The following is a 41103-nucleotide window of genomic DNA, read 5'->3' as shown; positions in this document are numbered from 1 at the left end:
GCTCCGAAAGCGACTGTGTTGGTCTCGACACGCTCGCTGGCGCTCGCGGCTCGACCAGCGGCGGAGGTCTCGTCGACGAGACAGATGTGCCGACTCGGCGACCCGATGAAGAACCAGTCCCCAACCGACTTGAAACCCCGACCAGCCCCGAAAGCGACCGTGTTGGTCTCGACACGCTCGCTAGCGCTCGCGGCTCGACCAGCGGCGGAGGTCTCGTCGACGAGACAGCTGTGCCGACTCGGCGACGCGATGAAGAACACGCTCGCGGCTCGACCAACGGCGCAGGCAGAACGTCAGCGACGCGAGCGGACCCCGAGCCGAGCGGTCTCCCCGGTAGCAGAACGCTCGAGCGCGGCGATGAGCGTGCGCGCGTCGTAGCGGCCCTCGTGGCGATGGGACCCGACGAAGAACGTCGGGGTGCCCCGGGCGCCGCTGTCGTTGGCGGAGGCCATGTCCTCACGGACATGTTCGGCCAGGTCCGGGTCCTCGAGGTCGCGGAGGAACTGCTCGACGTCGAGCCCGAGGGCACCGGCGTAGCCGGCCAGGTCCTGGTGCTCGAGCTCGTTCTGATGGTCGAAGAGGTGCTTGTGCATCTCCCAGAACCGACCCTGCCGCGCCGCGGCCTCGGCGGCGACCGCGGCCAGCTCGGCGTGCGGATGCTGGGGGAGGGGCAGGTGGCGTACGACGTAGCGGATCCGAGGCCCGAAGTAGTCGCGGACCTCGTTGGCGGTGCCGGTGGCACGGGCGCAGAAGGGGCACTCGTAGTCGAGGTACTCGACCAGGGTGATCTCGGCGTCCTCGGCACCGTAGATGTGGTCGCGCTCCGGGTCGACCGGGGTCGAGAGCACCTTCGGCAGCGCCGCGTCACGCTGGCCGAGGAATCGCGCGGCGAACTGGAAGATCAGCCAGCCGAGCGCGGAGGCGAGCACCACGGAGAGGAGTACGCCGACGATCGCGTCGCGCTGCAGCGTCTCGGAGTCGAAGGCGAGGGTGGTGATCAGCAGGGCGACGGTGAAGCCGATCCCGGACAGCGCGGCGCCGCCGAGGACATGGCCGCCACCGACCCCCTGGGGCAGCCGCCCGAGCCGCAGCCGCGTGGCGACGAGTGCGCCGCCGCCGATCCCGAGCGTCTTGCCCAGGACCAGGCCGGCCACGACGCCCCAGGTCACCGGCGAGCTCAGCGCCTCCCCGAGCACGCCGTTGCGCAGGTCGACGCCGGCGTTGGCGAGCGCGAAGACCGGCACGATGAAATAGCTCGTCGGTACGTGCAGCGTCTCCTGGAGCCGCTCGTTGACCGAGATCGTGCGGGTCAGCTCGTCGCGGGTCTCCCGCTGCAGCGTGGGCAGCGGCGACTGCCGGAACGCCCGGAACCGCGAGGTCGCGACCTCCATCTGGGCCCGGGTCGGCTCCGCCGCCGGCACCAGCAGGCCGGCCAGCATCCCGGCGATCGAGGCGTGCAGGCCGGCGCCGAGAGTGGCCACCCAGGCGATCAGGACGAGCAGTACGTAGGGTCCGGCCCGCCACACCTTCACCCGGTCGAGCACGAAGATCCCGACCAGGGCCAGCCCGGCCACGACCAGCGGCCCGATCGAGAGATGCTCGGTGTAGGCCACCCCGATCACGCTGACCGCGACGATGTCGTCGATGACGGTCAGCGTGAGCAGGAAGATCCGCAGCTGGGTGGAGACCGCCGGCCCGACCAGCGCGAGCATGCCGAGCAGGAACGCGGTGTCGGTGCCGATCACGATGCCCCACCCGCGCGCCGCCTCGCCGGAGGGGTTCAGCAGCAGGTAGATCAGCGCCGGCAGGAGCAGGCCGCCCGCGCCGGCGATCAGCGGGACCACCATGCGGCGACGGTCGGTGAGCTCGCCGACGGCGAGCTCGCGGCGTACCTCCAGGCCGACGACGAAGAAGAAGACCACCATCAGGCCGTCGTTGACCCAGTGGTGCAGGCTCATCGAGAGGCCGACGTCGCCGAACCGGACCGAGACCACCGTCTCCCACAGGTGCTCGTAGCCGTGCGACCACGGCGAGTTGGCCCAGGCCAGCGCCAGCAGCGAGGCGATGACCAGCAGTGTGGCGCTCGTCGACTCCAGATGCATGAAGTGCCGCAGTCTGGTGCCGAGCTGTCCGGTCAGGTCCTCGTCACGCCGGGACTTCGTCTGCTGTTTCCCCACAAGGAGGATCCTAGGCGCGCTGACCGTCCGACGTGTGGGCGCGCCGCCCTTCGGCCACCTCGCTCAGCCGCCGCGCGACGCCGTGCTTGGCGACGACGAGCTGGTCGACCACCGCGAGCGGCAGCTCGAGGACCTCGGTCAGCGTGAGCGCCGTCGCGGTCAGGGTGCCGCTCTCACGCAGGAGCGCCTCGGCGGTGACGACCTGGCCCCGGTCGAGGCGGGCCACGACGACTGCGCCGCCGGAGCCGCCCGAGGAGCCGGCGGGAGCGGTCACCTCGACCACACCGCTGGCCACGAACCCGTACGTCGTCGGCACCCGTCCCGGGCGGACGATGTGCTCGCCGGCGCCGAACGTGTTCAGGCGGCACTGCGGGGCGAGCGCCTCGATCTCCTCGTCGGTGAGCTCGAGCGTGGTCGAGACCGACCGGAGCGCCGCCTCGACATCGGCCGTCGGGCGGGTCTCCGGGGTGACGCCGTCGAGGGTGAGGCCGGCCCGGCGGGCCGCGTACCAGAGCCGTGTGCGAAGCGTGGAGCTCGCGACGCCGGCCTCGGAGGCGCTGGCCAGCGGCAGGGTCACGTCGTAGGCGCCACCACCGGTGGCGCGCACCGTCGCGACGGACCCGGGCCGGAGCGACGGCAGCGCCGCGGCGGTCGTCGTGACCGTCTCCACGACCTCGTGCGGTGGGTCGGCCGCCCCGAAGTCGAGGCTGAAGGTGTGGTCGTGAGCGCGGGTGGGACGGCTGTCGTTGGTGAACGAGGCCGCGGCCAGCGCGGAGTTGGGGATGACCTGGACCCCGCTGCCGGTGTCGAGGTGGGTGGAGCGCCAGTTCATCTCCACGACCCGGCCCCTGGCGCCGGCGACGTCGAGGGTGTCCCCGAGCCGGAAGGGCTGCTCGAAGAGGAGCAGCAGCCCGGAGACGACGCTGCCGATGGCGTTCTGCAGCGCCAGGCCGATGATGATCGACCCGACACCCAGGGTCGCCCACAGCCCGCCCACGTCGAAGCCCCACACCATCGAGGCCACGATCGCGGCGCCGGCCACGACCAGGACGAGCCGGGCGAGGTCGACGAAGATCCCGGGCAGCCGCTCGCGCCAGCTGCCCCGGTCGGCGTTGTCGAACAGGAGCGCGTTGAGGGCGCCGAGCGCGATGCTCACCGCCAGCACCCCGACGACGGTCGCCACGATGCGTACGCCGTTGTTGTCGGCCGGCAGGCTGCCCACCTGGGTGAGCAGCACCAGCAGCCCGGCTCCGGGGAGCAGCCACAGCCGCAGCCGGTTGACGGGGGCCGCGAGACCGCTGTCGCGGCGCACCAGGCGCAGGTGGACCTCGGAGAGGACCAGCAGCAGGATCGGGAGCCCGACGATGAGCGCCATCGCCCACCCGAACCAGGACGCGCCGCCGACGTCGACGATGTGGGTCATGACAGCACCACCTGCCACACCGGCCGGTCGTCGATGGTGCCGACCTGCTCGAAGTCGTACGCCGAGGAGAGCTGGCCCTTGACCTCGTCGGTCACGTAGATCCCGGCGTCACCGGCGACGGTCCGGACCCGGTAGGCCAGGTCGACCGCCTCGCCCCACAGGTTGTAGACCATGTCGCCCTGACCGACCAGCCCACCGCGTACGTCACCGGTGTGGACCCCCGCGCGCAGGACCAGGTCGGCACCGTTGGTGACGTTGAAGCGCTCGACCATCCGCGCCACGTCGACGGCGAAGTCGGCGACCCTACGGACGTGGTCGACGCGCTGCACGATGAGGCCGCTGCTGCCGATGTAGCCGGTGCCGACGCTGCGTACCTTCTCGATCCCGGCCCGATGTGCGGCGGCGTCGAAGCCGGCGGAGAGCTCCTTGAGCATGGCGAGCGACTCCTCGGCGGGTCGTTTGCCGGCGAACGCGTCGAAGCCGTCGATCTCGGTGTAGACGACCGAGGCGTTCTGGTGCTCGGCCGAGATCGTCGTCTCGCCGTGCTGGTAGCGGTCGGCGACCGCCTCGGGCATCAGCGAGCGCAGGATGCGGGAGTTCTCCGCCTGCTGCGCGTCGACGAGCTCCTGCTTGGCGGCCAGGCTCGCGCTGAGGTCGTTGAACGAGCTCGCCAGGTCGCCGAACTCGTCGCGGGACCCGGCGTCGACCTGGGCGCCGAGGTCGCCCCCTGCCACGGCGCGTACGCCGCTCATCAGCCGTCCCACCGGTCGGGTGAAGACCCGGGCCAGCAGGATCGAGATGCCGCAGACGAACAGGATCACGGCGGCTGTCGCGATGAGTACGTTGCGGGCGAAGTCCTGCACGGGTTCGAGCGCCTCGTCGGTCTCGATGGTCGCGACCAGCGACCAGTCGAGCCCCTCCACGTCCAGCGGTTCGTACGCGGCCAGTACGTCCTTGCCCGCGTAGTCGGTCATCTCGGCGACGCCGGTGCTGCCCTCCTTGGCCACTCCGGAGATGTCCGGCCCCGCGGTGAGGAGACCGACGGCGAGCTTCATCCGGAGCATCTGGTCGACCGTCTCCTCGCTCGCACCGTTGTCGCGCATCTGCTCGGCGAACGCCTTCGGATCGGTGAGCAGCTTGCGGGAGTTGGTGCGGAGAAGACCGTCGGTGCCGACGATGTAGGACTCTCCCGTCTCGCCGAGCCCGGTGACCTTGTCGGCCTTGCCCGAGCCCGTGGTGAGCATGGTGATCGCGTTCGAGGAGATCTGGTAGACCAGCACGCCGGTCGCGTCGCCGCCGGTGCCGATCGGCGAGGCGACGAACATCCGCGGGCGGCCGAACGCCGGCTGGTAGCTCTCGTAGTCGGAGATCGCCACGTAGTCGCGGTTGTTGGACCGCAGAGCTTCGCGCCACAGCGACTCCAGCGCCCCGTCGCGGAGCTCGCCGGTGTCGACGTCGCTGCCGAGGTCGGAGCCCTTGTCGGCGGAGTAGACGATGCGTCCGTCGGTGTCGATCATCATCACGTCGTCGAGCCCGAGCGAGTCGCGTACGGCACGCCAGTAGGGGTTCCACCTCTTGTTGGCCGCGGTCCAGGCCGAGCCGTCACCGGCGTCATCGACGTCGGAGACGGGACGTGAGGTGTCCGTCTCGGTGGTCGCCTCGACCGTGTAGCGCGCCTGCAGGTAGGTCCGCGCGGGGGAGGTCGGGATGAACGCCTCGGCGTTGATCTCACCGCCGACGTTCTCCTGCAGGTGGGGTGCGTAGTAGTCGTTGTAGTAGCGAGCCAGCGCCGCCGTGTCGGCGGGATCCACCGTGCCCCGCGCGAGCTCGTCGTACGCCGCGCTGAACTCGGCCATCGACTCCGGCCCGACCCCCTGGCTGTCGAGCACGACGCCGGCGGAGACGTTGTTGATCATCGCCGAGACCCGGGAGGCGCGCTCGTCGAGCACGTCCTGGAGCCGGCTGCGGGTGGAGTCCTCGAGTGCCTGCGTACCGCTGCGATAGCCGAAGTAGCCCACCACGATCGTCGACAGCACGCTGGTCAGCACCAGCATCAGCAGCAGCTTGGACTGGATGCTGCCGAAGCCTCGGCTGCCGCCACGCGACCGGGTCGCGAGCGGTTCGCGCGGCCCGCCGCCGTCGTCTCCGCCGCCGAGGCCGGACTCGGCTCCGTCGGCCGCTGCCGGCTGTCGTGACTCGGTCGCTCTCGCGTGGCCGCCCGCCCGTCGGACGACCGCGTCGCTCTGCCCCATGTGCACTTCCCCCTGCTGGTGCGCGCCCGTGGCAGAAGTCCCGAGACGGGTGCTGCCGCTCGTGCGAGCGTACATGCGAAGGGGATCGAAGCGCAGTGAACCGATTCAGATGGTCGTATCCGAACGCATCGTGACGCATCCGGACCGGATCAGGAGACTTCAGCGTCGAACGGCTACCAGTCCGGCGAGCGTGCCCTGGAGCAGGGTGCCGTCGGGGAGGATCGTGCCGACCATCTGCAGGGTGTTGGCCAGCGGTCCGAGGCCGAGGAAGGTCTCGGAGAGGATCTCGCCGTCGGCCGGGTCGATCCGGGCCAGGCGCCAGGTCAGCCCGCTGCCGCGGCGGGTGACGGTGTAGAGGACGTCCTCGCCGCGGGAGAGCCGGGGGACCGCGGCCGAGGGCACCTCGTTGCGCCAGACCGACTCACAGGTGCCGGAGCGCTCATCGACGTCGATGCGCTCCATCCCACCCGCGAAGTCGGCCTTGGCCGGGACGGACTCGCCCGCGTCCTCGGTCGCCTGCGCCGGATAGGGGTAGCCGTAGGTGCTGGCGATGTAGACCGAGCTTCCCCAGGCCACCGGCGAGTTCTCGGTGCCGCTGCTCTCCTCGGTGAGGATCGGCAGCCGGCAGACCTCCCGCCCGTCGCGGGCTCGGTAGACGAGAAGGTTCTCGCGCGGGGAGGCGTTGTCGGTGATCACCACGAACTCGGCGCCCGTACGCTCCCCGAAGAACGTCGGCGTCGAGCCGCTGCCGTGGCTGAGCTGCCCGGGCTTGCGGGCCGCGCCGCGGTCGTAGCTCTGTCGCCACACGGTCCGCACCGACTCGCCGTCGCGCCCGGCGCGGAGCAGGTACGTCGCATGGTCGGTCGTCACCGCGACCCCGCTCGGCGCACTGGAGATGGAGTTGGCGACCTTCTCGTCGCCGGCCCCGAGGCTCGTCGTGACGACCTCGCCGTCGGGCGTGACATAGCCCGCGCGTCCCTGGGCGGTTGCGAACCAGACGTTGGCGTCGTAGCCCGGTCCGACGGTGGTGACGGCGTCGCCCTCCGGCAGGGTCACCGGGACCTCACGCTCCACGTCGATCGACCAGCCGAGCCCCGAGCGGGAGTGCGTCAGCCAGAGCAGGGAGCCGGACCCGTCGACGGTGACGAGTCGCGACTCGTTGTCGACGTAGGCATAGACACCACCGAGCAGCGACCCGGCGGAGAGGTGGCGCCGGGCGACGGGGAGGAGCGTGGTGGGGTCGAGGAGGTAGAGGCTGGGCGCCCGGTCGATGTACTCGGTGCACAGCGCCTGCACCATCCCGTCGGCTCCGCTGAGGATCGTCGGGCACACCGCAGGCAGCGGCACCGGCTGCGCGGGGGAGGGGTCGGCGCCCGGGCCCTCGAACGGCGTCGTGTCGGAGGCCCCGGCGTCGCCGTGCATGTTCCAGGTGCCGTCCGGGCCGGCGTACGGGTTCGGCGGCATCGCGGCGCCGGCTGCTGGACCGGCTGCAGGGCCGGCCACGAGGACGACGAGGGCCAGAAGGACGGTGGCGGGCGCGGTCCGGCGGATCATGGTGAGGATCTAAGCATGAGTAAGTCGAGCGGATCGCTCGAAGATCATGTGGTGGGCGCCACAGGCGTTACACGAATGTCCAACAGATGCGTGACCTGTCACCCACATCATCGTTAGCCACTCTGACGGCGGGTAACAGCCGGATGACGGCGCCGAACCAAGGGGCGCCACCCGGTGCTCGGCCGTACATGGGGGCTTCCGGTGTATGTGTCCGGGTGTTGACGGGCGCAAACGCACACATCGTGGGCATGGCCCGATCGAACTATGTCCTATAGGTCTTATGGCTCGTAATTTGTAGAGGATAAAGTCCTTTCAAGTCTTCCTTGAAAGTCTGGATGGGAGTTAGATGGGCAACATGACAACTAGGCGCTCTCGGCCCGGCCGCCCTAGGCATGTTCCCGACTCAGGTACGACCTCACCGCGCGACCAGATCCTGGATGCCGCCTCGCGGCTGTTCGTCTCCCAGGGTTTCGCGGCGACGTCTACCCGCGAGATCGCCGACATGGTCGGCATCCGCCAGGCATCCCTCTACTACCACTTCGCGGGGAAGGACGAGATCCTCGGCGAGCTGCTCCGCCGGTCGGTCCGCCCGACCACGGACAAGGTCGAGAAGATCCTCGACCGGGTGCCGCCGCTCGACTACGAGACCGCGCTCTACCTGCTGGTCCTCGTCGATGTGCGCACCCTCGCTGACGTTCCGCACAACGTCGGCATGCTCTACCAGCTCCCTGACGTGGCCAAGTGCGAGGTCTACGACGAGTTCCGCAACGAGCACGCGGAGCTGGCCGGGCACTACGCACACCTGGCCGGCGAGATCGCCTCGAAGACGGTGCGCTCGACGGTCAGCCGCAAGCAGCTGGGTGACCTGCTCATCCAGCAGGTCGAGGGCGTGATCAACATGCGCACCGAGGACCCGAGCCGTCGGATCCCGTGCCGCGAGGCCTGGGCGATCGCCGCCACCTGCCTGCGGATCTGCGACGTTCCGCAGGAGAAGATCGACGCCGCGGCGCCTATCGCGATCGAGCTGCTCCCGCAGTTCATCGACGAGAAGGTCGTCGAGCCCGCCTGAGGCCCGATAACCCGGTGGACTCGGGTGCGCGGGTAGGTTTCGATGTGCGCATGACCCTCTTCGTCTCGCACACCACCATCGACTGCCACGACGCGTACGCGCTCTCGGAGTGGTGGAAAGCTCTGCTCGGCTACGTCGACGTGGAGGGTGACCCGAACCTTCCCGGTCACGAGGAGTGCATGATCCTCGACCCGGAGACCGGCCACCGGCTGCTGTTCATCGAGGTGGCCGACGAGGAGCTGCCCGCCAAGCGGATCCACCTCGACCTGCGCCCGCGGACCGGCACCCGCGACGAAGAGGTCGAGCGGCTCCTCGAGCTCGGCGCGACCCAGATCGCCGACCACCGCGGGAAGTACGGTCCCGGGACCGGCTGGGTGATCTTCGCCGACCCCGAGGGCAACCAGCTGTGCGTGCTGCGCTCCGAGGCGGAGGTCGCCGCCTGGGAGGCCGAGCGGGCCCAGACCTCAGGGGCGTAGCAGCTCATACATGCTGGAGAACCCCTGGTCGCCGTGACCCTGGGCGATCCGGCGGTCCATCAGCGCCTTCACCTCCCGCATCCGTACGGCCTCGACACCGGCCGACTCCCGGTGCCCGATCAGGTCGTCCATGAGCGCGGCCTGCACGTCGAGCGAGCCGAGGTCGGGGCCGTACGTCCCGCTCTTGATCGCTCCGGCCATCATCCGCAGCAGTCCGGCATAGCCGGACAGGGAACCGGCGACGCGCTCGGTGAACGACTCCAGGTCCATCCCCTCGGCCTCGACCAGGCTGAGGGTGTGCAGGAAGCCGATCAGGAACTCGTAGCCCATCGCGACCTGGGCGTTGAACTCGACAGCGGCATACCCCGCGTCCGGGCCGTGGTAGAGGACCGAGCCGAGCTCCTGCAGCGCCCGCCCGGCGCTCTCGTACGCGTCGCGGTTCCCGCTGAAGGCCAGCGACATCCTCGGCGTGCCGACGTCGGGCGGGTCTCCCATCACCTTCCCGTCTACGTACGCGGCCCCGTGCTCGCTCGCCCACGCTTCGTTGGCCCGCGCCTGGGCCGGGGAACCGCTGGTGAGGCTGACCAGGGTGTGGCCGGCGGCGGCTTCGCCGACCGACTCCAGGACGTCCTCGACCGCGGTGTTGTCCAGCAGGCTGAGGATCGTCAGCGGACTTGCCGCGACCGCCTTCGCCGCGGTGGAGGCGACGACGGCTCCGGCATCGGCGAGCGCCTCGGCCTTGTCGGCCGTCCTGTTCCAGACCGTGGTCCGGTAGCCGCGCTCGAGGTAGGCCCGGGCGAGGGCCGATCCCATGCTGCCCATCCCGATCACGGTGACGGCGGGTCGGTCGTTGCGTTCCGTCATTGGTCCAGCTCCATCTCTCGTCGGTGTGCCTCCATGCTCGAAGATCAAGCCGACTTGAGGTCAAGGACCATCTTTCGTCGGTTTTCACCTGTTCGAATCATCACTGTGCAGAACAGGCAGTTTCTTTATCGAATCAGCCTGTTTGAGTCGAGCGCGCCTTAGCCTGGACCCAGGTTTCGACCGACCGGTTGAAGATGAGCCGACAGGATCTCAACATGGCATCTGCGTCCCCTGATTCGAAGACCGGCCATTCCCGCCCACCTGACTGGGTTCCGGTCGAACGCCGCTGGTGGGGCCTCGACCGCCTCACGCTGCGTCCGGCCCTCATCGTCGTGGCATTCGCGCTGGTCGCGCACTTCGGTGTCCCGGCGATCGATGCGGCGCTGCCGAACGACGACGAGACGTCGGCAGGTGACCGGATGCTGCTGAAGAAGGGAGTCTCCTTCGTCGCGGCGCCCGGGTGGAACATCGAGTCGGGGATCGTCGAGGGTGACGAGCCGGTCAGCGGATCGCTGCCGCGCACCACTGTCCTGACGTCGGGGGAAGTCTCGTTCACGGTCACCGTCGGGGACTTCGACGGTGATCTCCACGGACTCATGAAACAGCTCGAGAAGACGACCGACGCCACCAACGGCAGCGACGGGTTCCACATCGCCGGCGATGCGTACGGCATCCGCAGCGCCGACGGCGAGGAGGGCCTGGTCGCGCGCTACAGCAGCATCGACGCCGACGGGGCCCTGGCGGTGTTCCTTCATGACGGCACGGGCGCTCAGGTGACATCGACGGGCCCCGCGGGCACGGACGAGGACGTCGTCGAGCAGGTGGCCGCGATGATCCTCAGTGTCGAGTTCGGAGAGGAGGACGGCGCATGATCACCTCGTCATCGACCGATCTCGCGGCCTTGGACCAGGAGCGCAGGGCGGCCATCACGGAGAACGGCTGGGGTGCCCGGTTCACGTTCTTCCAGCCCCGCAACCTCGCCTTCTGGGTCTGGCTTGTCTTCGTGATCTGGGGAACCTGGCACAACCTGCTGAGCACGATCGCGGCCAGCTACTACGCGCCCGCGATCGGCCTGGCGTTCGTCGTCTTCACCGTCTACGGAGCGGTGTTCTGGTGGTTCACCCAGCACATCGACCGGTATTCGTCCCAGCCCGCTCTGCTGCGGGTGATGGCCTTCCTGTGGGGCGGCTTCGCGGCGACGTTCGCGATCGCGGCGCCGGCGAACGACGCACTGCTGAGCATCTACGCAAAGCTCTTCGGTCAGCCCTTCGCGATGGACTGGGGTCCTGCCCTCGCCGCTCCGTTCACCGAGGAGTGGGGCAAGGGGCTGGGCATCCTGCTGCTCATCGCGCTGGCCCCTGGAGTGATGCGGACCGCGTACGACGGCTTCGTGGCCGGCGCCTTCCTCGGCCTGGGCTTCCAGATCCTCGAGGACGTCCTCTACGTCGCCCAGTCCGCGCCGACTCAGTTCGGCGCCAACCAGATCGGCGCCTCGCTGGGGACCTTCGGCGTACGGATGGCGTCCGGCATCGGCTCGCACATCTTGTTCAGTGCCATCTTCTGCACCGGTCTGGTGTACGCGATCGGTCTGCCCTCTCAGCCCCGGCGGCTCGGTCGCGGCATCGGTCTGATCGTGCTGGCGATGGTGCTGCACGGTGTCTGGGACGGGCAGAGCGCGATCGTGGCCAGCCTGTTCAGCGGCGGCGCCGCGATCGCCATGATCATCGTCTTGATGTGCTGTCTTCCACTGATCGGTGTCGCCATCGTGGTCCGGGTCTTCGGCATGGCTGTCGCCGGAGAGCGGGCCAGCATCCGCCCGATCCTGGCCCCGGAGGTCGCCAGCGGCGTGCTGACCCAGGCGGAGGTCGACGCGGCGGCGGGTGACCGCAAGGCGCGCAGGCGCTATCGCAAGGACGGCCACGGGCCGGGCCACCGCCACCGCAATCGCCATGTGCTCGAGGCGGTCTTCGATCTCGCGCACGAGCTGGGCCGCTCGGGAGGCGACAGCGACGAGCGGGTCGAGTTCGCCCGGGCCGAGGTCCTCCGACTGCGCCAGGCGGACGATCCCGCTCGTGAGGGCTGATCCGGCCGGGTCAGGAGAGCGGCACGAGGCCGTGGCTGAGGACGGCACGCTGGAGGGTGCCGTCAGCGGTCGCCCACTCGACCTCCGCCGAGGTGGCGGAGCCGGGGGCGTCGTAGGAGAGGACCGCGGTGGTGAGCCCGGACAGGTCGGCGGAGCCGTTGCCGAGATGTGGGAGCGCCAGGGCGGTGCCGGAGGTCCCTGGCGGCATGGTGAGGGCGAAGGTGTCGAGGTGGTCGGGCATCGGAACTCCTCTGCGTGTCGGTGGTTCCACCTTCGCCCGACCACCTGTGAGCCAGCCATGACCCGCATCGCGCCGGCCTGTGGGTCGTGATCTAGTCGGTCGCGACCGGGAGGTCGTGGTTGCTCCACTGGCTCCACGACCCGGGGAAGAGCGCGGCGTCGTAGCCGGCGATCGCCAGCGCGGCGATCTGGTGGGCGGCGGTGACCCCGGAGCCGCAGTAGGCGGTCACGGGGGAGTCCGCCTCGACGCCGAGCGCCGCGAAGCGGGCCCGGAGATCCTCGACGGGCAGGAAGCGGCCATCGGGCCCCAGGTTGTCGGCCGTCGGTGCGGAGACCGCACCCGGGATGTGCCCCGCCTTCGGGTCGACGGGCTCGACCTCGCCGCGGTAGCGCTCGGCGGCGCGGGCGTCGAGCAGAAGACCCTGGTACGCCTGGACCTGCTCGAACGGCAGCACGGGCAGGTGGTCCGGAGTGAGCGTCACCGTGCCGGGCACGGGTACGACGTCGTCGATGGCCAGCGGGTGCCCGGCGGAGGTCCAGGCGCCGAGGGCGCCGTCGAGGAGGCGTACGTCGGCGACGCCCGCCCAGCGCAGCAGCCACCAGGCGCGGGCGGCGGAGGTGTTCCCGACGGCGTCGTAGGCGACCACGGTGTCACCTGCGGAGATGCCCCAGCGGCGGGCGGCGGCCTGCAGCTCCGCGAGCTCGGGGAGCGGGTGGCGCCCGTCTGTCGGCTCGCCGTGGCGGGCCAGCTCGGTGTCGAGGTCGACGTAGACGGCGCCGGGGAGGTGGCCCTCGAGGTAGGACTCGTGTCCGGGCGGGCCGCCGAGCTGCCAGCGTACGTCGAGGAGGACCGGGGGCCGGTCGGAGGCGAGTGCGGTCGCGAGCTCGTCGGCGTCGATGAGTACGTTCACGGGTGGAGTCTTTCAGGAGAAGGTGGGCGGCTCATAGGCGCGTACGGGCGGGGTCGGGCCGTCGTAGCGGGTCACCGGGACCAGGACGTGGGCACCAGTGTTGGCCCCGGGCTCAGCGTGCCAACGGCAGCTCCAGGTTGTCGCGCAGTGTCGCGCCGAGGTAGTCGCTCCCGACGATCCCGCGGCGGCGGAGCTCAGGCAGCAGGCCGTTGGCGACGAAGTCGTGGGTGCGGTCCTCGCCGAGGTCGCCGACGCTGACCACGTCGAGCACCCCGAGGCGGTAGCGCTCCTCGATCGCGTCGGCGATCTGCTCGGGGGTGCCGGTCTCGGCCCAGTGGCCGGTGTCCTGGGCGGCGATGACGAGGTCGCGCAGGGTGCGGCCCTGGCGCGCCCAGGCGGCGAAGATCTCGACCCGGCCGCGCCGGCGGTTGATGCCGGTGATCTCGGGCAGCAGCGACTCCGGGACGGTCTCGTCGAGCCCGACCCCGGAGAGGTCGGCGTCGCCGAGCATGCTCTCCAGCCGGGCGCGGCCGGCGTCGAGGTCGATCGAGTCGGTGCGCTCCCGGGCGAGCTGCAGCGCCTCCTCCTCGGTGGCTCCGTAGGTGGCGTGCAGGGAGCTGAAGATCAGCGGCCGGTCACGTCGCCCGAACGACGCGGCCAGCGAGCGGATCCGGCCGGTGAACTCCTGGGCGATCTCGATGGTCGGCAGCGAGGTGAAGACGACCTCGGCGAAGCGCGCCCCGAGACGTACGCCGCCCTCGGACTGGCCCGCCTGGAAGATCACCGGCCGCCCCTGCGGCAGCGGCGGGATGTTGAGCGGCCCGGCGACGTCGAAGTGCTCGCCGCGGTGGTCGATGCGGTGCACCTTGCCCGTGTCGAGCCTGGCCGCCCCCTCGCCGACCCGCAGCGCGCCCGGCTCCCAGCTGTCCCACAGTGCGTGGGTCACCTCGAGGATCTCCTCGGCACGGGCGTAGCGCTGCTCGGGGGAGGGGATCTCGGCGTACCCGTAGTTCTCCTCGCCGAAGGCGGAGGTGACGACGTTCCACGCGGCCCGTCCGTTGCTGACGTGGTCGAGGGTGCCGAACTGGCGCGCCAGCGTGAAGGGGTCGTTGAAGGTCGAGGAGACAGTCGTGATCAGCCCGGTGTGGGTGGTCAGCTGGCTGAGCGCGGCCATGAAGATCAGCGGCTCCTGGGCGCCGATCGCCCCCTGGTTGCCGAACTGGAGCAGGTCGGCCAGGAAGAGCGCGTCGATCTTCGCCGCCTCCGCCCGCGGCGCGATCCTCGCCGCGTCGGCCATCGTCGATCGGGTCGGGTCGAGGGCCAGGTCGTAGATGCCCCAGTGCTGGCCGCCGGAGCCGGCCACGGTTTTGAGTGTGCGTCGCTCGGTCACATTAATAAGTTAATCACTCGAATTAGGTGTCATAGGTCGAATGTCCACGACGGGCGACCGGGATCAGTGCCGCGGCCGAGAGGAGGGTCATCGCGCCGGCGGCCACCAGGAACCTCCAGTCGCCGAGCCACACCGCGCCCAGCGGGGCGCCGGCGCGGGAGAGCGCCATCGGGGCGGTCATCACGGCAAGGATGCTGGCGAAGTGAGCGACCCCGAAGACGTCGGCGACGATCGAGGGCCTCGCCACGACGCTGACTCCGTAACCCAGCCCGAAGCAGGCGACACAGGCCAGGGTCGAGGGCACCGACGTGCCGGCCAGCGGAAGGGCGAGCAGGCCCGCGCCCTGGATCGCGAAGGACGCCGCGGTGACCCTCGCCATCCCGAACCGCGCGGCCAGCGGCGCCAGCGCGAGCCGTGAGGTGATCTGCAGGAGCCCGACCGCGAGCGGGAGCGAGGAGGCCACGCCGGCCGAGAAGCCGATGTCGCGGAAGTAGGTCACCATCGCGACCAGGAAGGCCGAGGTCGCGCCCGCCTGGGCGACGAAGCCGAGCAGCAGCAGCCAGAAACGTACGCTGCGAACCGCATGCCCGACCCGCAGACCGGTGCGCGCCACGATCCTGCGCGCGTGCGCCGCCCGCCCGGGCAACGCCCACAGGTGGGCCGGCAGCGCGATGAGCGCGAGCGAGGAGGCGAGCACGAGCAGCGTCGTACGCCAGCCGAGCTGACTCTCCAGCCACCCGGTGAGCGGGTAGTAGAGGCTCGTGCCCAGGCCGGTGAGCATGGTGACGACGACGAAGGCCCGGTCGCGCCCGGAGGCCTCGGTCGCGACCACCAGCACCGCGAAGGCCGCCTCGTAGGTCGACATCGCCAGCGCCAGGCCGATGAGCACGAACGCGCCGTAGAGCGTCGGCAGGTCCTCGGCCCGGGCGCAGGCGATCACGCCGACCACGCCGATCGCCGAGCCTGCCGACATCAGGGCCCGCCCGCCGTACCTGTCCAGCAGGGAGCCGACGGGGATGGCGGCGACGGCGCTGACCAGGATGGCGAGCGTCGTCGCGCCGGCGACCGCGGTGCGCGAGGCGTCCAGGTCGCGCGCCATCGGCAGGAGCAGGACCGGGACGGTCTGGATCAGGGCGCCGTAGCCCACGGTGTTGGTGATGACGAAGACCCAGACCAGACGCCGGGCGAGCGAGCCGGACTCGTCGTGCCCGGCGGGTCGGGGGATGAGGCCGGTGTCGTTCGCCGTCATCCGCGCAGCAGCGGAAGCAGCTGCTCGCCCTGTCGCTCGATCTCGGGGAGATAGGGGGTGTCGGAGAGCACGAAGTGGGTGATGCCGAGGTCGGCGTACTTGCGCAGCGACTTGGCCACGTCCTCGGCCGAGCCGACCAGCCAGGTCGTGCCCGCGCCTCCGCCGCCGACCTTGCCGGGTGTCGTGTAGAGGTTGTCGTCGAGCACCTCACCGCGCTCGGCGAGGTCGAAGAGCCGCTGCTGGCCCACCGCGGTGCGGCGGTTGCCGGTCCACTGCCGCTGCGCGGAGGTCTCGGCGAGGCGGGCCACCTTCGCCTCGGCGTCGGCCCAGGCCTCCTCGGTGGTGTCGCGGACGAAGGTCGTGATCCGCAGGCCGAACTCCAGCGGCGGGTGCTCGCGGCCGAGCTCGTCGCTCAGCGCCCGGAGCCGCTCGATGCGCTCCGCGACCCCAGCCAGCGGCTCTCCCCAGAAGAGCTGTACGTCGGCCTCGGTCGCCGCGACCCGCTCGGCGGCGGGGGAGGCGCCACCGAAGTAGAGCTTGGGGTGCGGGCGGCCCTCGCGCGCCTGGATGCGCGGGGTGAGCGTGGAGTCGGTGACCGAGTAGTGCTCGCCCCGGAAGGTCACTCCCTCCTCGGTCCACAGCCGCCGCACCAGCTGGAGGAACTCCTTGGTCCGTCCGTAGCGGGCGGCCTGGTCCGAGGCGTACGCCGCGTTGTCGCCGTAGGCGTCGAGATGGTCCTGCCCGGAGACGATGTTGACGCGGACCCGGCCGCCGGTGAGGTGGTCGAGGGTGGCCGCGGCGGAGGCGAAGTTGGCGGGGCTCCAGTAGCCGGGGCGGACCGCGATGAGCGGCTGGAAGGTGGTCGTACGCGCCGCCAGGGCCGAGGCCACGGTGAACGTGTCCGGGCGTCCCCAGCCGGTGCCGAGGAGGGCGCCGTCCCAGCCGTGCTCCTCGAGCGCGCGGGCGTGGCCGGTCAGGGTGTCGAGGGTGTTGTGGTCGGCGACCTGGTCGTCGCCGCGGTGACCGGGCTCGGACTGGTTGGGGATGTACCACAGCCGGGTCTGCTCGGGTCCGGGCGTGGTGGGGGACTGGGTCATGGGGTTCTCCTCGAAAGCGGTGGGGACGGGGTCAGGCGGCGAAGGCGCGCAGCTGCGCCTCGCGGACGGCGTCGGTCTGGCCCTGGACGAGCACGAAGAGCGCCGAGCGGGCGTGGAGCTGAGCGGTGCTGGTGCCGGCCAGGCCGCGCCCGGAGCGGGCGATGACCAGGGCCTGGGTCAGGCTGGTGAGCGCGTGGCCGCTGGCGACCTTCAGCTCGAGTCGGTCGGTGAGGGGGATGCTCTCGCCGCCGTCGGCACGGTCGATGAGGTCGTAGGCCCGCTCGCGGATGTCCGCGATCCGGGGCGCCCAGACCGAGGCGACCTCACGGGCGAGCGGGTGCGCCTCGGCGGCCAGCTCCGCGAGCACCGTGGCGGCCAGGCCGAAGTGGTGGGAACGGGCGTCGGCCGCCGCGGCGACGTCCTTGGCTCGCCACCGCTCCAGCGGGACGACCTCGAGCACGTTCTCGTCGCGGACCGTGACCGAGGCGAGGTCGACCCGCTCGGTCCGGCTGCCGGCGACGGCGCCGAGATGGAGCGGGCTGGCCGTGGTGCGCTCCTCGACCGGGACGAGCGCGAGCACCACCTCCTCGGTGGCGGCGTCGACGGCTGCGATCAGCAGCACCGAGTTGAGGCCCCAGCCGCTGACCCAGGAGACGGTGCCGTTGAACACCCAGCCGCCCGGCGCGCGCCGGGCGCTGAGATAGCGGTCGGGGAAGCGGCGTACGTCGCTGATGCCGGCGCCGACCAGGAGCTCGCCGCGCAGGACGGCGTCGACCAACGGGTGCTCGGCGTCGGGGTTCTGGTCGCGCCACAGGGAGAGCCGGGCGATGCTCGGGGCGTGCTGGGCCCAGACCAGCCAGGTGTTGAAGCAGGCTCCGGCGAGGATCTCGTGGATGCGACGGTCGACGGGCCGGTCGGCCTCGGCGCCCCCGTAGGCCCGTGGCGCCAGGTGGTTGAGCAACCCGAGCCGGCGCAGGTCGTCGATCACCTCGGAGCCGACCTCGGTGGCGTCGGTCTCGAGCGCCCGTGGCCGGAGCACGCGCTCGGCGTACTCCCGTGTGGCGGCGACGAGGGGGTGGTCGTCGGTGGCGTCGACGGCTGCTGCGCCGAAGAGCGCGGGGGTGGTGACCGGTGGCATCGAGGCTCCTCATCTGATTTTGAGACAGTAAGGCTACTAGAAAAATAAAGTCGATAAACTCAGTGCACTTAGTTCGGACGACCACTCGGGTGACACGTCAGCCGGCCCCACCAAGCGAAGGACCCACCACGAGATGAACACCAAGAGACTTCGTACGCTGCTTGCCTCGGTCACGGTCGCGGCGACGGCGGCGTGCGTGCTGAGCGCCTGCGGCGGCACCTCCGCCGCGGGCGGCGAGGCGGGGGAGCCCGTCCACGGCGGGACGCTCACCTTCTTCGACCCCGTCGACTACGCGGCCTGGGCGCCGACCAACTCGCTGTGGTCCAACAGCAACGTCACCGGCAACCTCGCCGAGCGACTCATCTGGCAGGACCCCGAGACCGGCGACTTCGAGCCCTGGCTGGCCACGAGCTGGGAGATCAGTGCCGACCACCTCGTCTACACCTTCAAGCTGCGCGACGATGTCACCTTCAGCAACGGTGACCCGCTCGACGCCGAGACCGTCAAGCTCAACTTCGACCAGCACGGCAACGGCGACGAGAAGCTCGGGATCCCGCAGGACCCGTTCTGGACCGACTACGCCGGCACGACCGCCGTCGACGAGCACACCGTGAAGGTCGAGCTGAGCAAGCCGAACGCGGCGTTCCTGCAGGTGCTATCGAACTACCGGGCCAGCTCCATCCTCGGCAAGCCGTTCCTCGAGCAGGACCTCAACGGCCAGGGCGACCTGAAGAACTGGATCGGCACCGGCCCCTTCGTCGTGGACGAGGTCGACGGCACCACCGGCGTGACGCTGAAGCGCCGCGACGACTACGACTGGGCGCCCGAGAGCGCCGCGCACCAGGGCAAGGCCTACCTGTCGAAGATCGTCTTCAAGACCGTGCCCGAGGCCGGCACCCGGGTCGGCGCGCTGCAGTCGGGCGAGGCCCAGATCGCCCGCAACATCGCCCCCTATGACGAGGAGACCGTGGAGGCCGGGGGCGGCAAGCTCGTGGCCATCCCGGTGCAGGGCGAGACCAACGACCTGACCATCCAGACCGGTGCCGCGGGTCCGACCCAGGACCTGCGGGTGCGCCAGGCGATCCAGGCGGCGACCGACCGCAAGGAGATCAACGAGACCGTCCTCTCACCGAGCTACGGAATCCCGACCAGCGAGCTGGTCAAGGGGACGCCGCTGCGCGGGGACGCGAGCGACTACCTCGGCTACGACCTCGAGAAGGCCAAGAGCCTGCTGGACGAGGCGGGCTGGAAGGCCGGTGGGGACGGGATCCGGGTCAAGGACGGCAAGCGGCTCAGCTTCCACCTCCGGGTGGCGCCCTTCTACCAGGTCTCCAAGTCCGTGCTCGAGCTGCTGCAGTCGCAGTGGGAGAAGGCCGGGATCGAGGTCCGGATCACCCAGCCCTCGCTCACCGACTACCAGGCCCAGGAGGCGGCCTCGCCCGCGGACTGGGTGTTCTCCCAGGGGCAGACCTCGACCGCGGAGGCCGGGGTGCTGCGTACGTCCTGGAGCATCAGCAAGCAGAACTCGGCCGGCTTCACGAAGCCGGACGCGACCCTGGAGAAGCTGCTCGAGCAGCAGTCGCAGGCCTTCGACGAGAGGACCCGCAAGGACCTGATCCAGCAGGTCGAGGACCGGATCTTCTCCCAGGCCTATTCGATCCCGCTCTACGACGAGACCCAGGTCTTCGGTCTCTCCGACAAGGTCCAGGGCTTCGCCACCGAGTCGACCGCCCGCTCCTGGCTCTACGACACCTGGCTGGCGGAGTAGCCGATGCGGACCTACGTCGCGAAGCGGGTCGCCCAGGCGGTGCTGGTGCTGTGGGCCGCCTACACGCTCTCGTTCATCCTGCTCAGCGCGCTGCCGGGAGACGCGGTCAACAACCGCATCCAGGACCCGGAGAGCCAGCTCTCTCCCGAGGCGGCCAAGGTGCTGCTGGAGTACTACGGCCTGGACCGACCGCTGTGGGAGCAGTACCTGCACGGCATCGGCGCCGTCCTGCGCGGTGACCTCGGCTACTCGCTGACCAACGCGCGGCCGGTCGCCGACCTCCTCGCCGACGCGCTCCCGGCGACCGCGCAGCTCACCGGGCTCGGTCTGGTCTTCGGGGTCGGGTTCGCCGCACTGGTCGCGCTGCTGGCCACCTACGCGCCGGTGGCCTGGGTGCGGAGCCTGGCCGGCTCGCTGCCGGCGCTGTTCGCCTCGGTGCCGACCTTCGTCGTCGGGATCGTGGTGCTGCAGTTCCTCGCCTTCCGGCTCTCGCTGATCCCCTCGGTCGACGACGGCTCCTTCCTCGCCCTGGTGGCACCCGCCGCCACCCTCGGGCTGGTCATCTCCGCGTCGCTCGCCCCGGTGCTGGCCGCCTCCATCCGGGGTACGCGCCGGCAGCCGTTCGTGCACGTGCAGCATGCGAAGGGCGCCGGTGAGGCCTACATCTTCCGCAAGGACGTGCTGCGGAATTCGACGCTGCCGGTGCTGACGCTCCTGGGCCTCACCGTCGGCGAGCTGATCGCCGGATCGGTGGTGACCGAGACGGTCTACGCCCGCAAGGGCATCGGCCAGCTGGTCGTCGGGTCGGTGAACACCCAGGACCTCCCGGTCGTGCAGGGCGTGGTGCTGCTCTCCACGGTGGCGTACGTCGCGATCAACCTGGTCGTCGACCTGGCCTACCCGCTGGTCGACCCCCGGATCCTGGTCGACGGCAAGGCCGCCCGGGTGAGCCGGCAGAAGGAGCCGGCCGCGGTCGGGAGCAGGACCGAGGTGCGTACGCCGCGCCTCCCGGCCGAGGTGGCGATGCCATGACGGCCAGGGCCATCTCCGCCAGGCTCACGCTGGTGCTGGCGATCGGTGTCGTCGCCGTGATCCTGCTCTGGGCGGCCGTGCCGGGGCTCTTCACCGACCACGGCCCGCTCGCGGTCGACCCGCGCAGCAAGCTCCTGCCGCCCTCGGCCGAGCACCTGTTCGGCACCGACCAGCTCGGCCGCGACCAGTTCTCCCGGGTCGTGCACGGCACCCGGGCCTCGCTGACCGGATCGGCGATCGCGGTCGGCGTCGCGGTCGTGCTCGGCTCGCTGGTGGGCGCGCTGGCCGGCTGGTTCGGCGGGGTCGTCGACACGCTCGTCGGCCGCGCGATCGACGTGCTGCTCTCCATCCCCGGCTTCCTGTTGGCGATCACGATCGTGGTGGTGCTCGGCTTCGGGATCGTCCAGGCGGCGATCGCGGTCGGGCTGACCTCGGCCGCGACCTTCGCCCGGCTGATCCGCTCGGAGGTGCTCAAGGCGCGCACCAGCAACTACGTCGAGGCGGCCGTCACCAGCGGCACCTCCACCTTCGACATCCTGCGCCGCCACGTGGTGCCCAACTCGCTGGCTCCGACGTTGTCGCTGATCACCGTGCAGTTCGGGATCGCGATCATCTGGATCGCCTCGCTGAGCTTCCTGGGCCTGGGCGCCCAGCCGCCCGACCCGGAGTGGGGCCGGCTCGTCTCCGACGGGCGCAGCTACATCGCCACCCGCGGCTACCTCACGCTCTGGCCCGGGCTGGTCATCGTCGCGGTGGTGCTCGCGATCAACCACATCTCCCAGCACCTGACGAGAGGACGGCCGTCATGACCGCCACCCCGCTGCTGTCCGTCGAAGGGCTCGACGTCGCGTACCGGACCGGGAAGGAGCTGACCCGGGTCGTCGACGGTGTCAGCCTCGAGATCCTCCCCGGCCAGGTGCTGGCGCTGGTCGGCGAGTCCGGCTCGGGCAAGACCACGACGGGGCACGCGATCCTGGGCCTGCTCCCCGAGAACGGCGTCATCACCGGCGGCGTCGTCCGCTACCGCGGCGAGCCGATCCAGAGCCTCCCGCCCAAGCGGATCAGGGCGCTGCGCGGCACCGCGATCAGCCTGATCCCGCAGGACCCGACGGTCTCGCTGGATCCGGTGCGCCGCATCGGGCACCAGATCGAGGACGTACTTGTCCTGCACACCAGCCTGGACGCCACCGCCCGCCGGAGCCGGGTGCTGGAGCTGCTCGAGCTGGTCGGCTTCAGCGACGTGGAGCAGCGCTTCGGCCAGTATCCGCACGAGCTCTCCGGCGGGATGCGCCAGCGGGTCCTGATCGCCGCCGCGCTGGCGGGTGAGCCGGACCTGATCATCGCCGACGAGCCCACCTCCGGACTGGACGCCACCGTCCAGGCACAGGTGCTCGACCTGATCGACGACCTGCGCCGGCGTACCGGGACCGCGGTGGTGCTGATCACCCACGACCTCGGCGTCGCCGCCGACCGCTCCGACCTCATCGGGGTGATGCGCGAGGGGCGCCTGGTCGAGGTCGGCCCGACCCGCGAGGTCCTCGACGATCCGCAGGACCCCTACACCCAGCAGCTCCTGGCCAGCGTGCCCGCGCGACTCGAGCTCGTCCGCGAACGCGCGGGGGAGAACGCCGCCGACGCGGAGGAGGATCCGGTCATCGAGGTCGCCGACCTGCGCAAGGAGTACGCCGGCTTCGCCGCGGTCGACGGCATCTCCTTCTCCGTGCGACCGGGCCGGACGCTGGCGATCGTCGGCGAGTCCGGCAGCGGCAAGTCGACCACCGCGCGGGTGCTGACCGGGCTCACCGAGGCCACCTCGGGCTCCGTCTCGCTGCTCGGCACCGAGATCACCGGGCTGTCCCGCAAGCAGTTCCGCCCGCTGCGCCGTGACGTCCAGATCGTCTACCAGAACCCGTACGCCTCCTTCGACCCCCGCTTCGACGTGCACGCCGTGGTGGCCGAGCCCCTGCGCGCGTTCTCCTCCGGCGCCCGCCGCGGGCGGAGCGCCCGGCGCGAGCACGAGGAGAAGGTGGTCGCCGCGCTCGAGGCGGCGGCGCTGCCCGCCGACTTCGTACGCCGCCACCCCCGCGAGCTCTCCGGTGGCCAGCGCCAGCGCGTCGCGATCGCCCGCGCGCTCGTCCTGGAGCCGAAGGTCGTCGTGCTCGACGAGCCGATCTCCGCCCTCGACGTCTCGGTGCAGGCCCAGATCCTGGAGCTGCTGCGCGACCTGCAGGACCGGCTCGGGCTGACCTACCTCTTCATCTCCCACGACCTCGCCGTGGTGCGCGCGATCTCCGACGAGGTCGCGGTGATGCGGCACGGGCGGATCGTCGAGCAGGGCGAGGTCGCCGGCGTCTTCACCGACCCGTCCCACACCTACACCCGCCAGCTGCTCGACGCGATCGCCGGCAGGGGTCTGACCACCGAAGGGCTCAGGGCCCACGTGAAGGAGCGCGCATGACGACCGAGGCGGCGGCCAACGGCCGAGCCATCACCAGCATCCGTGGGTTCGACCAGAGGGGCGTCGCCGGGCCCGAGTCGTACGAGGAGGCGGTGCTCGCATTTCGCGCCATCTTCGCGCAGCTTGCGCAGACGGCGGGGGAGCGGGATCGGACCCACACCCATGCGTTCGACCTGGTCCGCCAGTTGACTGACGCTGGAATCGGAAGGCTCCGGGTGCCCGTCGAGCACGGCGGCTACGGCGTGGATCTCCCGACATTGTTCGGTCTCCTGGCCGAGGCCGGCCAAGCGGACTCCAACGTGCCGCAGATCTTGCGTGGGCACTTCTCCGCGGTGGAGATCCTTCGCCACACCCCGGACGACCGGGTCGCTGGGCACTGGTTGCGCCGGATTGCTGCCGGAGCTGTGTTCGGCAACGGCCAGTCGGAGCCGGCAGGAGCGAACACCGCCGGTGCGGGCTTCGACATCTCCACTCACATCCATGAGGTAGACGGTCGCGCTGTCGTCTCCGGCACCAAGTACTACTCCACCGGATCGCTCTACGCGGACCACATCCGGGTCGCCGCACTGGACCCGGACGGCAACCGCGCCTTCGTCGTGGTTCCCGCCCGCCACCCCGGAGTCACCCACGTCGATGACTGGGACGGCATCGGGCAGCGGCTGACAGGCAGCGGAACGACCCACTTCCACCAGGTGCCGGTAGAGCCGCACGGCCATCTCGGGCTGGTCCAGGAGGCCCTGCGTCCGCTGCCCGCGTTCTTCCAGATCGTCCACCTCGCCAACCTCGCCGGGATCGCGCGCAGCATCCGCGACGAGACCATCGCAGTGGTCAGGTCCCGGCAGAGAACTGCCGTTCACGCGCTCTCATCCGTGGCGAGCACCGACCCGGAGGTGCTTGGCGTGATCGGGCGGCTACAAGCCAGGTCCCTGACTGTCGACACCCTGCTACGTCAAGTGGCCGAGGGCCTGGAGGCAGCCGATGCGGAGGGAACGCCGGAGGCATACGAGCGCAACTACATCGAGGTCTCGGCAGCCCAGGTCGCGGTCATCGAAGCCGTCCTCGACGCCGCGACGATCGCCTATGACGCCGGGGGCTCCTCGACTGTGCGCGAAGGCGTCCATCTCGACCGGCACTGGCGCAACGCGCGCACCCTGGCTTCCCACAACCCGGTGGTCTACAAGCCCCGCGTGATCGGCGACTACCTGGTCAACGGAACCTCTCCGACCTACTCCCACGAGCGGCCGGGGCAGGCACGGCCGGCGCAATCCGACTCGTCCAGCGAGCCGACGAACGAAGGAGCTCTCTCATGACACGTCAGCTTCACCTCAACGTCAACATCCTCAACGCCGGCGTCTTCGGTGGGTCCTGGCGCTTCCCGGGAACCGACGCGACCGCCAGCTACACCGTCGAGCACTACACCGAGATCGCACGGAAGGCGGAGGCCGCGAAGCTCGACGCGGTCTTCCTGGCCGACGGCCCCGTCCTCGACCCGAACATCCGGCACCGCTCGGGCAACAACCTCGAGCCCACCACGGTGCTGGCCCGGATCGCCGCGCAGACCGAGCGGATCGGCCTGATCGGCACCCTGTCCTCCTCCTACAACGACCCGGCCGACCTCGCCCGCCGGGTCGCCGACCTCGACCACCTCGCCGGTGGCCGGGTCGGCTGGAACGTGGTGACCACCGCCGGCCCGGTCGCGGCCCGCAACTTCGGCCGCGAGGGCGAGCCCGACCACGCGCTGCGCTACCGGCGGGCGGCCGAGTTCGTCGAGCAGGTGGTCGCGACCTGGGCCGCCCGGGACTCCTTCGGCTCGCCGCAGGGACGTCCCGTCGTCGTCCAGGCGGGCGGCTCCAGCGACGGCCGCAGGCTCGCCTCCCGCGTCGGCGAGGTGATCTTCTCCGCCGACCAGGACCTCGACCATGCCCGCGCCTTCCGCGAGGAGATCCGCCGCGGCGCCGCTGAGTTCGGGCGCAGCCCCGAGGAGGTCGTGGTGCTGCCCGGGCTCTCAACGGTGGTCGGCAGCACCGAGGCCGAGGCGAAGCAGCGCCGTGAGCTGCTCGACGAGGTCCTCCCCGACGCGTACGCACGGGCCCGGCTCGCCGGCCAGCTCGGGTTCTCCCTCGACGGGCTCGACGACGACGAGCCGATCCCGGCCGAGCTGCTCGTCGAACCCGACGCCGCGGGCGGGTCCCAGACCTTCTACCGGGTGGTGAAGGACTACATCGACAAGGAGAACCCCACCCTGCGCCGGCTGCTCAAGCACCTCAGCGGAGGTGGCGGCCACCGGATCGTGGTCGGCACGCCGGAGCAGATCGCCGACGACGTCGAGCGCTGGTTCCTCGCCGGGGCGGCCGACGGCTTCAACGTCATGCCCGACGTACTTCCCTCCGGGTTCGACCACTTCGTCGAGCAGGTCGTGCCCGAGCTGCAGCGCCGCGGCCTCTTCCGGCGCGAGTACGCCGGCACGACCCTGCGCGACCATCTCGGCCTCGGACTGCCCTCCGTGCCACAAGGCGTGTGGGAGCGCGCCCCACTCGCCGTCGCCCGCTGACCCGTCCGCCGACCAGCCCGGCCTCCACCAACACCCGAGGAGCTCATCATGACTCTCAGCACCCCACCCGTGGTCCTGCTGGACCTGGCCGTCGCCACCGCCGGCCCCGGCGCCCCGTGGCTGCCCGACGCGGCCACGGCGGCCGAGGTCGCAGAGGCCGCCGAGCGTGCGGGAATCACCGCCCTCCGGATCCTCGACGAGACCCCTGACGCGACCACCCTGGACGCCACCGTCCTCGCCGGCCACCTGGCCGGACGCACCAGCACCCTGGGCTACCTCGTCGACGTACGCACCAGCCACCACGCCCCCTACAACCTCGCCCGCCGTCTCCTCTCCCTGGACCGGGCCAGCGGCGGACGGACGGGACTGGTGCTGCGCCCCGGCGAGGGCGACGAGGTCAGCGCCGCGGTCGCACCCGACCCGGCGGCCTCGGACCCGGCTCTGCGCTGGCAGGAGTACGCCGCCATCCTGCTCCGGCTGTGGGAGAGCTTCCCCGCCGAGGCCCTCGTCGGTGACCAGGAGGCCGGGGTCTTCGTCCGCGACGAGCTGATCGCGCCGATCTCCCACGACGGCAGCTTCTACCGGGTCAACGGAGCTCTCGACGGACCCTCGTCGGTCCAGGTGCGCCCGCTCCACGTCGTCGCCGACACCGACGTACTGTCCTGGGACCAGGTCGCCGCCACCGCGGACCTGGTCATCGTCGACCGCGACCGCGCCCCGGGTGCCGATCAGGCACTGGGCGCGGCGCTGCGGCGGGTCGGCCGGGATCGGGCCGACGTCGCCCTGGTCGGGAGGACCGCCGTGGACCCGGCGGTCCTCCGGTTCCCGCAGGCCCTGACTACCGACCTGCGCAGCTGGGCAGGCCGCGACGGTCTCGACGGCTTCGACCTCGTCCCGCTCGCCGAGGGCCCGGGGTCCGTCGGCGCCTCCGCGCTCGCGATCCTGGAGACCGTCGTCCCACTGCTCGGCTCGCGCACCGGCGCCACCCTGCGCGAGGCCACCGGATCCGTACCTGCCCCGGCCGAGACGGCCGGCGCGGGGACCACATCGGTGGAGGTCGCCTCGTGACCGCCGAGCTGACCGAGAACCCCACCGACCTCGCCGCAGGGGGAGAGGCGCCGCCGACCGTCGCCGGCATCCGGTCCGCCGTCGCGCCGGTCCTGGCGCGCCTGGCCGCCGGGGCCCGGGGCCGCGAGGACACCCGCGACTATCCCCACGCCGAGGTCGGCGCACTCGCGGCGCACCGGATCACGCTCACCGGCATCGCCGTCGAGGACGGCGGCGCCGGCGGCACGCTGCGCGACGTCGCCGACGTGGTCATCGACATCGCCCGCGCCGACTCCAACGTCGCCCAGGCGCTCCGTTCCAGCTTCCTCACCGCCCAGTCGGTCGCGACCAGGCGGGACCTGCCCGACCGCGAGCGCACCCTGGACCGGCTCCGCGCCGGCCACCTCTTCGCCGGCACCGCCAACGAGCGTGGCGGGGCACCGGGCGCGGTCGCGACCACGATCCGCGCCGTCGGCGAGGAGTTCCGGCTCACCGGCGAGAAGTACTACTCCACCGGAGGTCTCTACGCCCAGTGGTTCGGCGGCACCGCGCTGGACGAGGAGGGCGAGCTGGTCCGGTTCACGGTGCCGGTCGACCGCGACGGGGTCGAGCGGCTCGACGACTTCGACGCGATCGGGCAGCGGCTGACCGCCAGCGGCACCACCCGGCTCCGGGACGTACGTATCGAGCCTGACGAGTTCGCGCGTGCCGAGGACCGCCAGCCGCGCAACCCGTGGCAGGGCTCCTTCGCCCAGCTCTACCTCGCCGCGGTCGAGGCCGGGATCGCCGCGGCCGCCTATGACGACGCGCGCTGGTTCGCCCGCGACGTCGCGCGCCCGATCAAGCACAGCCCGGCCGAGCGTACGGTCGACGACCCCTACGTACGCCACGTGGTCGGCGAGATCGCTGCCCGGGCCAACGCCGCCCGTGCCGTCGTGCTGCTCGCCGCGGAGACCCTCGGCGCGGTCGGCGGAGCCGGCGACGAGGAGGTGCGCGAGCGCGGCGCGGAGGCGTCGGTGGCCGTCGCCCAGGCGCAGTACGTCGCCATCGAGTCCGCCCTGCGTGCGGCCGAGCTCGTCTTCGACGTCGGCAGCGGCTCGGCCACCGACCGTGCCCATCGCCTCGACCGGCACTGGCGCAACGCGCGCACGGTCGCGAACCACAACCCCCGCAACTGGAAGACGGCCGTCGTCGGCGGCTACCTCCTCGCCGAGGAGGACCCCCCGACCACCGGCCTGTTCTGAGCGTCACCCAGACCTGTCCCACCCGAAAGGAACCCATGTCCCTCGAACTCACCCGGCGGCTAGGCCGCACCGGCGTCCGGGTCAGCCCGCTGACGCTCGGCACCATGAACTTCGGCCGCTGGGCCAAGGAGGCCGACAGCATCCCGATCATCCAGGCCGCGATCGAGGCCGGCGTCAACGTGATCGACACGGCCGACGCGTACGGCGCCGGAAGCTCGGAGAAGATCGTCGGCAAGGCCCTTCGGAAGGCCTCGGTGCCCCGCGAAGACCTCTTCCTGGCCACCAAGTTCCACGGTCAGATCGGCGAGAACCCTCAGCATGCGGGCAACAGCCGCCGCTGGATCACCCAGGCCGTCGAGGACAGCCTGCGCCGCCTCGGCACCGACTACCTCGACCTCTACCAGGCCCACCGTCCCGACCCGGACACCGATCTGCTGGAGACCCTGCACACCCTCAACGACCTGATCAGGCAGGGGAAGATCCGCTACTACGGCACCTCCGTCTTCCCGGCCCACCAGCAGGTCGAGGCGCACTGGCTCGCCGAGAAGCACGGCCTGATCGCCCCGCACACCGAGCAGCTGCCGTACTCCCTGCTGGTCCGCGGCGCCGAGCGCGAGGTCTTCCCGGTCGTGGAGAAGTACGGCGTCGGGGTGCTCAGCTACGGTCCGCTGGCCGCGGGCTGGCTCAGCGGCGGCTACCGCATCGGCGCCGAGCAGCCCACCTCCGCGCGGGCCGACCTGATCCCGGGTCGTTTCGACCTCGCGGCCGAGCGCAACCAGCGCAAGCTCGCCGCCGCCGACGCGCTCGCCCGCCTCGCCGAGGAGAACGGGCTCACCCTGATCGAGCTCGCCGTCGCGTTCGCGCTCAACCACCCGGCCGTCAGCAGCGTCATCATCGGCCCGCGCACCGCCGACCATCTCGAGAGCTACCTCAAGGCGACCACCGTCGAGCTGAGCGACGACGTGCTCGACCGGATCGACGAGATCGTCGACCCCGGCACCCAGTTCCTCGAGCGCGACACCGGGCGGGACACCCCGTCCCTGCAGCCCGACGCACTCCGCCGTCGCCGCCGCGCCTGACCTCCACACCGACAACCCACCACCACGACGAGAGGGTCACGATGACCGACCAGTTCCCCAACTACCAGCGAGTCCACGCCGCGGCCGAGGACCGCTACGAGAAGGTTCCGTACCGGCGTACGGGCCGTTCCGGCCTGGACCTGCCCGCGATCTCCTTCGGCCTGTGGCAGAAGTTCGGCGCCGACTACGCCTTCGAGACGCAGCGGGAGATCATCCTGCACGCCTTCGACCTCGGGATCAGCCACTTCGACAACGCCAACCGCTACGGGCCACCGCACCGGGCGGCCGAGAAGACCTTCGGGCAGGTGCTGCGCCGCGAGCTGGCCGGCTACCGCGACGAGCTGGTGCTCTCCACCAAGGCCGGCGGCGCCACCGGCCCCAGCCCGTACCTCAAGGGCGGCTCCCGGAAGAACCTGCTCTCCTCGCTGGAGCACAGCCTGCGCGACCTGGGCACCGACTACGTCGACATCTTCTACCACCACACCCCGGACCTGACCACGCCGGTGGAGGAGACCGCGAGCGCGCTGGCGACCGCGGTGCGCTCCGGCAAGGCGCTCTACGTCGGCATCTCCAACTACAAGCCCGACCGTGCCGCCGCGATCGCCGATCTGCTGGAGGCCGAGGGTGTGCCGCTGCTGATCCACCAGCCGCGCTACTCGATCTATGACCGCAGCATCGACCAGAACGGCCTCGCCGACCTCGCCCTGGACAAGGGCTTCGGGCTGATCGTCTACTCGCCGCTGGCCCAGGGCCTGCTCACCGACAAGTACCTGGAGACCATCCCGGACGGCGCCCGGGCGCAGAACAGCACCTTCCTCTCGTCCGACGTGATCGACGAGACCTACCGCGCCCGCACCGCCGAGCTGAACAAGCTCGCCGAGGCCCGCGGCCAGTCCCTGGCCCAGCTCGCGCTGCAGTGGGTGCTGCGCAACCCCGCGGTGACCTCGGCGCTCATCGGGGCCAGCTCCACCGAGCAGCTCGACCACAACGTCCAGGCGCTGGAGGCACCCGAGCTCACCGACGAGGAGCTGGCCGTCATCGACGAGTTCGGTGTCCACGGCACCGGCCTGAAGATCTGACGTACGCCATGACAGCGACGACCACCACGGGACCGATTGCCGGGGCAAGGCCGCGGATCGGGGCCGGCGTCGAGGACGGGCGTCCGTTCCGGCTCGGCTTCCTGCTGCACCTGGACAACGACCTGCCGCCGGCGCGGGCCTACCGGGAGGCGATCACGCTCTTCCGGGAGGCCGAGCGGCTGGGCTACGACTCCGGCTGGGTCATCCACCGCCACTTCCGTCAGGGCAACGAGCACGTCTCCGCGCCGCTGGTCCTGCTGGCGGCGATCGCCGAGCACACCAGCACGATCGGGCTCGGCACCGGCGTCTATGTGCTGCCGCTGGAGGACCCGCTGGTCGTGGCCGAGCAGGCCGCGACCCTGGACGAGCTCAGCGGCGGACGGGTCGAGCTCGGTGTCGGGTCGGGCCCGTTCGCCACGGCCTGGGAGGCCTTCGGCCGCGACATCGACACCCGCCACCAGCTCTACGCCCGCAGCGTCGCCCGCCTCCAGCAGGTGCTCGACGGCAAGCCGCTCAACAGTGCCGGTGAGGTGCTGCACCCACCGGCGCCGGGGCTGCGGGGCAGGCTGTGGCAGGCCACCACGTCCGACCCGTCGGTCGCGCTCGACTCGGCGGCGGCCGCCGGGAAGGTGGGGGACGGGCTCCAGCTCTCCCGCGCCACCGCCTTCAACCGCAACCAGACACCGGCCCGGCAGGCCGAGATCATCGAGGCGTTCCGGGCCGGCCACCTTGCCGTCCACCCGGACCGGGTGCCGCGGGTGCAGGTCTCCCGGGCGATCTACCCGCACCCCGAGCGGGCGGCCGCGGTCGCCGCCGTGGCGCCCGGTGCCCGCCGGTGGCAGTCGTGGATGGTCTCCCGGCAGGGGCAGCCCGAGCTGAGCGTGGAGGAGTTCCTGGAGCGCGACAACGCGCTGCTGGGCCCGGTCGAGGCCGTCGCCGACGGGCTGGCCGCCGACCCGGCGCTCCGGGAGGTCACCGACCTGCTGGTCAGCTTCGTCCCCGGCGTACCGCCGCTGGAGGAACACCTGCGGCTGCTGGCGGCCTCGACCGAGGTCGCCGGCCGGCTCGGCTGGCAGCCCAGCCCGGGTGCGGCGGGGGAGGGGGACCGATGAGCTTCCACCTGGTGGCGTCGCTGATGACGCCCGGGCACTTCCGCTCCGCCTGGCGGCTGCCCGCGGCGGACCCGGCGGCCCACCTCGACATCGACTACTACCAGCGGCTGGCCCGGACCGCGGACGAGGCCGGGATCGACGCGATCTTCCTCGGCGACAGCCCGGCGATCGGGCCCGACATCGCCCGCAACCCGGCCAACGGCATCGACCCGCTGGTGCTGCTCGGGAACCTGGCGGCGGTCACCGAGCGGGTCGGGGTGCTGATCACCAGCTCCACGACGTACAACTCGCCCTACAACCTGGCGCGGCGGTTCCAGGCGCTCGACATCGTCACCAAGGGCCGCGCCGCGGTGAACCTGGTGACCACCTACGCGCCGAAGGCGGCTGCCAACTTCGGGCTCGCCGAGACCCCGGACAAGCCGACGCGCTACCGCCGCGCCCATGAGTTCCTGCAGGTCGTACGCGACCTGTGGGACGGGTGGGAGCCCGGAGCGATCCTGGCCGACAAGGAGGCCGGCCGCTACGCCGACCCGGACCTCATCCACGAGACCGGTCACCGCGGCGAGTTCTTCGAGGTGGCCGGGCCGCTGCCGACGCCTGCCGGTCCGCAGGGCCACCCGGTGGTGGTGCAGGCCGGCGGGTCCGAAGGCGGGCTCCGGCTCGGCTCCGCGCTCGCCGACGTCATCTTCACCGTCGCCCAGACGCGGGCGAAGGCGGTCGACTTCCGCGACGACATCCGAGCACGGGCCGTGGCGGCCGGCCGCAGCGCCGACGCGGTGAAGGTCTCGCTCGGCGTCATCGTGCTGGTGGGGGAGGACGAGGCCGACGCCCATGCCCGGGCCGAGGAGCTCTACGCCACTCTGCCGTTCGACGACATCGCCCGCGCCAACCTCGCCGTCCTCGGGCTGGGCGAGCGTGACCTGGACGAGCCGATCCGCGCCGAGGAGCTCCCCGACATCCCCGTCGCGGAGGGTGGCTCGGCGGGCTTCCGAGTGAGCACCCGCGCGCTGCTCGCCGAGCGGCCGCTCTCGGCACGCGAGCTGGTGCGCGCCACCGCCGGTGTCCCCGGCGGCGGCCACCGCCTGGTCGTCGGCTCGGCCGAGCAGATCGCCGACGACCTCGAGGCCTGGTGGCGGGCCAGAGCCGCGGACGGCTTCACGATCATGTACGCCGACACGGCCGTCGACTTCGACCGCTTCGCCCACCAGGTGGTGCCGATCCTCGTCGAGCGCGGCCTCTTCCGCACGGCCACACCCGGCACGACGCTGCGCGAGCGCCTCGGCCTGCCCCTCTGGGAGCGAGACCGCGGCCCGGCCGCGGTCGACGCCTCCGCCTGACCGACCGACACCGCCAACACCCCCACTTCGCACGGACCGGAGAGAGAACCCCCATGAGCGACCTACGCAGCTCCATCGAGAACGCCACCGCGCGCAACCGCCGCAGATGGCCCTGGATCGCCGGCGCGGCAGCCGCCGTGCTCGTGCTCGCCGTCGGCGGCGGCATCGTCGCCGCCCGAGGCGGTGAGGAGACCGCGGCCGGGAGCGACAAGCCCGTGCGCGGCGGCACCCTCGAGTTCGGCCTGATCGACTACCAGCGCAGCCCCGACCCGCAGTGGGGCACCAACTACGCCGAGTCGATCATCGCCGACAACATCACCGACAAGCTGACCTGGCAGGACCCCGACACCGGGAAGATCACGCCCTGGCTGGCCACGAAGTGGGAGGTCAACGACGTGCTCACGCAGTTCACCTTCCACCTGCGTGACGACGTCACCTTCAGCGACGGCGAGCCCTTCGACGCCGCGGCCGTGAAGGCCAACTTCGACCAGTACATCCAGGGTGACCCGAAGCTCGGGATCCTCCCCAACGGCGCCACCCTCTTCCCCGGCTATGCCGGCACCGACGTCGTCGACGAGCACACGGTCCGCCTCCGCTTCGACCAGCCCCTGGGCAGCGCCCTGCAGGCCGTCTCGTTCACCGCCAACGCCGGCCCCGGGTTCCTCTCGCCCAACACGCTGAAGCTGAGCGCCGAGCAGCGCTCCGCGGACGCCACCAAGGTGGTCGGGACCGGCCCGTTCGTCTATGAGTCGTGGAAGGAGCAGGACAAGACGGTGCTGGTGCGGCGCAAGGGCTACGACTGGTCGCCGCCGTCGCTGAAGCACGAGGGTGAGGCGTACCTCGACAAGATCGTCTTCAACACCATCCCGGAGGCGAGCGTACGCACCGGCTCACTGAGGTCGGGGGCGCTCGACGCGACCCTGGACGTCGGCACCACCGACGAGAAGCCGCTCGAGGACGCCGGCTTCTCGATCATCAGCCGTGGCGTCTCCGGCACCGCGATCGTGTGGAACCTCAACGCCTCCCTGTTCCCGACCAACGAGCTCGCCGTACGCCGGGCGATCCAGCTCGGCTGGGACCGCGAGGCGGTCGAGAAGACCGTGCTGACCGACTCCTACTCGATCGCCACCTCGATCCTGGCGCCGTCGGTGACCGGCTACGTCGACCACAGCAAGGACGTCCTCCGCTACGACCCGGACGAGGCCGCGAAGCTCCTCGACGACGCCGGCTGGAAGCCCGGCCCCGACGGGATCCGGGTCAAGGGCGACAAGTTGCTGACCGTCAAGGTCGTCGGGATCAGCAACCTGGTGGCCAACAAGCCGGCCTACGAGTCGATCCAGGCCGATCTGAAGAAGATCGGCATCGACGTGCAGCTCAACGTGCTGCCGCTGGCCGACTACGCCGCCGAGCAGACCAAGGTCGCCACCGAGTGGAACGCCGCCGCCGCCAACCGCTCGCGCAACGACCCGACGGTGCTCAACCTCCAGTACAACCCGGAGATCGGCAACCAGGCCTACCTCGGCGACAAGACCCCCGACGTCGACGCCGCCGAGGTCGCCGCCACCCTCGGCCGCCAGGAGACGACCCTCGAGGACGCCAAGCGCAAGGAGTACGCCGCGGCCGCCCAGGACCTGGTGCTCGACAAGTACGCCCTGGTCAACCCGGTCTACAACCCGTCCCAGGTCATCGCCCACGCGGACTACGTGCACGGGATCGTCTTCGACGCCCAGTCTCGCAACCACTTCGTCGACACCTGGAAGAACAAGTGATCCCATGCTGCGCTACGTCGCACTCAAGGTGGGGCGGGCCGCGTTCGTGGTCTGGGCGGCGTTCACGCTGACCTTCGTCCTGCTCTACGTGCTGCCCGCCAACCCGGTGGACCTGATGTTCGACCCGGCCGAGCTCAACACGGTGACGCCGGAGGTCAGGGAGCAGGTCGCCGACACGTACGGCTTCAACGACCCGGTCCTCGTGCAGTACCTCGAGCGGCTGTGGCACGCGCTGACCGGCGACTTCGGCAACTCGGTCCAGTCGGGACGCTCGGTCAGCGCCGGGGTCGCCGCGGTGCTGCCCAGCACCCTGCTGCTCGCCCTCGGCGCGCTGGTGCTGGCGCTGGTGATCGCCTTCGTGATCGCCCTGGTCGCCACGGCCACCCGGCAGGAGTGGCTGCGCCGCTTGGTCGAGGCGCTGCCCACGAGCGCGGTCTCGGTGCCGGTGTTCCTCTCCGGGATCCTGCTCCTGCAGGTCTTCGCGTTCCGGCTGGGCTGGTTCCCGGCCTTCGGCGACGACGGCTGGCGCAGCCTGGTGCTCCCGCTGATCACCCTCGCGATCCCGGTCGCGGGGCCGATCGCCCAGCTCCTCGTACGCTCCTTCGCGGCCGAGCTCCACTCCGGCTACGTCACGACCAGCTGGGCCAAGGGCGCCTCTCGCGGGCAGGTGATCATCGGCGACGTCTTCCGCAACGCCAGCCTGCCCGCGCTCACGATCGCCGGGATCACCTTCGGCAACCTGATCGCCGGCTCGGTCATCACCGAGACCGTCTTCGCGCGCCAGGGGATCGGCCGGATGACCCAGACCGCGATCAACACCCTCGACATCCCGGTCGTGCAGGGGATCGTCGTGCTCGTCGCGGCGAGCTTCGCGCTGATCAACCTCGTCGTCGACCTGATCTATCCGCTGCTGGACCCGCGCCTGCGGGCCACCCTCGCGACCGCCTGAGGAGCCACCATGACCGCCGACGTTCTCAGCTCAGCGCTCGCCTCCGAGGAGCGCAGACACCCTCGGAGCACGACGCTGACGTGGCTGCGCAGACTCGCCGGCCCCGTGACCGACCTGGTCCGACAGCCGGTGCTCCTGCTTGCCTGGGTCATCGTCCTGGTCGCGGTGGGCTGGGCGGTCGTCCCAGGCCTGTTCACCCACTTCAGCCCCTACGAGGGCAACCCCGACGCCAGCTTCGCCCCACCGAGCGCCGAGCACTGGTTCGGCACCGACCGGCTCGGCCGCGACCTCTACGCCAGGAGCGTCTACGGTGCCGCGACCACGCTGACCGCGACCCTGCTCGCGGTGGCGATCGCCTTCGGGATCGGTGCCTTGGTCGGGCTGGTCGCGGGCTTCGCCGGCGGCCTGGTCGACACGGTGATCATGCGGGTGGTCGACGTCTTCCTGGCCATCCCGAGCCTGCTGCTGGCGATGGTGATCGTCTCGGTGCTCGGCTACTCCACCAACAACATCGCGCTCGCGGTCGGGATCTCCTCGATCGCCTCCTTCGCGCGGGTCATGCGCGCCGAGGTGCTCAGCGTCGCCTCGCGCGACTACGTCAAGGCGGCGTACGGCCTCGGGGTCGGCCGCCTGGGCGTGGTGGTCCACCACATCGTGCCCAACTCGATGGCCTCGGTGCTGGCCCTGGCGGCGCTCGAGATCGGCACCGCCATCCTGGCCGTCGCCGGGCTCGGGTTCCTCGGCTACGGCGCGCCGCCGCCCGAGCCGGAGTGGGGGCTGCTGGTCGCCGAGGGCCGCGACTTCGTCGCCGCCTACCCGTGGACCTCTCTGCTGCCCGGCGCGGCCCTCGCGGTCGTGGTGATCGCGACCCACCGCATCAGCACCTCCTTCAGGAAGGACATCGGCAGATGAGCGTCGGCCCAGACCCCCTGCTCCGCATCGACGACCTCGCGATCGACTACCGCACCGGTCGCGGCTGGACCCCGGCCGTACGCGGCATCAGCCTCGAGGTGCGACCCGGCGAGCTCGTCTCGCTGGTGGGGGAGTCCGGCTCCGGCAAGACCACGCTGGTCCAGGGCGCCCTCGGCCTGCTGCCGCCCTCGGCCCGGATCGGCCGCGGCACGATCGCCTACTCCGGCGTCGACGTCACCGGCTGGCCGGACAAGCGGATGCGGCTGGTGCGCGGCAACCACGTCGGGTTCATCCCGCAGGACCCCAACACCTCGCTGAACCCGGTCAAGCGGATCGGCCACCAGGTCATCGAGGCGGTCCGGTTCAACGCCCAGGACGGGCGCCGCGACTCCGCGGCCCACCGTGAGGCGGCGCTGGAGAGCCTGCGGGCCGCCGGGCTGGCCGATGCCGAGCGGGTCTTCGACCAGTACCCCCACGAGCTCAGCGGCGGGATGAAGCAGCGGGCCCTGATCGCCATCGCGCTGGCGGGGAAGCCGAGCATCATCGTCGCCGACGAGCCCACCAGCGCCCTGGACGTCACGGTCCAGAAGCGCATCCTCGACCACCTCGCCGGGCTGCGCGAGGAGCTCGACCTCGGGGTCCTGCTCGTCACCCACGACCTCGGTGTCGCCCTGGACCGCTCCGACCGGATCGCGGTCATGCAGGAGGGCCGGCTCGTCGAGGAGGGCGACGTCGCCCAGGTCCTCACCTCGGCCTCGGACCCCTACACCCGCCGGCTCCTGGAGGCCGCGCCGTCGCGGCACGAAGGCCGGCTGCGTCCCAGCAGCGTCGCCGAGTCGACCGCCGGTGAACCCGCTCTGGTGGCCGAAGGGCTGACCAAGACCTACCGCCTGCGCGGCCGGGGAACCCGGAGCGAGCTGCGTGCCCTCGACGACGCCCGGCTCCTCGTACGCCGCGGCACAACCCACGCCATCGTCGGTGAGTCCGGGGCCGGGAAGTCCACGCTGGCCGGGATCCTGGTCGGCTTCACCAGCCCCGACGGTGGCACCGTGCACGTCGACGGCACCGAGCTCACCGCGCTGGGTCGCCGGGAGTGGCGCGGCGTACGTCGTGACCTGCAGTTCGTCTTCCAGAACCCGTTCACCTCCCTGGACCCGCGGTTCACCGTCAGCAGGCTGATCGCCGAGCCGCTGCGGGCCTTCGGCCTGGCCCGTACACGGGCGGAGCGGGCCGAGCGGGTCAGCGAGCTGCTGGCCGCCGTCGCGCTCGACGACAGCTACGCCCAGCGGCTGCCCGGCCAGCTCTCGGGAGGCCAGCGGCAACGGGTCGCCATCGCTCGCGCGCTGGCGCTCGAGCCGAAGGTGATCGTGCTCGACGAGGCCGTCAGTGCTCTCGACGTCTCGGTGCAGGCCCAGATTCTCCAGCTCCTGGTCGACCTGCAGGCCGAGCTCGGGCTGACGTACGTCTTCGTCACCCATGACCTCGGTGTGGTCAGGCTCGTGGCCGACGACGTGACCGTGATGAGGGCCGGTGCCGTCGTCGAGTCGGGGCCGGTCGAGGAGATCTTCGCGAACCCGTCCGACGACTACACGCGGTCGCTGATCGAGGCGATCCCGGGGACGCGGCACGCGCCGGCGCCCTGACCGGGCCTCCTGCCCGGATCAGGTGCCGGTCAGGTGCCGGTCGGTCGGAGGTCCTCGGCGAGGTCGGGGGTCCAGATCGCGTGGGCGTACGCGTCCCGGAAGGAGGCCGCCGCGGCGGGCGTCCCGGCGACGGTGGGGGCGGCCTGGTCCTCGACGTAGAGGTCGTGGCCGATCGCGTCGACGAGGCGGGGGATGCCCGTGGCCAGGCTCATCACGTCACCGACCGGGATCCCGAAGCTGAGCCCTGCCGCGGCCGAGAAGACGTGGACGCGGCCCAGCCAGGGCGCGCTGCCCGGTGACCTCTCGCTCAGCTCGTAGCCGTCGCCGAGATAGGGCCAGCGGGCGAGCTCGTCGTGGGCGAGGTCGGCCGGCGGGTGGTAGCGGTCGCCCCAGGTCGCGATGTCCGCGGCCAGCCGGGCGAGGTCGGGGCGGGTGGCCGGGTCGTACTGGTAGCCGGTGCCGGCGATCACCAGGTCGACCTCGTGGATGCCGTCGGCGGCCTCGGCCACGATCCGGTCGCCGACCGCCCTCGCGGTGTGCCACTCGGCGTCGAGATGGACGTGGAAGCCGTCGAAGGCGGCGGCGCGCTGCACCGACTCGAGGGTGCAGCTGCGCCCGGCCCGCGCCTGGACCACCTTCCGCTGCCAGCGGTCGGCGTCGCTGAGGCGGTGAAAGCTCTCCCGCGCGCCGAGGGTCAGTCCGCCGACGACGCCGGGGCCCTGCACGACGAGCTCGTCGCGGCGTACGAAGAGGTGGACCTCGGCGGCGCCGGACTCCAGCGCGGCGCCGGCGATGTCGAGCGCCGAGGCGCCCGCTCCCAGCACCGCGACCCGGCGTCCGGTGAGCGCGGTGAGGTCGATCCGGTCGGCCGTGTGTGCCTTCAGGTGGGCCGGCAGACCGGCGATCGCCGCCGGGTAGGCGGGTCCGCCGGTGCTCTCGACACCGTTGGCGAGCACGAGCTTGCGCGTCGTCTCGGTCCTCTGGTGCCGGCCGCCGGCCGCGTCGGTGACCTCGAGCCTCACGCTCAGATACCTCGGGCCCGGCTCGACGTCGAGCAGCCTGGTCCGGTGCCTCACCGGCACCTCGACGACCTGCTCGATCCAGTCGAGGTAGTCCGCCCAGGTCGTGCGCGGGATCCGGTCGAGATCCTCGTACGCCGCTCGCCCGTGGAGCCGGGTGAACCAGCTGCGGAAGCTCAGCTCGGGGAAGCCGAACTCGGGGTCCGGCCAGACCTTCGGCGTACGCAGCCGCCGCATCCGGGCGATGCCGCGCCACACGCCCTTCTCGCCGGGAGCGGCGGCATCGATCACCGAGACGCGGCTGATCCCGAACCGTCGCAGGGCGAACCCGACCCCGAGCCCGGCCTGTCCCGCGCCGACGACCAGCACGTCGTGGTCGGTCCCGGTCTCGCTTACCCAGGGTGTCGGGGTCGGCCCGAAGAGGTCACGGACGTGGGCGGTGTAGTCGGTGAGGGCATCGCTCATTTAAGTAGAGTAACTCACTTGACTAAAACATATTGATCGTCTCGGAATCAGGTGCTCGCCCAGCCGGCGGCCTCGGCGCTCAGGTGCCGGCAGACGTGGGCGACGGCCGGTGGAGCATCGGGGCCGGTGACGAGCCAGAGGGTGTTGAGCGGCCCGAGCCGAGGTGTGTGGAGGCGTACGACGGTGCCGTCGGCGAGTGCGCCGTCGACGAGGTAGCGGGGCAGCACCGAGGCGCCGATGCCGGCGACGACCGCGCGGAGGATGCCGCGCAGGTCGGGCAGCACGAGCGCGGTGCGGTTGATGGGGCGTTCGTCGAACTCGGTCAGCCAGTAGCGTCTGATGATCGGGAGGTCGGGGGAGTAGGCCGCGAGCGGCACAGCGGCGAGGGCGCGGACCGGGTCCTGCGCCAGCTCGGTGGGGTCGACCTGTGCCGCGACCGCCGGGGCCGCGACGAGGAGGAACTCCTCGTCGACCAGCACGGTCGACCGAAGCCTCTCGTCGGCGGGGCGTACGGAGGAGACGACGAGGTCGAGACGGTCCTCGGCGAGGTCGTCGAGGAGGTCTTGGGCCAGGCCGGTGGTCACCGTCACGTCGAGGCCCTCGCGGACGAGTGGGGCGAGGGCGGGCACGATCCGGGTGGTCATCACGTCCGCGGCGCCACCGATCCGGATGTTCGCCGGGCCGATCGAGGGCTCGGTGCCGACGGCGCCGCGGAGCTGGTCGACCAGCGGGGTGATCCGGGCGGCGAGCGCGTCGGCCCGGCCGGTCGGCACCAGCCCGGTGCGGGAGCGCTCGAACAGGGTCGTGTCGAGCTCGTGCTCGAGCTTGCGGATCCGTGCGGTCACCGCGGGCTGGGAGAGGTCGAGGCGACGGGCCGCGGCGCTGATCGACCGCTCCCGGTAGGCGTGTGCGAACGCTTCCCAGAGATCGAGCGAGGTCATAGAAATCATTATGACCTGCTCCCTGGTTCCGGGAGTGAAGCTGGAGATGGTGGTCGTTAGGTCATCACCGAACCGAACTTAAGGAAGAACCATGACACGCGTACTGATGGTCGTCTCCGCGGCCGACTCCCTCGTTCTCGCCGACGGCACCGAGCACCCGACCGGCTACTGGGCCGAGGAGGTCGCCGCCTCTCACGAGACGCTCGTGAAGGCCGGCGTCGAGATCGACATCGCCACCCCGGGTGGCCGGGCGCCGACGGTCGACGCGCTCTCGCTCAGCGAGCAGGGTGGCGTCCAGTCCGAGGATGCCGAGCGCTTCCGCGCCTACCTCGCGACCCTCGAAGGAGAGCTCGCGCACCCGCTGGTGCTCGCCGACATCGACCCGGCGGCCTACGACGCCGTCTACATCCCCGGCGGCCACGCCCCGATGACCGACCTGGTCTCGGACCCCGCGCTCGCCGCGCTCCTGGCGGCCACCGACTCCGCCGGGCGACCGGTCGTCGCGCTGTGCCACGGCGTCGCCGGTCTCCTCGCCGCGACCGGCGAGGGCGGTTGGCTCTTCGGCGGGCGCCGGATGACCGGGTTCACCGACACCGAGGAGCAGCAGGGCGGCTACGGCGACGCCATCCCCTACTCGGTCGAGCAGCGGATGCGCGCCGCCGGCGGGATCGTCGAGACCGGTGAGCCCTGGAGTGACACCGTCGTCGTCGACGGCACCCTGATCACCGGCCAGAACCCGCAGTCCAGCGTCTCGACCGCCAAGGCGCTCCTGGAG

34 protein-coding genes are annotated in these 41103 nt (G+C 71.3%); 21 read left to right on the top strand and 13 right to left on the bottom strand.

The window, feature by feature from the left end; all coding sequences use genetic code 11:
- Positions 1-293: 293 nt before the first annotated feature.
- The 4 genes from nhaA to ACFU7D_RS10070 all read right to left on the bottom strand — a co-directional run bounded on the left by nhaA (position 294) and on the right by ACFU7D_RS10070 (position 7406).
- Positions 294-2177 (bottom strand): Na+/H+ antiporter NhaA, encoded by a 1884-nt coding sequence (nhaA, locus tag ACFU7D_RS10085; protein WP_378866461.1) that lies wholly within the window; start codon positions 2175-2177, stop codon positions 294-296.
- Positions 2178-2187: 10 nt separating this feature from the next.
- Entirely contained in the window at positions 2188-3600 is a 1413-nt protein-coding gene (locus ACFU7D_RS10080; protein WP_378866458.1) for a mechanosensitive ion channel domain-containing protein, read from the bottom strand.
- Positions 3597-5852 (bottom strand): adenylate/guanylate cyclase domain-containing protein, encoded by a 2256-nt coding sequence (locus tag ACFU7D_RS10075; RefSeq protein ID WP_378866455.1) that lies wholly within the window; start codon positions 5850-5852, stop codon positions 3597-3599. The genes ACFU7D_RS10080 and ACFU7D_RS10075 overlap by 4 nt, the downstream gene beginning before the upstream one ends.
- A gap of 159 nt (positions 5853-6011) precedes the next feature.
- Positions 6012-7406 carry a hypothetical protein gene (locus tag ACFU7D_RS10070; RefSeq protein WP_378866452.1) on the bottom strand — a complete coding sequence of 465 codons (1395 nt, stop codon included), beginning with the start codon at positions 7404-7406 and terminating at the stop codon, positions 6012-6014.
- Positions 7407-7761: 355 nt separating this feature from the next.
- Between ACFU7D_RS10070 and ACFU7D_RS10065 the strand changes: the two genes are divergently transcribed.
- Together ACFU7D_RS10065 and ACFU7D_RS10060 are read left to right on the top strand one after the other, a co-directional pair.
- The gene (locus ACFU7D_RS10065) at positions 7762-8475 is read left to right on the top strand and encodes a TetR/AcrR family transcriptional regulator (RefSeq protein ID WP_378729602.1); all 714 of its coding nucleotides are present in this window, start codon (positions 7762-7764) and stop codon (positions 8473-8475) included.
- A gap of 50 nt (positions 8476-8525) precedes the next feature.
- Positions 8526-8951 carry a VOC family protein gene (locus ACFU7D_RS10060; protein ID WP_378866449.1) on the top strand — a complete coding sequence of 142 codons (426 nt, stop codon included), beginning with the start codon at positions 8526-8528 and terminating at the stop codon, positions 8949-8951.
- On the opposite strand, the gene ACFU7D_RS10055 is transcribed toward ACFU7D_RS10060, so the two are convergent.
- On the bottom strand, positions 8940-9815 hold the full coding sequence (locus ACFU7D_RS10055; protein ID WP_378866446.1) for an NAD(P)-dependent oxidoreductase: 876 nt from the start codon (positions 9813-9815) through the stop codon (positions 8940-8942). The genes ACFU7D_RS10060 and ACFU7D_RS10055 overlap by 12 nt on opposite strands.
- A gap of 215 nt (positions 9816-10030) precedes the next feature.
- On the opposite strand from ACFU7D_RS10055, the gene ACFU7D_RS10050 reads away from it, so the two are divergent.
- Positions 10031-10687 (top strand): hypothetical protein, encoded by a 657-nt coding sequence (locus ACFU7D_RS10050; RefSeq protein WP_378866443.1) that lies wholly within the window; start codon positions 10031-10033, stop codon positions 10685-10687.
- The gene (locus ACFU7D_RS10045) at positions 10684-11898 is read left to right on the top strand and encodes a PrsW family intramembrane metalloprotease (RefSeq protein ID WP_378866440.1); all 1215 of its coding nucleotides are present in this window, start codon (positions 10684-10686) and stop codon (positions 11896-11898) included. Before ACFU7D_RS10050 ends, ACFU7D_RS10045 begins: the two co-directional genes overlap by 4 nt.
- A 10-nt stretch (positions 11899-11908) precedes the next feature.
- On the opposite strand, the gene ACFU7D_RS10040 is transcribed toward ACFU7D_RS10045, so the two are convergent.
- The 6 genes from ACFU7D_RS10040 to ACFU7D_RS10015 all read right to left on the bottom strand — a co-directional run bounded on the left by ACFU7D_RS10040 (position 11909) and on the right by ACFU7D_RS10015 (position 17923).
- Complete coding sequence (locus ACFU7D_RS10040) at positions 11909-12139, bottom strand: hypothetical protein (RefSeq protein WP_378866437.1); 231 nt, start codon at positions 12137-12139, stop codon at positions 11909-11911.
- A gap of 91 nt (positions 12140-12230) precedes the next feature.
- A complete protein-coding gene (locus ACFU7D_RS10035) occupies positions 12231-13049 on the bottom strand; it encodes a sulfurtransferase (RefSeq protein ID WP_378866434.1) in 819 nt (272 codons plus the stop codon).
- Positions 13050-13161: 112 nt separating this feature from the next.
- Positions 13162-14439 (bottom strand): NtaA/DmoA family FMN-dependent monooxygenase, encoded by a 1278-nt coding sequence (locus ACFU7D_RS10030; protein ID WP_378866431.1) that lies wholly within the window; start codon positions 14437-14439, stop codon positions 13162-13164.
- Between the two features lie 22 nt (positions 14440-14461).
- Positions 14462-15688, bottom strand: coding sequence for an MFS transporter (locus tag ACFU7D_RS10025; RefSeq protein WP_378866428.1), 1227 nt, complete (start codon positions 15686-15688; stop codon positions 14462-14464).
- A complete protein-coding gene (locus ACFU7D_RS10020; RefSeq protein ID WP_378866425.1) occupies positions 15685-16785 on the bottom strand; it encodes an LLM class flavin-dependent oxidoreductase in 1101 nt (366 codons plus the stop codon). The genes ACFU7D_RS10025 and ACFU7D_RS10020 overlap by 4 nt, the downstream gene beginning before the upstream one ends.
- 31 nt (positions 16786-16816) lie before the next feature.
- Positions 16817-17923: an acyl-CoA dehydrogenase family protein gene (locus ACFU7D_RS10015; protein WP_378866422.1), complete on the bottom strand. Its 1107-nt coding sequence runs from the start codon at positions 17921-17923 to the stop codon at positions 16817-16819.
- A gap of 133 nt (positions 17924-18056) precedes the next feature.
- Here ACFU7D_RS10015 and ACFU7D_RS10010 point away from each other — a divergent pair, with 133 nt between their 5' ends.
- Genes ACFU7D_RS10010 through ACFU7D_RS09935 form a run of 16 tightly spaced genes read left to right on the top strand, consistent with a single transcriptional unit; the run spans position 18057 to position 37903 of the window.
- On the top strand, positions 18057-19691 hold the full coding sequence (locus ACFU7D_RS10010; RefSeq protein ID WP_378866419.1) for an ABC transporter substrate-binding protein: 1635 nt from the start codon (positions 18057-18059) through the stop codon (positions 19689-19691).
- A gap of 3 nt (positions 19692-19694) precedes the next feature.
- A complete protein-coding gene (locus ACFU7D_RS10005) occupies positions 19695-20723 on the top strand; it encodes an ABC transporter permease (protein WP_378866416.1) in 1029 nt (342 codons plus the stop codon).
- Positions 20720-21532 carry an ABC transporter permease gene (locus ACFU7D_RS10000; RefSeq protein ID WP_378866413.1) on the top strand — a complete coding sequence of 271 codons (813 nt, stop codon included), beginning with the start codon at positions 20720-20722 and terminating at the stop codon, positions 21530-21532. Before ACFU7D_RS10005 ends, ACFU7D_RS10000 begins: the two co-directional genes overlap by 4 nt.
- Entirely contained in the window at positions 21529-23181 is a 1653-nt protein-coding gene (locus tag ACFU7D_RS09995; RefSeq protein ID WP_378866410.1) for a dipeptide ABC transporter ATP-binding protein, read from the top strand. Before ACFU7D_RS10000 ends, ACFU7D_RS09995 begins: the two co-directional genes overlap by 4 nt.
- Positions 23178-24491, top strand: a complete 1314-nt coding sequence (locus ACFU7D_RS09990) for an acyl-CoA dehydrogenase family protein (RefSeq protein ID WP_378866407.1) — start codon at positions 23178-23180, stop codon at positions 24489-24491. Before ACFU7D_RS09995 ends, ACFU7D_RS09990 begins: the two co-directional genes overlap by 4 nt.
- A complete protein-coding gene (locus tag ACFU7D_RS09985; RefSeq protein ID WP_378866404.1) occupies positions 24488-25732 on the top strand; it encodes an LLM class flavin-dependent oxidoreductase in 1245 nt (414 codons plus the stop codon). Before ACFU7D_RS09990 ends, ACFU7D_RS09985 begins: the two co-directional genes overlap by 4 nt.
- 48 nt (positions 25733-25780) lie before the next feature.
- Positions 25781-26800 (top strand): LLM class flavin-dependent oxidoreductase, encoded by a 1020-nt coding sequence (locus ACFU7D_RS09980; protein ID WP_378866401.1) that lies wholly within the window; start codon positions 25781-25783, stop codon positions 26798-26800.
- Positions 26797-28023: an acyl-CoA dehydrogenase family protein gene (locus ACFU7D_RS09975; RefSeq protein ID WP_378866398.1), complete on the top strand. Its 1227-nt coding sequence runs from the start codon at positions 26797-26799 to the stop codon at positions 28021-28023. The genes ACFU7D_RS09980 and ACFU7D_RS09975 overlap by 4 nt, the downstream gene beginning before the upstream one ends.
- 35 nt (positions 28024-28058) lie before the next feature.
- A complete protein-coding gene (locus ACFU7D_RS09970; protein ID WP_378866395.1) occupies positions 28059-29102 on the top strand; it encodes an aldo/keto reductase in 1044 nt (347 codons plus the stop codon).
- A gap of 41 nt (positions 29103-29143) precedes the next feature.
- Positions 29144-30181, top strand: coding sequence for an aldo/keto reductase (locus ACFU7D_RS09965; RefSeq protein WP_378866392.1), 1038 nt, complete (start codon positions 29144-29146; stop codon positions 30179-30181).
- Positions 30182-30189: 8 nt separating this feature from the next.
- Positions 30190-31293: an LLM class flavin-dependent oxidoreductase gene (locus ACFU7D_RS09960; protein WP_378866389.1), complete on the top strand. Its 1104-nt coding sequence runs from the start codon at positions 30190-30192 to the stop codon at positions 31291-31293.
- Complete coding sequence (locus ACFU7D_RS09955) at positions 31290-32630, top strand: NtaA/DmoA family FMN-dependent monooxygenase (protein ID WP_378866386.1); 1341 nt, start codon at positions 31290-31292, stop codon at positions 32628-32630. Before ACFU7D_RS09960 ends, ACFU7D_RS09955 begins: the two co-directional genes overlap by 4 nt.
- A 53-nt stretch (positions 32631-32683) precedes the next feature.
- Positions 32684-34399, top strand: coding sequence for an ABC transporter substrate-binding protein (locus ACFU7D_RS09950; RefSeq protein WP_378866383.1), 1716 nt, complete (start codon positions 32684-32686; stop codon positions 34397-34399).
- Between the two features lie 4 nt (positions 34400-34403).
- A complete protein-coding gene (locus ACFU7D_RS09945) occupies positions 34404-35348 on the top strand; it encodes an ABC transporter permease (RefSeq protein WP_378866380.1) in 945 nt (314 codons plus the stop codon).
- Positions 35349-35357: 9 nt separating this feature from the next.
- Positions 35358-36260: an ABC transporter permease gene (locus tag ACFU7D_RS09940; RefSeq protein WP_378866377.1), complete on the top strand. Its 903-nt coding sequence runs from the start codon at positions 35358-35360 to the stop codon at positions 36258-36260.
- Positions 36257-37903, top strand: a complete 1647-nt coding sequence (locus ACFU7D_RS09935; protein ID WP_378866375.1) for a dipeptide ABC transporter ATP-binding protein — start codon at positions 36257-36259, stop codon at positions 37901-37903. Before ACFU7D_RS09940 ends, ACFU7D_RS09935 begins: the two co-directional genes overlap by 4 nt.
- Before the next feature lie 29 nt (positions 37904-37932).
- Here the strand turns inward: ACFU7D_RS09935 and ACFU7D_RS09930 are convergent, their stop codons facing one another.
- Together ACFU7D_RS09930 and ACFU7D_RS09925 are read right to left on the bottom strand one after the other, a co-directional pair.
- Positions 37933-39387 carry an FAD-dependent oxidoreductase gene (locus ACFU7D_RS09930; protein WP_378866372.1) on the bottom strand — a complete coding sequence of 485 codons (1455 nt, stop codon included), beginning with the start codon at positions 39385-39387 and terminating at the stop codon, positions 37933-37935.
- A gap of 47 nt (positions 39388-39434) precedes the next feature.
- A complete protein-coding gene (locus ACFU7D_RS09925; RefSeq protein ID WP_378866369.1) occupies positions 39435-40328 on the bottom strand; it encodes a LysR family transcriptional regulator in 894 nt (297 codons plus the stop codon).
- A 91-nt stretch (positions 40329-40419) separates the two neighbouring features.
- Here ACFU7D_RS09925 and ACFU7D_RS09920 point away from each other — a divergent pair.
- On the top strand, positions 40420-41103 hold a 684-nt coding region (locus ACFU7D_RS09920), incomplete at its 3' end, for a type 1 glutamine amidotransferase domain-containing protein (RefSeq protein ID WP_378866366.1).

It is taken from the genome of Nocardioides sp. NPDC057577 (genome assembly GCF_042801335.1).
In the GTDB taxonomy this organism is placed as follows: Bacteria; Actinomycetota; Actinomycetes; order Propionibacteriales; family Nocardioidaceae; genus Nocardioides.
Note: the sequence above shows the minus strand (reverse complement) of the source record. Positions and strands in the feature narration are given on the sequence as shown.

Bases quoted from the DNA above. Each gene is read 5' to 3' on its own strand.
- ACFU7D_RS10080 (WP_378866458.1), bottom strand. From the start codon at position 3,600: ATGACCCACATCGTCGACGTCGGCGGCGCGTCCTGGTTCGGGTGGGCG.
- ACFU7D_RS10075 (WP_378866455.1), bottom strand. From the start codon at position 5,852: ATGGGGCAGAGCGACGCGGTCGTCCGACGGGCGGGCGGCCACGCGAGA.
- ACFU7D_RS10070 (WP_378866452.1), bottom strand. From the start codon at position 7,406: ATGATCCGCCGGACCGCGCCCGCCACCGTCCTTCTGGCCCTCGTCGTC.
- ACFU7D_RS10065 (WP_378729602.1), top strand. From the start codon at position 7,762: ATGACAACTAGGCGCTCTCGGCCCGGCCGCCCTAGGCATGTTCCCGAC.
- ACFU7D_RS10060 (WP_378866449.1), top strand. From the start codon at position 8,526: ATGACCCTCTTCGTCTCGCACACCACCATCGACTGCCACGACGCGTAC.
- ACFU7D_RS10055 (WP_378866446.1), bottom strand. From the start codon at position 9,815: ATGACGGAACGCAACGACCGACCCGCCGTCACCGTGATCGGGATGGGC.
- ACFU7D_RS10050 (WP_378866443.1), top strand. From the start codon at position 10,031: ATGGCATCTGCGTCCCCTGATTCGAAGACCGGCCATTCCCGCCCACCT.
- ACFU7D_RS10045 (WP_378866440.1), top strand. From the start codon at position 10,684: ATGATCACCTCGTCATCGACCGATCTCGCGGCCTTGGACCAGGAGCGC.
- ACFU7D_RS10040 (WP_378866437.1), bottom strand. From the start codon at position 12,139: ATGCCCGACCACCTCGACACCTTCGCCCTCACCATGCCGCCAGGGACC.
- ACFU7D_RS10025 (WP_378866428.1), bottom strand. From the start codon at position 15,688: ATGACGGCGAACGACACCGGCCTCATCCCCCGACCCGCCGGGCACGAC.
- ACFU7D_RS10020 (WP_378866425.1), bottom strand. From the start codon at position 16,785: ATGACCCAGTCCCCCACCACGCCCGGACCCGAGCAGACCCGGCTGTGG.
- ACFU7D_RS10015 (WP_378866422.1), bottom strand. From the start codon at position 17,923: ATGCCACCGGTCACCACCCCCGCGCTCTTCGGCGCAGCAGCCGTCGAC.
- ACFU7D_RS10010 (WP_378866419.1), top strand. From the start codon at position 18,057: ATGAACACCAAGAGACTTCGTACGCTGCTTGCCTCGGTCACGGTCGCG.
- ACFU7D_RS10005 (WP_378866416.1), top strand. From the start codon at position 19,695: ATGCGGACCTACGTCGCGAAGCGGGTCGCCCAGGCGGTGCTGGTGCTG.
- ACFU7D_RS10000 (WP_378866413.1), top strand. From the start codon at position 20,720: ATGACGGCCAGGGCCATCTCCGCCAGGCTCACGCTGGTGCTGGCGATC.
- ACFU7D_RS09995 (WP_378866410.1), top strand. From the start codon at position 21,529: ATGACCGCCACCCCGCTGCTGTCCGTCGAAGGGCTCGACGTCGCGTAC.
- ACFU7D_RS09990 (WP_378866407.1), top strand. From the start codon at position 23,178: ATGACGACCGAGGCGGCGGCCAACGGCCGAGCCATCACCAGCATCCGT.
- ACFU7D_RS09985 (WP_378866404.1), top strand. From the start codon at position 24,488: ATGACACGTCAGCTTCACCTCAACGTCAACATCCTCAACGCCGGCGTC.
- ACFU7D_RS09980 (WP_378866401.1), top strand. From the start codon at position 25,781: ATGACTCTCAGCACCCCACCCGTGGTCCTGCTGGACCTGGCCGTCGCC.
- ACFU7D_RS09970 (WP_378866395.1), top strand. From the start codon at position 28,059: ATGTCCCTCGAACTCACCCGGCGGCTAGGCCGCACCGGCGTCCGGGTC.
- ACFU7D_RS09965 (WP_378866392.1), top strand. From the start codon at position 29,144: ATGACCGACCAGTTCCCCAACTACCAGCGAGTCCACGCCGCGGCCGAG.
- ACFU7D_RS09960 (WP_378866389.1), top strand. From the start codon at position 30,190: ATGACAGCGACGACCACCACGGGACCGATTGCCGGGGCAAGGCCGCGG.
- ACFU7D_RS09955 (WP_378866386.1), top strand. From the start codon at position 31,290: ATGAGCTTCCACCTGGTGGCGTCGCTGATGACGCCCGGGCACTTCCGC.
- ACFU7D_RS09950 (WP_378866383.1), top strand. From the start codon at position 32,684: ATGAGCGACCTACGCAGCTCCATCGAGAACGCCACCGCGCGCAACCGC.
- ACFU7D_RS09945 (WP_378866380.1), top strand. From the start codon at position 34,404: ATGCTGCGCTACGTCGCACTCAAGGTGGGGCGGGCCGCGTTCGTGGTC.
- ACFU7D_RS09940 (WP_378866377.1), top strand. From the start codon at position 35,358: ATGACCGCCGACGTTCTCAGCTCAGCGCTCGCCTCCGAGGAGCGCAGA.
- ACFU7D_RS09935 (WP_378866375.1), top strand. From the start codon at position 36,257: ATGAGCGTCGGCCCAGACCCCCTGCTCCGCATCGACGACCTCGCGATC.
- ACFU7D_RS09930 (WP_378866372.1), bottom strand. From the start codon at position 39,387: ATGAGCGATGCCCTCACCGACTACACCGCCCACGTCCGTGACCTCTTC.
- ACFU7D_RS09925 (WP_378866369.1), bottom strand. From the start codon at position 40,328: ATGACCTCGCTCGATCTCTGGGAAGCGTTCGCACACGCCTACCGGGAG.